The sequence below is a fragment of the Uliginosibacterium sediminicola genome (assembly GCF_039631295.1).
Taxonomy (GTDB): domain Bacteria; phylum Pseudomonadota; class Gammaproteobacteria; order Burkholderiales; family Rhodocyclaceae; genus Viridibacterium; species Viridibacterium sediminicola.
Genome location: NZ_JBDIVE010000002.1, coordinates 623,272 through 680,942 on the forward strand (window position 1 = coordinate 623,272; position 57,671 = coordinate 680,942).

47 protein-coding genes (2 of these 47 only partly in view) are annotated in these 57,671 nt (G+C 63.5%); 31 read left to right on the top strand and 16 right to left on the bottom strand.

The features are described from left to right. Nucleotides 1-648, top strand: partial view of a methyl-accepting chemotaxis protein gene (locus ABDB84_RS06745; RefSeq protein WP_345918930.1) — the 3' portion only. 966 nt of this gene lie to the left of the window's left edge; the window shows 648 of its 1,614 coding nt (coding positions 967-1,614); its start codon lies off the left edge, out of view; its stop codon occupies nucleotides 646-648. A 67-nt stretch (nucleotides 649-715) separates the two neighbouring features. Next, nucleotides 716-1,207, top strand: a complete 492-nt coding sequence (rfaE2, locus tag ABDB84_RS06750; protein WP_345918931.1) for a D-glycero-beta-D-manno-heptose 1-phosphate adenylyltransferase — start codon at nucleotides 716-718, stop codon at nucleotides 1,205-1,207. A 23-nt stretch (nucleotides 1,208-1,230) separates the two neighbouring features. Here rfaE2 and ABDB84_RS06755 read toward each other — a convergent pair whose 3' ends face one another. The 4 genes from ABDB84_RS06755 to ABDB84_RS06770 form a co-directional block, all read right to left on the bottom strand. Continuing rightward, nucleotides 1,231-1,875 carry a GntR family transcriptional regulator gene (locus tag ABDB84_RS06755; protein ID WP_345918932.1) on the bottom strand — a complete coding sequence of 215 codons (645 nt, stop codon included), beginning with the start codon at nucleotides 1,873-1,875 and terminating at the stop codon, nucleotides 1,231-1,233. A gap of 61 nt (nucleotides 1,876-1,936) precedes the next feature. Beyond that, entirely contained in the window at nucleotides 1,937-2,317 is a 381-nt protein-coding gene (locus ABDB84_RS06760; RefSeq protein ID WP_345918933.1) for an AtzH-like domain-containing protein, read from the bottom strand. Then, on the bottom strand, nucleotides 2,317-3,729 hold the full coding sequence (locus tag ABDB84_RS06765; protein WP_345918934.1) for an AtzE family amidohydrolase: 1,413 nt from the start codon (nucleotides 3,727-3,729) through the stop codon (nucleotides 2,317-2,319). Before ABDB84_RS06765 ends, ABDB84_RS06760 begins: the two co-directional genes overlap by 1 nt. Further along, nucleotides 3,726-3,911, bottom strand: a complete 186-nt coding sequence (locus ABDB84_RS06770) for a DUF4089 domain-containing protein (protein ID WP_345918935.1) — start codon at nucleotides 3,909-3,911, stop codon at nucleotides 3,726-3,728. The genes ABDB84_RS06765 and ABDB84_RS06770 overlap by 4 nt, the downstream gene beginning before the upstream one ends. 342 nt (nucleotides 3,912-4,253) lie before the next feature. On the opposite strand from ABDB84_RS06770, the gene atzF reads away from it, so the two are divergent. The 6 genes from atzF (at nucleotide 4,254) to ABDB84_RS06800 (ending at nucleotide 11,655) form a co-directional block, all read left to right on the top strand. Next, entirely contained in the window at nucleotides 4,254-6,068 is a 1,815-nt protein-coding gene (atzF, locus tag ABDB84_RS06775; RefSeq protein ID WP_345918936.1) for an allophanate hydrolase, read from the top strand. A gap of 35 nt (nucleotides 6,069-6,103) precedes the next feature. Continuing rightward, the gene (locus ABDB84_RS06780) at nucleotides 6,104-7,696 is read left to right on the top strand and encodes an ABC transporter substrate-binding protein (protein WP_345918937.1); all 1,593 of its coding nucleotides are present in this window, start codon (nucleotides 6,104-6,106) and stop codon (nucleotides 7,694-7,696) included. 153 nt (nucleotides 7,697-7,849) lie between these two features. Beyond that, complete coding sequence (locus ABDB84_RS06785; protein WP_345918938.1) at nucleotides 7,850-8,860, top strand: ABC transporter permease; 1,011 nt, start codon at nucleotides 7,850-7,852, stop codon at nucleotides 8,858-8,860. A gap of 4 nt (nucleotides 8,861-8,864) precedes the next feature. Beyond that, entirely contained in the window at nucleotides 8,865-9,704 is an 840-nt protein-coding gene (locus ABDB84_RS06790) for an ABC transporter permease (protein WP_345918939.1), read from the top strand. Next, nucleotides 9,701-10,684: an ABC transporter ATP-binding protein gene (locus tag ABDB84_RS06795; RefSeq protein ID WP_345918940.1), complete on the top strand. Its 984-nt coding sequence runs from the start codon at nucleotides 9,701-9,703 to the stop codon at nucleotides 10,682-10,684. Before ABDB84_RS06790 ends, ABDB84_RS06795 begins: the two co-directional genes overlap by 4 nt. Continuing rightward, nucleotides 10,681-11,655: an oligopeptide/dipeptide ABC transporter ATP-binding protein gene (locus tag ABDB84_RS06800; RefSeq protein WP_345918941.1), complete on the top strand. Its 975-nt coding sequence runs from the start codon at nucleotides 10,681-10,683 to the stop codon at nucleotides 11,653-11,655. Before ABDB84_RS06795 ends, ABDB84_RS06800 begins: the two co-directional genes overlap by 4 nt. Before the next feature lie 214 nt (nucleotides 11,656-11,869). Here the strand turns inward: ABDB84_RS06800 and ABDB84_RS06805 are convergent, their stop codons facing one another. Next, entirely contained in the window at nucleotides 11,870-12,133 is a 264-nt protein-coding gene (locus ABDB84_RS06805) for an acyl carrier protein (RefSeq protein WP_345918942.1), read from the bottom strand. Between the two features lie 166 nt (nucleotides 12,134-12,299). Between ABDB84_RS06805 and ABDB84_RS06810 the strand changes: the two genes are divergently transcribed. From ABDB84_RS06810 to ABDB84_RS06820, 3 genes are all read left to right on the top strand, one after another. Continuing rightward, nucleotides 12,300-13,874: an acyl-CoA ligase (AMP-forming), exosortase A system-associated gene (locus ABDB84_RS06810; RefSeq protein WP_345918943.1), complete on the top strand. Its 1,575-nt coding sequence runs from the start codon at nucleotides 12,300-12,302 to the stop codon at nucleotides 13,872-13,874. Nucleotides 13,875-13,892: 18 nt separating this feature from the next. Beyond that, nucleotides 13,893-15,128, top strand: coding sequence for a pyridoxal-dependent decarboxylase, exosortase A system-associated (locus ABDB84_RS06815; RefSeq protein ID WP_345918944.1), 1,236 nt, complete (start codon nucleotides 13,893-13,895; stop codon nucleotides 15,126-15,128). Nucleotides 15,129-15,289: 161 nt separating this feature from the next. Then, the gene (locus tag ABDB84_RS06820; RefSeq protein WP_345918945.1) at nucleotides 15,290-16,276 is read left to right on the top strand and encodes an NAD-dependent epimerase/dehydratase family protein; all 987 of its coding nucleotides are present in this window, start codon (nucleotides 15,290-15,292) and stop codon (nucleotides 16,274-16,276) included. Between the two features lie 176 nt (nucleotides 16,277-16,452). On the opposite strand, the gene ABDB84_RS06825 is transcribed toward ABDB84_RS06820, so the two are convergent. From ABDB84_RS06825 to ABDB84_RS06840, 4 genes are all read right to left on the bottom strand, one after another. Further along, entirely contained in the window at nucleotides 16,453-18,645 is a 2,193-nt protein-coding gene (locus tag ABDB84_RS06825) for a PhoX family protein (protein ID WP_345918946.1), read from the bottom strand. A 218-nt stretch (nucleotides 18,646-18,863) separates the two neighbouring features. After that, complete coding sequence (locus ABDB84_RS06830) at nucleotides 18,864-20,327, bottom strand: DUF1501 domain-containing protein (RefSeq protein ID WP_345918947.1); 1,464 nt, start codon at nucleotides 20,325-20,327, stop codon at nucleotides 18,864-18,866. A gap of 10 nt (nucleotides 20,328-20,337) precedes the next feature. Then, complete coding sequence (locus ABDB84_RS06835; protein WP_345918948.1) at nucleotides 20,338-22,143, bottom strand: DUF1800 domain-containing protein; 1,806 nt, start codon at nucleotides 22,141-22,143, stop codon at nucleotides 20,338-20,340. 135 nt (nucleotides 22,144-22,278) lie between these two features. Next, on the bottom strand, nucleotides 22,279-23,172 hold the full coding sequence (locus tag ABDB84_RS06840) for a DMT family transporter (RefSeq protein ID WP_345918949.1): 894 nt from the start codon (nucleotides 23,170-23,172) through the stop codon (nucleotides 22,279-22,281). Nucleotides 23,173-23,340: 168 nt separating this feature from the next. On the opposite strand from ABDB84_RS06840, the gene dnaE reads away from it, so the two are divergent. From dnaE to ABDB84_RS06855, 3 genes are read left to right on the top strand one after another with little or no spacing between them, the layout of a single operon-like run. After that, nucleotides 23,341-26,877, top strand: coding sequence for a DNA polymerase III subunit alpha (gene dnaE / locus ABDB84_RS06845; RefSeq protein ID WP_345918950.1), 3,537 nt, complete (start codon nucleotides 23,341-23,343; stop codon nucleotides 26,875-26,877). A gap of 34 nt (nucleotides 26,878-26,911) precedes the next feature. Then, entirely contained in the window at nucleotides 26,912-27,520 is a 609-nt protein-coding gene (locus tag ABDB84_RS06850) for a hypothetical protein (RefSeq protein WP_345918951.1), read from the top strand. A gap of 8 nt (nucleotides 27,521-27,528) precedes the next feature. After that, nucleotides 27,529-28,068: a hypothetical protein gene (locus ABDB84_RS06855; protein WP_345918952.1), complete on the top strand. Its 540-nt coding sequence runs from the start codon at nucleotides 27,529-27,531 to the stop codon at nucleotides 28,066-28,068. Nucleotides 28,069-28,107: 39 nt separating this feature from the next. Here ABDB84_RS06855 and ABDB84_RS06860 read toward each other — a convergent pair whose 3' ends face one another. From ABDB84_RS06860 to metG, 5 genes are all read right to left on the bottom strand, one after another. Further along, nucleotides 28,108-31,158, bottom strand: a complete 3,051-nt coding sequence (locus ABDB84_RS06860) for a sensor domain-containing protein (RefSeq protein ID WP_345918953.1) — start codon at nucleotides 31,156-31,158, stop codon at nucleotides 28,108-28,110. Nucleotides 31,159-31,478: 320 nt separating this feature from the next. Then, a complete protein-coding gene (locus tag ABDB84_RS06865; protein WP_345918954.1) occupies nucleotides 31,479-32,078 on the bottom strand; it encodes a peroxiredoxin in 600 nt (199 codons plus the stop codon). A 101-nt stretch (nucleotides 32,079-32,179) separates the two neighbouring features. Continuing rightward, nucleotides 32,180-32,476: an acylphosphatase gene (locus ABDB84_RS06870; protein ID WP_345918955.1), complete on the bottom strand. Its 297-nt coding sequence runs from the start codon at nucleotides 32,474-32,476 to the stop codon at nucleotides 32,180-32,182. After that, nucleotides 32,473-34,128 (bottom strand): SulP family inorganic anion transporter, encoded by a 1,656-nt coding sequence (locus tag ABDB84_RS06875; RefSeq protein ID WP_345918956.1) that lies wholly within the window; start codon nucleotides 34,126-34,128, stop codon nucleotides 32,473-32,475. Before ABDB84_RS06875 ends, ABDB84_RS06870 begins: the two co-directional genes overlap by 4 nt. Nucleotides 34,129-34,268: 140 nt before the next feature. Continuing rightward, nucleotides 34,269-36,350: a methionine--tRNA ligase gene (gene metG / locus ABDB84_RS06880; RefSeq protein ID WP_345918957.1), complete on the bottom strand. Its 2,082-nt coding sequence runs from the start codon at nucleotides 36,348-36,350 to the stop codon at nucleotides 34,269-34,271. 227 nt (nucleotides 36,351-36,577) lie between these two features. Between metG and ABDB84_RS06885 the strand changes: the two genes are divergently transcribed. From ABDB84_RS06885 to ABDB84_RS06920, 8 genes are all read left to right on the top strand, one after another. Further along, nucleotides 36,578-37,549 carry a TRAP transporter substrate-binding protein gene (locus tag ABDB84_RS06885; RefSeq protein ID WP_345918958.1) on the top strand — a complete coding sequence of 324 codons (972 nt, stop codon included), beginning with the start codon at nucleotides 36,578-36,580 and terminating at the stop codon, nucleotides 37,547-37,549. 389 nt (nucleotides 37,550-37,938) lie between these two features. Then, complete coding sequence (locus tag ABDB84_RS06890; RefSeq protein ID WP_345918959.1) at nucleotides 37,939-39,225, top strand: TRAP transporter large permease; 1,287 nt, start codon at nucleotides 37,939-37,941, stop codon at nucleotides 39,223-39,225. A 14-nt stretch (nucleotides 39,226-39,239) separates the two neighbouring features. After that, nucleotides 39,240-39,758: a TRAP transporter small permease gene (locus ABDB84_RS06895; RefSeq protein ID WP_345918960.1), complete on the top strand. Its 519-nt coding sequence runs from the start codon at nucleotides 39,240-39,242 to the stop codon at nucleotides 39,756-39,758. A 116-nt stretch (nucleotides 39,759-39,874) separates the two neighbouring features. Further along, the gene (locus ABDB84_RS06900; RefSeq protein WP_345918961.1) at nucleotides 39,875-41,656 is read left to right on the top strand and encodes an ATP-binding response regulator; all 1,782 of its coding nucleotides are present in this window, start codon (nucleotides 39,875-39,877) and stop codon (nucleotides 41,654-41,656) included. Nucleotides 41,657-41,731: 75 nt separating this feature from the next. Continuing rightward, entirely contained in the window at nucleotides 41,732-42,820 is a 1,089-nt protein-coding gene (gene apbC / locus ABDB84_RS06905) for an iron-sulfur cluster carrier protein ApbC (RefSeq protein ID WP_345918962.1), read from the top strand. After that, nucleotides 42,817-43,020 carry an NF038104 family lipoprotein gene (locus ABDB84_RS06910; RefSeq protein WP_345918963.1) on the top strand — a complete coding sequence of 68 codons (204 nt, stop codon included), beginning with the start codon at nucleotides 42,817-42,819 and terminating at the stop codon, nucleotides 43,018-43,020. The genes apbC and ABDB84_RS06910 overlap by 4 nt, the downstream gene beginning before the upstream one ends. Before the next feature lie 78 nt (nucleotides 43,021-43,098). After that, entirely contained in the window at nucleotides 43,099-43,668 is a 570-nt protein-coding gene (gene dcd / locus ABDB84_RS06915; RefSeq protein WP_345918964.1) for a dCTP deaminase, read from the top strand. Between the two features lie 212 nt (nucleotides 43,669-43,880). Next, the gene (locus ABDB84_RS06920) at nucleotides 43,881-46,121 is read left to right on the top strand and encodes an Orn/Lys/Arg family decarboxylase (protein WP_345918965.1); all 2,241 of its coding nucleotides are present in this window, start codon (nucleotides 43,881-43,883) and stop codon (nucleotides 46,119-46,121) included. A 612-nt stretch (nucleotides 46,122-46,733) separates the two neighbouring features. On the opposite strand, the gene ABDB84_RS06925 is transcribed toward ABDB84_RS06920, so the two are convergent. After that, nucleotides 46,734-47,501, bottom strand: coding sequence for a ParA family protein (locus ABDB84_RS06925; RefSeq protein ID WP_345918966.1), 768 nt, complete (start codon nucleotides 47,499-47,501; stop codon nucleotides 46,734-46,736). Nucleotides 47,502-47,627: 126 nt separating this feature from the next. Between ABDB84_RS06925 and ABDB84_RS06930 the strand changes: the two genes are divergently transcribed. From ABDB84_RS06930 to ispH, 9 genes are all read left to right on the top strand, one after another. Continuing rightward, a complete protein-coding gene (locus tag ABDB84_RS06930) occupies nucleotides 47,628-48,065 on the top strand; it encodes a hypothetical protein (RefSeq protein ID WP_345918967.1) in 438 nt (145 codons plus the stop codon). A gap of 46 nt (nucleotides 48,066-48,111) precedes the next feature. Further along, entirely contained in the window at nucleotides 48,112-48,507 is a 396-nt protein-coding gene (locus ABDB84_RS06935) for a hypothetical protein (protein WP_345918968.1), read from the top strand. A 35-nt stretch (nucleotides 48,508-48,542) separates the two neighbouring features. Then, complete coding sequence (locus ABDB84_RS06940) at nucleotides 48,543-49,700, top strand: oligogalacturonate lyase family protein (RefSeq protein ID WP_345918969.1); 1,158 nt, start codon at nucleotides 48,543-48,545, stop codon at nucleotides 49,698-49,700. A gap of 187 nt (nucleotides 49,701-49,887) precedes the next feature. Then, nucleotides 49,888-50,853: a bifunctional riboflavin kinase/FAD synthetase gene (locus ABDB84_RS06945; protein ID WP_345918970.1), complete on the top strand. Its 966-nt coding sequence runs from the start codon at nucleotides 49,888-49,890 to the stop codon at nucleotides 50,851-50,853. Next, entirely contained in the window at nucleotides 50,843-51,220 is a 378-nt protein-coding gene (locus ABDB84_RS06950) for a GxxExxY protein (RefSeq protein WP_345918971.1), read from the top strand. The genes ABDB84_RS06945 and ABDB84_RS06950 overlap by 11 nt, the downstream gene beginning before the upstream one ends. Nucleotides 51,221-51,291: 71 nt before the next feature. Then, nucleotides 51,292-54,084, top strand: a complete 2,793-nt coding sequence (gene ileS / locus ABDB84_RS06955) for an isoleucine--tRNA ligase (protein WP_345918972.1) — start codon at nucleotides 51,292-51,294, stop codon at nucleotides 54,082-54,084. Then, entirely contained in the window at nucleotides 54,081-54,572 is a 492-nt protein-coding gene (gene lspA / locus ABDB84_RS06960; protein WP_345918973.1) for a signal peptidase II, read from the top strand. The genes ileS and lspA overlap by 4 nt, the downstream gene beginning before the upstream one ends. Nucleotides 54,573-54,574: 2 nt before the next feature. Continuing rightward, complete coding sequence (locus ABDB84_RS06965) at nucleotides 54,575-55,000, top strand: FKBP-type peptidyl-prolyl cis-trans isomerase (protein ID WP_345918974.1); 426 nt, start codon at nucleotides 54,575-54,577, stop codon at nucleotides 54,998-55,000. A gap of 208 nt (nucleotides 55,001-55,208) precedes the next feature. Beyond that, complete coding sequence (ispH, locus tag ABDB84_RS06970; protein WP_345918975.1) at nucleotides 55,209-56,153, top strand: 4-hydroxy-3-methylbut-2-enyl diphosphate reductase; 945 nt, start codon at nucleotides 55,209-55,211, stop codon at nucleotides 56,151-56,153. Between the two features lie 15 nt (nucleotides 56,154-56,168). On the opposite strand, the gene ybaL is transcribed toward ispH, so the two are convergent. After that, nucleotides 56,169-57,671: the 3' portion of a YbaL family putative K(+) efflux transporter gene (ybaL, locus tag ABDB84_RS06975; RefSeq protein ID WP_345918976.1), read on the bottom strand. 135 nt of this gene lie beyond the right edge of the window; 1,503 of the gene's 1,638 nt are visible here — the last part of the coding sequence; its start codon lies off the right edge, out of view; it ends in the stop codon at nucleotides 56,169-56,171.

Sequence of the window (57,671 nt, forward strand, 5' to 3'; positions counted from 1 at the left end):
GGCCGCGCCACCGAACTGGCGAAGACCGGCGAGCAGCGCGTGATGGCGGCCTCGCAAGCGATTCACGCGGTCTCCGCCCAGGTCGATGAAGCCTCTGGTCGCATCGGCGAACTGGCTGATCGTTCCCGCCAGATCGACGGCATCGCCAGCACCATCAAGGAAATCGCCGAGCAGACCAATCTGCTGGCGCTCAATGCCGCCATCGAAGCGGCGCGTGCCGGCGAGCAAGGCCGCGGCTTTGCGGTGGTGGCGGACGAAGTGCGCAAACTTGCCGAACGCACGACCAAGGCCACGCAGGAAATCGCCGTCACCATTTCGGCCATCCAGACCGATACCGACATGGTGGTCACCAGCATGCAGGCGGTCAAACCGCAGGTGGAAAAGGGCGTCAATCTCGCCGGCGAAGCGGCCGATGCGCTGCGCAGCATTCTCGAAGGCACTTACGAGACGCTGGAGAAAATCAGTGAAGTGGCCCACGCCACCTCGGAGCAAACCGCCGCCAGCAACAGCATTGCCGGCAATATCGAACGCATTGCACGCATGGTCGAAGACTCCGACCAGGCCGTGCATAACGCCGATGGTGCGGCCCGCTCGCTGAGCAGCCTGGCCTCCGAGCTCAACAGCACGGTGTCACGCTTCCGCGTCTGAGCCGGCGCGGGAATCACAAAAAACGCGAACGCGGTATAGTGCCGCGTTCGCGTTTTCATTTGATGCCATGCCCACCTACGCTGCTCCCGAGTTTGAACACAAGATCGTTGCGCCGGAAGACCTGATCGCCCGCATCGCCAGCCTGCCCCGCCCGCTTGTCTTCACCAACGGCTGTTTCGACATCCTCCACCGTGGCCATGTCACCTATCTTGGCCAAGCACGCGCCCTCGGCGCAGCGATGATTGTCGCCCTCAATACCGACGCCTCGGTCAAACGCCAGGGCAAGGGCGATGATAGACCGATCAACACCCTCGCAGACCGCGCTGCGGTGATGGCCGCCTTGGGCTGTGTCGATCTGGTGACCTGGTTCGACGAAGACACGCCGATCGAACGCATCCTGCAATGCAAGCCGGATGTGCTGGTCAAGGGCGGCGACTGGCCGGTGGAAAAGATCGTCGGCTATAGCGAAGTGCTCGGCTGGGGCGGCACTGTGCACTCGATCCCCTTCGAGCACCAGCGCTCGACGACGGCCCTGCTGGGCAAGATCCGCTCACTCTGAACGGCGAGGCACGCGACAAGGCCTCAGCTTTGTCGCGCAGCCTGCAGGCGGTGGATGGTGATCTTGCGCACCTCCGCCTTGCTTTCCTCGATATGGCTTTTGAGTAGCATGCAGGCCTGATCGGCACGATGCCGCAGCATCGCCTGCAGGATCTGGCCATGCTCTTCGTAGGTGCGCTCGATGCGATAGCCCTGGGTAAAGTCGAGCCGGCGGATGATGCGGATGCGCTCGATCACGTCGTTATGCACGCGTGCGATCTCGGGATTGTCGGCAACATCGACGATGGTGATATGAAAGCGCTCGTCGAGCTCGGCCGCGGCAAGCGAGTCCATCACGCGCTCGCTCTCGGCGACCAGCCAGGTGTTCTTGAGCACCTCGATGCGCGACAGATCCGCGCTGTCGCAAATCTTGCGCACCGAGGCGAGTTCGAGCACCAGACGCAATTCGTAAAGACTCTCGAACAGCGCGAAATCGAACGGCCGCACACTCCAACCGTTGCGAAAATGCACGAAGACATAGCCTTCGCGCTCCAGGCGGTACAAGGCTTCACGCACCGGCGTGCGGCTGACCTGCAGGCGCTCGGCGATCTGGCTTTCGGTGAAGCGGTCGCCCGGGAGCAGACGGAAATCGAAAATATCTTCCTTGACCCGCGCGTAGACGTAATCCACGCGCGATCCGGCAAACCCAAGCGCGCCGGGCTCTTCCGGTGGCGTGCTGACTGTCATCGGGTCAATTTTCCCTGAAACTGATATGAGCGAACACGATACGCCATAAGCCCTCGATACGCACCCATGTCTGGCTCTGGCGACCGATTCTTCCATCCGCCACGCGGCGGAACAGCACATTCACCACCGCCGTGTGATCCGCAAAACTGACGATATGCCGATCCAGGCGTTCGCGCGCCAGTTCGGCCAGCGGGCGCGCCGAGCGATAGCGGCGGATCGCCTCGATGCCTGTCAGCTCGTCCTTGGCTGCCACGCGCATGACGCGCTCATCCTGCCAGAACAGCGCATCCAGGGTCTCCAGATCATTGGCTTGCAGCGCGGTCTCGTAGCGGTCCGACACCTGCTCCAGCTCGGCCAGCATGGCCGCCTGATTGATCGCACTCATCACTTCGGGCTCCCCGATTTGAAGGTATTGCCGCCAGCTTCCAGCGCGGCGGCGGCGGCCAGCGCCAGATCTTCGCGCCCGGGGGCGGCGATCAGCTGCACACCGATCGGCAAGCCACCCGCCGTGGGCAGTGGCACGGCCACCACCGGCAAGCCGATGAAGGAGATCGGCTGGGTCATCAGGCCAATCGAGGGCCGCGTCGGTACGCGTCCGCCAGGCAGATCGATCCAGGCCTGGCCGATCTCGGTCGCCACGCAGGGCGTAGCCGGTGCGACCAGCACATCGAAGCGCTCGAAGACCGCATTGAGCTGGCGTGCAAAGGCCAGGCGGAAGCGCTGCGCCTGCACGTACCAGCTTGCGGGCAGCAAGCTGCCGGCGAGCATGCGGTCACGATTGAGCGGCTCCATGTCGTCGTAATGCGCCTGCAATTCGGGGCGATAGAGCTGGCCCGATTCGCTGGCGGTAATGACAAAGCCGGCCGCGCGCGCTGCCGGCACATTCGGCAGATCAAGCTCATCCTGAGCACCCAAAGCCATCGCCACCGCGCGGCTGGCACTGCGCGCATCCGGCCCCGACCATTGATCGAAATAACCGGTCAAGCGCGCAACACGCAGCCCCGCGATGCCCTCGCTTTGAGCGCGCAACACAGCGGCCTCGGTCTGCGCGCCGGCTTCACGCGTGCACGCATGGTCGCGCGAGTCCAGCCCGACGAGGGCATCGAAGATCCGCGCCAGATCGCGGCTGCCACGCGCAAAGGGGCCAAGGTGATCGATGTTGTGCACGAAGGGCCGGCTGCCGCCACGCGACAGCGCGCCGAAAGTCGGCTTGAGGCCGAACACCCCGCAGAACGAGGACGGCACACGGATCGAACCATTGGTGTCGGAACCCAGCGCGAAAGCGCACATCTGCGCCGCAACCGCCGCACCGCAGCCACCGGACGAGCCGCCCGCCACGCGCATCGGGTCGTGCGGATTGCGCGTCACGCCGTGAAAGCTATTCTCGGTGGTGAAGCCGTAGGCATAGGCGTCCATGTTCAGCGCACCGATCAGGCAGGCGCCGGCCGCGGCGCTGCGACTGACCAGGGTGGCGTCTTCACTCGGCGCCGCACCGGCGCGGCCACGGTGGCCGCCGGCAAGGGTCGGCAAGCCGGCAACGTCGAACAGGTTCTTCACCGCATACGGCACGCCGGCCAGCGGCGGCAACGCCTCACCGCGCACCCGGCGCTGGTCGATGACATCGGCTTCGAGCAAGGCGCGCTGCTCGGTGATGTCGGTATAGGCATTGATGCTGGCATCGCGGTTACGCAGATTGTCCAGCGCAGCGGTGACCAGCTCGCGCGCCGAGATGTCGCCATGGGCAACGCAATCGGCCATCTGCCAGGCATGCAGGGCGCCCGCGTCAAGGCGGCTCATGGCTTGAATACCGGTGCAGGCTCGATCTCCGGCGGCAGTTGCTGCGCCAGCAGGGGCGCGGCAATGCCTTCGATCAATTCCAGCTGCGCCACCACGCGTTCGAGCTGCGCCTCATCCAGGGCATAGCCCTGCACACCGGCCATCACCAGCGCGTAGCTGCGCCAATCGGTCGTTCCAGTCATCGTTGCGAACTCCTTTTCTGAAGACTTGCCTGCATCCTGAGCCTCGATCTTGCATACATGCTGGTCGACATGCAAATTCCGCTCCCGCAGAGGCTCAGAGCGAAGCGTTCACCACATTAGGAAAAAAGCGGCCGGACCAGGCGCCGCCGCCCCAGCGAACCGGCACCACAAAGGCGCAACCCGCCCGCTGGCGCCCCATTGCAAGGCCTCGCACCGCGCGCGAGATCGCCAGCTGCAGACAAAGTTCATATTTTTCAGCGATTTGCAAAACCCGTAGGAAGACTGTGCGGATGGCATACGACTTGCTGGATACCTACTTGTATACAAGAAGGATTGCCCATCATGCCCAATCCCCTTAGCGCTTCCCCAGCCCCCAGCTCACTGAGCATCAGTGCCTTGCGGCAAGCCTATGCACAAGGCTATTCGCCGCTGGATCTGGTCGACATGCTGTATGCACGCCTGCCCGGCGCCGATCCGGCGGCCTGGCTGCACCTGCAGCCCAAAGAGCAGGCACGGGCACGTGCCGCCGAGCTGGCTGCGCAAGATCCGGCTGCGCTGCCACTCTACGGCATTCCCTTCGCGGTCAAAGACAATATCGACGTGGCCGGCCTGCCCACCACGGCGGCCTGCCCGGCTTTTGCCTACACGCCGGAGCGTTCGGCCACCGTCGTGCAGCGCCTCATCGATGCCGGCGCGATCCTGATCGGCAAGACCAATCTGGACCAGTTCGCCACCGGCCTGGTTGGCACGCGCTCGCCCTATGGTGCGCCGCGCAGCGTATTCAATGCCGATTACATCTCGGGCGGTTCCAGCTCGGGCTCGGGCGTGGTGGTGGCGGCCGGCTTGGTGAGCTTTGCGCTGGGTACCGACACCGCCGGCTCTGGCCGCGTTCCGGCCGCCTTCAACAATATCGTCGGCGCCAAGCCGACGCGCGGCTACCTGCCCTGCAGCGGCGTGGTTCCGGCCTGTCGCTCGCTCGACTGCGTCTCGGTGTTTGCGCTGAATGCAGCGGACACCTGGTCGGTGATGCAGATCGCGGGCGGCGACGATGGTCTCGACGTGCTCGCCGCCACGCCACGCCCGCGCGGTCTGCCGGCGCGCCCGCGCATCGGCGTGCCACGGCCGGCGCAGCGTGAATTCTTCGGCGACACCCTCGCCGCTGCCGAATACGACAAAGCCCTGCAGAGACTGGCCACCCTGGGCGAGCTGGTCGAATTCGACTTCGCCCCGCTCGCCGCAACCGCCGCCCTGCTCTACGAAGGCCCCTGGCTGGCCGAACGCATGGAAGCCTGCGCCGAGTTGTTCGCCCGCCATCCGGAGGCGCTCGATCCGGCCGTGCGCAGCATCATCAGCAAGGGCGTCGATTACAGCGCGGCCGCCGCGTTCAAAGGCCGCACGCGGCTAGCAGCGCTGCGCAAGCAGATCGCGCCGATGTGGCAGGAGATCGATCTGTTCGCCCTGCCGACAGCGCCGACGCACTACCGGCTCAGCGAGATCGAAGCGGACCCGCTGCGCCTCAACAGCCGCCTCGGCACCTATACCAATTTCGCCAATCTGCTCGATCTGGCCGCCATCGCCGTGCCCTCCAGCCTGCGCGCCGACGGCCTGCCCTTCGGCATCACCCTGTTCGCCCAGGCCTGGAGCGATGCCGCGCTGGCGACCCTGGCCGACCGACTGCAACGCCTCGCCGCCCTGCCCTGCGGCGCCACCGGGCAGGCACAGGACAACCCGCCGCTCGACGCGCAGTGGCCCACGCAGCCGGGCAATATCCGCATCGCCGTGGTCGGTGCCCACCTCTCGGGCATGCCGCTCAATCGCGAACTCGCCGAGCGCGCCGCAAGCTTCGTACGCGCCTGCCATACCGCGCCGCACTACCGCCTCTACGCCCTGCCCGGCACCGTGCCGCCGAAGCCGGGCCTGATCCGCGACACGCAGCAAGGCGCAGCCATCGCCCTGGAGGTCTGGGAGATGTCGGCAGCCGCGTTCGGCGACTTCGTCTCGCGCATTCCCGCGCCGCTGGGCATCGGCACGCTGACGCTGGATGACGGCGAGCAGGTCAAGGGCTTCCTCTGCGAGCACAGCGCCCTGGCCGGCGCGACGGACATCACCCATTACGGCGGCTGGCGCGCCTACATCGCCGGGCAAAGCCAGACCTGAATACCCACTTCACCGATCTGATCACGGAGGTTCACATGCAACTGTTCCGCTTCACCGCTGCCGCCTTGCTGGCCTTGCAGCTTGTCTCCGCCCAGGCGCAGGACGCGCGCAAGGATGCCCTGCTGGTGGTCAACGAAAACGGGCCGAACAGCCTCGACATCCACGGTGTGGGCGCCAACCGCGCTTCCTACGGCGTAGCCTGGATCGCCTATGACCGCCTGATGAGCTACGGCAAGAAGGTGGTCAACGGCGTGCCCTACTACGACTACGCCAAGCTCGAACCCGAGCTGGCCGAGAGCTGGCAGGTGGCCAAGGACGGCATGTCGGTCACCTTCAAGCTGCGCAAGGACGCCAGGTTCCACGACGGCTCACCGGTTACCGCGGAAGACGTGAAGTGGAGCTATGACCGCGCCCTGGGCATGGGCGGCTTCCCGCAATTCCAGATGAGTGCCGGCTCGCTGGAAAAGCCTGAGCAGTTCGAGGTGGTTGATGCCAGCACCTTCCGCGTCAAGTTCCTGCGCAAGGACAAGCTTTCGCTGCCGGACATGGCGGTGCCGGTCGCCTCGATCTACAACGCCAAGCTCGCCAAGGCCCACGCCACGGCAGACGATCCCTGGGCCGCAGCCTGGCTGAAGAACAACGAAGCCGGCGGCGGCGCCTACAAGGTCGCCAGCTGGAAGCCCGGCCAGGAAATCGTCTATGAACGCTTTGATGACTGGAAGAACGGCCCGCTGCCCAAGCTCAAGCGCGTGATCCAGCGCGAAGTCGCCAACCCCGGCACGCGCCGCGCGCTGATCGAAAAGGGCGACGCCGACATGAGCTTCGAAATGCCGCCCAAGGACTTCGCCCTGCTCTCGCAAACCAAGGGCGATCTGGTGGTCAAGAGCACGCCGGTTGAAAACGCCGAATGGTTCATCGGCATGAACTACAACAAGCCGCCGTTCAATAATCCCAAGGTGCGCCAGGCAGTGGCCTGGGCCGTGCCTTACGAGAAGATCTACACACGTGCCTTCTACGGCCGCGTGATCAAGCTGTGGGGCGCCAAGAGCATGAACGTCACCAGCGCCGACTGGCCGGCCGTACATGGCTACAGCACCGATATCGCCAAAGCCAAGGCGCTGATGGCCGAAGCCGGCTATCCGAACGGCTTCGACACCACGCTGTCATTCGATTTGGGTAACGGCACCATCTCCGAACCGATTGCCGTGCTGCTGCAGGAGTCGCTCAATGAAATCGGCATCCGCACCACCATCAACAAGGTGCCCGGCGCCAACTGGCGCGCGCAGATGCTCAAGAAGGAAATGCCACTGTTCATCAACCGCTTCGGCGGCTGGCTCAACTACCCGGAATACTTCTTCTACTGGAACTTCCACAGCTCCGACCCGGTGTTCAACGACAGCTCGTACAAGAATCCGGCGATGGACAAGCTGATCGACGCCGCGCGCTTCGAGACCGACAAGAAGAAGTACGAAGCCCAGGTAAAGAGCTTCATCGACCTCGCCCACAAAGACCTGCCGCGCGTGCCGCTCGGCCAGCCGGTGATGGACGTGGTGATGAACAAGAACATCAGCGGCTACACCTACTGGTTCCACATCCAGCCGGATTACCGGCAGATCGAGAAGAAGTAAGGACTGCTTTGGGGATGGTGAGTGGAGAGTAGTGAGTCGGGAGTCGTGAGGCCTAAAAAGCCATCACCCATCTCCCGACTCCCCGACTCCCGACCTCCCCGACTCCCCACTCCCCACTCCCCACTCCCGAACCAAGCCACGCCACGCCACGCCATGAAAATGATCCTCAAGCGCCTGCTGCTCGCGCTCCCCAATCTGATCGGCGTCATCATCGTCACCTTCGTGCTGACGCGTGCGCTGCCGGGCGATCCGGCGGCTTATTTTGCGGGCGCAGCCGCGACGCCCGAAGCCGTTGAGCAAGTGCGCGTCAAGCTGGGGCTCGACCGGCCGCTGCCCGAGCAATTCCTGCACTACGTCGTTGATCTAGCGCATGGCGACTGGGGTTCCTCACTCGCCACCGGGCAAAAGGTCACCACCGAGATCGCCGCCCGCCTGCCTGCCTCGCTGGAACTGACGCTATGCGGCTTGCTGCTGGCAGTGTCGATTGCGCTGCCGCTGGGCGTGCTCGCCGCCACACGGCCGAACTCCTGGGCCGATCACGGCGTGCGCGTGCTGACTACGATGGGCGTTTCGCTGCCGACCTTCTTCACAGGTTTGCTGCTGGTGTACATCTTCTACTACAAGCTGGGCTGGGCCGCTTCGCCGAACGGGCGGCTCGATGCCTTCGTCACCTCACCACCGACGGTCACCGGCTTCTATCTCATCGACAGCCTGCTCATCGGCGATCTCGCTGTGTTCTGGGCGACGCTCAAACAGCTGATCCTGCCCACCGTCACCATGGCGCTGTTCGTCCTCGCGCCACTGGCACGCATGACGCGCGCATCGATGCTTGGCGTGCTGTCGTCGGACTTCGTGCGTACTGCGCGCGCCAGCGGCCTGACGCCCGGCACCGTGCTCTACACCTATGCGCTGCGCAACGCGCTGCTGCCGGTGCTGACGACGATGGGCATGGTGTTCTCCTTCCTGCTCGGCTCCAACGTGCTGGTCGAGAAAGTCTTCGCCTGGCCAGGCATCGGCTCGTTCGCGATCGAATCACTGGTCGCTTCGGATTACGCGCCGGTGCAGGGCTTCGTGCTGTCGATGGCCCTGCTCTATGTCGTACTCAACCTGCTGATCGACCTTGCCTACACCTGGCTCGATCCGCGCGTCTCGCTGGATGGCTGAGCCCATGAACACCAAACATCTACGCTATGTGCTCAAGGAAAATCCGATCACGGCGGTCGCCTTCAGCGTCTTCAGCCTGTTCGTGCTGATGGCGATTTTCGGCCCGCTGATCGCACCCTTCGACCCGCTCGACTCGAACGCCGGCCCTGCCTTGTCGCCGCCCACCTGGCATAACCCCTTCGGCACTGATTCGTTTGGCCGCGACATCCTCTCGCGCGTCATCGTCGCCACGCGGCTGGACTTCGGCATCGCCCTGGCGGCCGTGCTGCTGTCCTTCGTAATCGGCTCGGCCTTCGGTTGCGCGGCAGGCTTCTGGGGTGGCTGGTTCGACCGCATCTCCTCGCGCCTGGCGGACACCATCATGGCCTTCCCGCTGTTCGTGCTGGCGATGGGCGTGGTCGCCGCGCTGGGCAATACGGTCGGCAATGTGATCTACGCCACCGCACTGATCAACCTGCCCTTCTACCTGCGCGTGGCGCGTGCCGAATCGAACGTGCGGCGCGAAGCAGGCTTTGTCGAAGCAGCGCGACTGGCCGGCAATCATGACTTGCGCATTCTCGCCGTGCACATCTTCCCCAACATCCTGCCGCCGATGATGGTGCAGGTCTCGCTCAACATGGGCTGGGCCATCCTCAATGCGGCGGGGCTCTCTTTCATCGGCCTGGGCGTGCGGCCGCCGATGCCCGAGTGGGGCATCATGGTTGCCGAAGGGGCCAGCTACATCATCTCCGGCGAGTGGTGGGTGGCGCTGTTTCCGGGTGCCGTGCTGATGCTGGCAGTCTTCTGTTTCAACCTGCTCGGCGATGGTCTGCGTGACCTCATCGACCCCCGGAGGCGCACATGAACGCACCTGTTGCCAGCCTGCCCCTGTTGCACGTGGCCGACCTGTCGCTGGAGTTCCGCACACGCAGCGGCACCGTGTTTGCACTCGAAAACATCGCCTTCTCGCTCAACAAGGGCGAAATGCTGGGCATCGTCGGCGAGAGCGGCTCGGGCAAATCCGTGCTCGCCTATTCTATGCTCGGCATCTCCGACGGCGCGGCACGCGTCACCGCCGGCACCGCGATGTTCGGCGGCGCCGACCTGCTCAAGGCCAGCGAGCACGAATTGCGCGAAATCCGTGGCCGCGAAGTGTCGATGATCTTCCAGAGCCCGCGCACCGCGCTCAATCCGATCCGCAAGGTCGGTCATCAGATCGAGGACGTACTCAAACGGCATGCCGCTGTGCGCGGTGTCGATCTTCGCGAACGCGCCATCGATTGCCTCAAGCGCGTGCGCATCCCCGATCCGGCGCGGCGCTACGACGCCTATCCCTTCGAGCTCTCCGGCGGCATGTGCCAGCGCATCCTGATCGCCCTCGCCCTGGCTTGCCAGCCCTCGCTGCTGATCGCCGACGAACCGACCACCGGCCTCGATGTCACCACCCAGGCGGCGATCATGGAACTGCTCAGCAGCCTGGCGGCCGAGCAGAACATGGCCAGCATCCTGATCACCCACGATCTGGCGCTGGCCGCGCAGTACTGCGACCGCATCGCCGTGATGCATGCCGGCCACCTGATCGAATGCGGCCCGGCCGAAGAAGTCTTGAACGCGCCGCACCACCCCTACACGCGGCGCCTGATCGCCTCGACGCCGCACACCGCGCCCAGCATCGCGGCGATGAGCCCGATTCCCGGCAATCTGCCCGATCTGCGCCGCAGCGACCTGCCACCCTGCCGCTACGCCGGCCGCTGCGAACGCTTCGAAGCGGCCTGCAATGCCGCGCCCTTGCCGGAATTCGCGATCACGCCCCATCACACCGTACGCTGCTGGAACGCCGAATGAATACGCCACTCTTGCGCGTCGAGCGCCTCGTCAAGCATTTCAAGGTTGGCCGCAATGCGATGCTGCATGCCGTCGACGACATCAGCCTGGACATCGCCCCCGGCGAGAGCGTGGGTCTGGTCGGCGAATCGGGCTGCGGCAAGTCCACGCTGTCACGCGTGCTCGCCCGCCTGATCGATGCAGACAGCGGCCATATCCACTTTCATGATGGTGCGCAGGAAAGCGACCTCGCCGCCTCGCCTGCGGCCAGGTTCGCGCGCCATGCGCAACGCGGCGTGGTGCAGATGGTGTTCCAGGATGCCAACGACAGCCTCAACCCGCGCTACCTCGCGCAGGACACCATCGCCGAACCGCTGCGTCTTCTCGTCGGCATGAAAGATGCGGCCGCGATCAAGGCGCGCGTCGAGGAACTCGCCGGCTGGGTCGGCCTGCCGACCGAGCTGCTCGGCCGCTATCCGCACCAGCTCTCGGGCGGGCAGAAGGCACGTGTCGGCATTGCGCGCGCGCTGGCCTCCTCGCCGCGCCTGCTGATCCTCGACGAGCCGACAGCAGCGCTGGATGTGTCGGTGCAAGCGACGGTGCTGCAGCTGCTCGCTGATCTGAAAGCACGCCTGGGCCTGTCGTATCTTTTCGTGTCGCACGATCTGAACGTCGTGCGCCTGCTCTGCGACCGCGTCGTGGTGATGTATCTGGGCAAGGTGGTGGAGCAAGGGCCGGCGCAGGAGGTCTTTGCACATCCGCACCATCCCTACACGCAGATGCTGGTGGCGGCGATTCCGGACCCGCATCGCAAGGGGCAGCCTGCGCAGATCATGCAGGGCGAAGCACGCAGCCCGATCAACCCGGACCCGCGCGCCTGCCGCTTTCATGGTCGCTGCCCGCATGGCGAGCCGCGCTGCGAGCTGCACACCGTATCACTGCGCGAAGTGGCGCCACAGCATCTGGCGGCCTGCCACCTGCTGGAGGACTGAGAGACTGTTCACGATCTTCTGCGCTCGTGGAACATATGAACCGCCGCTGTTTTTGACGCAAGGACGCGAAGAAAAACAAAGCAAGTTTCGCCAAGGAACGCGGTCAAGAAAGCCTCTGCAAATCAAACCTTTGCGAGCCTTCGCTTTGCTTGGCGTACTTCGCGTCAAAGACAATGTCTGACGCCTTGGCAGCTTCAACCACAAGCTTGCTGTATCAATGCTTCGGCTGCGCCAGCTTGTCGCCGATGAGCTGGCGCAGGCTGCCGAAGCTGGCGAAGCTGCTGCCGTCGATCTCGTCGTCAGCGAAATAGATCGCGAAATGCTCTTCGAGCGCGGCAATGATGCCCACCACGGCCATCGAATCGAGCTCGGGCAAGGCGCCCAGCAGCGCCGTACTGTCGTCAAAAGTCTCGGCCCGCCCGCCGAGGGCCAGCACGTCATCCAGTACTTTTGCGAGTTCCTTGCGAGTATCCAACACCTGCTCCCATCCCCTGCCAAAGCCGGCGGCAAGCGCCCGGCCGTCATCAAGGCCGGTATTATAGGCGGCTGCCCGATTCGTCGTGTGGCTTTGTGTTGCGTTAAGCTTGGCGGACCCCTCAGGCCGTCCAGCCCACCGATCAATCGTTTGTCCGCTCCAGCGCCCGATGACTTTGCTGCGCCCACCTACCTTGCTGCACGAGCTGCCCCTGCAGGCAGCCTTGCGTACCCCGCACGCGATTGCGCTTGTCGAGGGCGCGCAACAGATCGATTACGCCACGCTTGCGACGCGCATCGAAGCGCTGGCCGGCGGCTTGCTGGCGCGCGGCCTGGCGCGTGGCGAACGGGTGGCGATCTGGATGGAAAAGCGCAGCGAGCTGGTCTGCAGCGTGTTCGCCAGCAGCCTGGCTGGCGCCGTCTTCGTGCCGATCAATCCGCAGCTCAAACCGGCCCAGGTCGCCCACATCCTGCAGGACTGCGGCGTCAGCCTGCTGATCACCACCACGGCGCGCCTGCCCCTGCTCGCGCCGGTGCTGGCCGACTGCCCCGCCCTGCGCGAGGCATTGTGCGTCGATGCGGCGGATGGTAGCTGGGCTGCCCTGCAAGCCGCTGGCACCGGCCAGCCGCCGCGCATCATCGATGCCGATCTGGCCTGCATCTTCTACACCTCGGGCAGCACCGGGCGCCCCAAGGGCGTGATGGTCTCGCAGCGCAATCTGGTGGTCGGTGCGCAAAGCGTGGCCAGCTATCTGGACAATCGCGCCGACGACTGCCTGCTCGCAGCCCTGCCGCTATCCTTCGATGCCGGCTTCTCGCAGCTCACCACAGCCTTTGCCGTCGGCGCGCGCGTGGTGCTGCTCAATTACCTGATGCCGCGTGACGTGCTGAACGCCATGGCGCGTGAACAGGTCACCGGACTCACCGCCGTGCCGCCGCTATGGATGCAGCTGGCGACGCTGAACTGGCCGGAGGCGGCAAGCCAATCGCTGCGCTATTTCGCCAGCACCGGCGGGCGCATGCCGATTCCCACCCTGCAGGCGCTGCGCGAGCGCGTGCCGGCAGCCAAGCCCTTCCTCATGTACGGTCTCACCGAAGCTTTCCGCGCCACCTATCTGCCGCCCGAAGAAGCGGCGCGGCGCCCGGATTCGATCGGCCGCGCCATTCCGAATACCGAGGTACTGGTGCTGCGCGAAGATGGCAGCGAATGCGCCGTCGACGAACCCGGCGAGCTGGTGCAGCGCGGCGCCCTGGTGACCCTGGGCTACTGGAACGACGCCGCCAAAACCGCCGAGCGCTATCGCCCGCTGCCGCTGCGCGCCGGGCAAACGCAGGCCGAGATCGCGGTGTTCTCGGGCGACACCGTGCGCCGTGATGCCGAAGGCTTCCTCTATTTCATCGGCCGGCGTGACGAGATGATCAAGACCTCGGGCTACCGCGTCAGCCCGACCGAGGTCGAAGAAGCCTGCCACGCCACCGGCCTGGTCGCCGAAGTCGCCGCGCTGGGCGTCGAGCACCCCGCGCTGGGGCAGGCCATCGTGCTCGTCGCCTGCCCGGCGAGCGGGCGGGACTGCACGGCCGCCAGCCTGCTCGCCGCGCTGCGTACGCAGTTGCCGGGCTGGATGCTGCCAGCGCATATCGAACTGTGCAGCACCGCCCTGCCGCGCAACCCGAACGGCAAGATCGACCGCGTCCAGCTCGCCCAGTCCTTTGCCGGCCTGTTCAGCGCTGCCGCGCCGCACTGAAGCAAGGATGCCAACCGCATGACGCGCCCGACACTCAGCCACGCCGCAATGACCCAGTTCCCCCTTGCGGGCGACGAACTGCTGGTCGGCGGCATGCCCCTCACGCGCCTGGCTGAACGCGTCGGCCAGACGCCGTTTTACGCCTATGACCGGCAGGCCATCAGCGCGCGCATCGACAGCCTCAAAGCCGTGCTGCCCGCGCGCCTGGAGCTGCATTACGCGATCAAGGCCAATCCCATGCCGGCCCTGGTGGCGCATATCGCCAGCCGCGTCGACGGCCTCGATGTGGCCTCGGCAGGCGAACTGCGCGTCGCGCTGGACGCCGGTATGGCGGCCGCAGCGATCAGCTTTGCCGGCCCGGGCAAACGAGCGCAGGAATTGCGTCAGGCGGTCGCCGCCGGCGTCTGCCTCAATGCCGAATCGCTGACCGAGCTGCAGCGCCTGCACGAGGCCTCGCAAGCGCTGGGCTTGCCGGCGCGCGTCGCGCTGCGCGTCAATCCTGATTTCGAGCTGAAGAGTTCGGGCATGCGCATGGGCGGCGGCGCCAAACCCTTTGGCATCGATGCCGAAGCCATTCCCGCCGCGCTGCGCAGGCTGGCAGAGCTGGAGCTGCAATTCGAAGGCTTCCATCTCTACGCCGGCAGCCAGAGCCTCAGAGCCGAGGCGCTGATCGAAGCGCAAAGTGCCAGCTTCGAACTGGCTCTGCGCCTAGCCGCCGCTGCGCCGGGACCGCTGCGCACCCTCAATCTCGGTGGCGGCTTTGGTGTGCCCTACTTCCCCGGCGAAGCGCGGCTCGACCTTGCGCCGATTGCCGATCACCTCGCCGCGCTGGATGCACAGCTGCTCAGCGCGCAGCCGCAAGCGCGCCTCGCGCTGGAGCTGGGCCGCTACCTGGTGGCCGAAGCAGGCGTTTATGTCTGCCGCGTGCAGGACATCAAGCAGTCCCGCGACACCACGTTCCTGATCACCGATGGCGGCCTGCATCAGCACCTGGCCGCCAGCGGCAACTTCGGTCAGGTGATCCGCAAGAATTACCCGGTGCTCCTGGGCAACAAGGCCGGCCAGAACGCCGATCAGCGCTACAGCGTGGTCGGCCCGCTGTGCACGCCGCTCGACGTGCTGGGCAGCGAGGTGATGCTGCCGCAAGCCGCCATTGGCGATCTGTTCGTCGTCCTGCAATCGGGCGCCTATGGTGCCAGCGCCAGCCCGCGCGGCTTCCTCTCCCATCCGGATGTCATCGAAGTGCTGATCTGAAACGCCCGCAAGGCTGCCCGCCTGAAAACCTAAGGGATACCGGATAGTCAGGTTTTTCCATCTCTTTTCCAGGCACATGCTGCACCGCCGCGCAGTTCAAATAGCAGCTGAAGTTTCATCAGCATCGCCAGCGAACCGCGTACGCATTCAGGGAGAAGCACATGGACACCAGGCAAGTCATCCTCGTCACCGGCTGCAATGGACAAATCGGCCGCGTATTGGTCCCCGCGCTACGTGCGCGCCACGGCAACAGTCAGGTCATCGCCACCGATCTGCGCGGTGCAGTCGACCGCCAGCTCGATGTCACCGACACTGCCGCGCTGCTCGCCTTGCTGCGCGAACTGCGGCCGACGCAGATCTACCACTTGGCTGCGGTACTCTCGGCCACTGGCGAGCGCGACCCCGTGCGCGCCTGGCAGGTCAATCTGAACGGTTACTTCAATGTGCTCGAAGGTGCGGTGGCCGAAGGCGTGGAGCGTGTCTTCTTCCCCAGCAGCATCGCCGTCTACGGCCCCGACGTGCCGCGTGAAGCAACGCCCGACGACGCACCGACGCGGCCGAGCACCATCTACGGCATCGCCAAGGCGGCCGGCGAAAACCTCGCCGCCTGGTATCGCGAAAAGCATGGTCTGGATGTGCGTGTGCTGCGTTACCCGGGCATCATCGGCTGGGAAAGCGCGCCTGGCGGCGGCACCACCGACTATGCCGTTGAGATTTTCCACGCGGCGGTCAAGGGCGAGACTTTCGTCTGCCCCTTGTCAGCCGAGCGCGCCCTGCCAATGCTGGCGATGGCCGACGCCGTGCGTGGCACCCTCGACTACATGGCGGCGCCGCGCGAGCAAATCCGCCGTGCCAGCGGCTACAACCTGGGCGGCTTCTCGGCTGCGCCAGCGGATTTTGCAGCGGCCATCCGCAGCCAGTGCCCCAGCTTCCAGATTGACTACCAGCCGGACGCCCGCGACCGCATCGCCGCCTCCTGGCCAGCCGGCCTCGATGACCGCGCCGCGCGCGAGGACTGGGGCTGGCAGCCGCACTACACACTGGAGCGCCTCAGCCTCGCAATGCTCGCCCATCTGGGGGCCGACTACAGTGCACAACAGGCCGCTAAGGCCGCGACCCACCCCCGCGCCATTCAACGTGCGGCGTGAATGCTGAATCAGCAAACATCCGTTCAGCGCGCATGAAATACTGGCGGTGCTGCCTCTGCTGGCAGCCGCACGACAACATGCTATAGGCATTCTCGGCACGAACATCAACAGCGCAGGTCGATCAACAAAAAAGGGGCGTCCGCCGGACGCCCCTTTTTGCTTGCTACGCTGATCTCTCAGGAACCAATCCGGCCACCATCGTTCTTGGTAATCATGACCGTCGCGGAACGCGGACGCTTACCCGCGCCATACCCTGCATTGCTGGGCCACTGACTGGTGTATTTCGTCGGGTCGGACAGATTGGCGACCGTGGAGCCCTCGCCCGGATGCTGCACGTTGACAAACAGAACCTTGCCATCGGGCGATTCACACACGCCGGTGATTTCCTGATCGAAAGGACCGACCAGGAAGCGTTTGAGCGTATCGGTCGTGGGCTTCTTGCCCATCTTGGTGGTCACGGTCGAGGTACCACTGGTCACGCTGACATCACCACCGTCACCCACTTTGCCCGGCAAAGCAGCCAGCATCATGCAGTTGGTGACATCGGTATAGGCGCCATCATCCGTCTGGATCCAGCAGATTCCCGTGCTGCTGGTAAAGGCCAGACCATCGGGGCTGGAAAAGTCGTTGTCCTTGCCCAGACCGGACAGATTGACAGTTGCCGTCGGGGAGGTCTCTTCCGCGCCAAACACATACACATCCCACTTGAAGGTCGTGGCAGCGGCATCGTCACCCGTCTCGGCGATACGGATGATATGACCGTGCACATTGCCACTCTGGGTCGTGGCCGTACCCTTGGTGTCGCTGTATGAGCGCGGATTGGCCGCATCCACCGTCGCAGCGGTACGGCTGCTGTTATTGGTCATCGTGAAATAGACTTCACCCGTCTTCGGATTGGTCGCACACCACTCGGGGCGGTCCATCTTGGTTGCACCGACGGCATCCGCCGCCAGACGTGCATTGATTACCACATCGCCCTGATCGGCAAACGCGTAGGTTGCATAGCCGCTGACCGTGGAGTTGGTGATGCTCAGCTCCAGCCAGTTACCCGAACCATCGGCGTTGAACTTGGCGACATACAGCTTGCCGCTGTTCAGATACTTGTCCCCGGTCGCAATGCGATTGCTCGGACTGGCGTCCGCCGCGTCCCAGTTCGTCGCCGAAACGAACTTGTAGACATATTCGTTCTGCGCATCATCTCCCATGTACACCGCCAGCGCCTTGCCTGCCACCGGACGGGAAAAGGCCGCGCCTTCGTGATTGAAACGCCCCATGGCGGTACGCTTCTTGACCGCAGCCGTCTTGTCGTACGGATCGATCTCGGTGATATAGCCCTGACCATTGAGCTCGTTGCGATAGTCGTCAGTCCCATCGGTAGAGCTACCGGTCAGACTGATATCCCAACGTGCATATTGGTCAGCTGTGCCGGCCGTATCCCAGCCGTAGCGCCCCGAGCTACCTTGGCTACGCCCGTAGCGCTTAAGTGCGGTCACGCTCTTCGCATCGCGCTTGGCATCATCACCGGCAGCACGTTTGAAGTAACCGGCCCAGTTCTCTTCACCCGTCAGCAGCGTGCCCCAAGGCGTTTTGCCAGTGCCGCAGTTGTTGAGCGTGCCACGGGTCTTGGTGCCGTTGGTGGAGTATTTCGTCTTCAGCAAGGCATGTCCGGCAGCAGGGCCGGCGATCTGGACTTCGCTCAGCGCAGTAACGCGGCGGTTGAAGGACGAACTCTGAACGGTCGCAAAGCGCCCAGCGCTCTTGCGAATTTCCACAACCGAGACGCCGTGTGCTGCCACTTCCTTGTCTACTTCAGCAGCCGGACGCGTACCCGAGGTCGGGCCATTGGCATGCAGGAAGACCTGTGTGATGTATTCGTGATTGATGGCCAGCAACGCGCGATCATTGGCACTGACATCCGGCGTGCCTGCTGCAGACAAGCCGAAGTACTCCATCCCGTCATGACAGTCACCCGAACGGTTATCGAAATCGGTATCGGTTCCGTCATTCTTGTAGGCAGCTGTTGCCGCCGTCAGCGGATCGCCGCAGGCATAGATCACCGAAGCAGTATAGCCAACCGGAACAGTGAATACGTCCGCCAAGCTCTTGGCTACGGGAGTGAACCCCAACAACTGTTCGGAAGAATTGCCGGACGAAGAGGACTCGCCACCATCGCCTGAACCGGCACAGCCTGCCAGCCCAAACGGCGAGAACAAAGCCAGCCCGGCAGCGCCGCTCGCGCCACGCAACAGGGAGCGGCGGCTCAGGCGCGCATTGAGGATTTCCTGAATCGATGGATTGCTGCTTTCATTGTGCCCAATGTCATCGGGATCAACACCATTGGCGTCGGGGAGATAGTTGTTCTTGCTCATAGTTATAGGCTCCAGCCGGGATCGAAAAACCGCTGAAGACTATGCGAGGTGCGTTACACCAAGATGACACGCAGCGCCAGCACATGAGTACGTCAATGGCAACAACCTGATTCGCGCACTTCAAACAGGTGGCATTCAGATAGCGCGCCTACCCACCCGGCAAGCCTGTCCAGAACCACGCAACACACGACGCTGCGGATCTGTGATGCCTCCGACGATCAGGCAAGGAAGCCCAGATCATTGTTGAAGTTGGCGATATTCGGAGCAATCAGGCTGAAGTCTGCACTGGAGACGCCGAACCAGCGCCCCAGGGTGACCGCCAGGGAGTCGACCGAAGTCGTCGGGATGAAGCGCCCGGAACCCGCGTCGGCAAGATTCGGATTGGCCGTGGTGTGCAGGCGCACGGCGGGCATCGTGCCGTACATGTCGCCGCCTTTGACGGCGCCGCCGAGCACGAAATGATGCGCGCCCCAGCCGTGGTCCGAGCCGTCGCCATTGGAGGTCAATGTGCGACCGAAATCCGAGGCGGTAAACAGCGTGACATTGTTCTGCAGGCCCAGCGAGCCCATCGCGCTGTAGAAATAATCCATGCTACGCGCCACCTGCGAATGCAGACCGAGCGCGCCCGTATTGGCGTTGTCTTCGAGCGTGGTGATCTCGTTGTCATGCGTGTCGAAGCCGCCGATGCTGACAAAGAAAACCTGACGCTTGGCCCCCAGGCTGCTGCGCGAAGCGATCAGGCGGGCCACCACTTGCAGCTGCAGGGCCAGTGAATTGTTGGCCAGCGCGGTAGGCAAGCTAATCCCTGCCGTGCTGGTCGGCACCGTCGCGAGCGCTGAACTAACCGTCCCCGAGGCATCGATCGAGCGCTTGACCAGGTCGGCGTGGTCCGACTCCATGTACAGCGTGCCGGCCGCCACACTGTCCGTCACCAGCTGCGACAAGGCCGTCCGCGCCGCCGTACCGGCCGCGCCGGAGAGCCCGAAGGGCGAGCTGTTCACCGCCGTAACCGGTGTCGCACCATTGGTACCGATCTGGTACTGGAAAATGTTCTGCCCGGCCAGAAAGACCGCATTGCTGCTCGCCGAAATGGCGGTAAACACGGTCGAAGAATTGCTGCTCGCCAGCAGATCGCCCATGCGCCCGCCCCAGCCCGCCTTGCCACCCTCGGCGGCATACGACTGCCACACCGCCTGCTGGTCATTGTGCGAGAACAGCTTGGGCGGCAAGGCAACGCTGTTGGCGAGATAACTGGTGCGATTGGTCGGCGCAATCAGCGGACCGATATTCGGCAGGATGGCCAGCTTGCCCGCCGTGAACAAAGCCTGCAGCGGCGCCATCGGCGGGCAGAAGGCGAATTCCGCACTGGAACTCTGCGCCGTCGCCGGGCTGAACTTGGTCGCCGTCAGTTGCGAGCGGTCGTAAGCGATACCGCCGGCCGTGCGGTTGCCGCTGCGCGCAGCAGCGTAAGCATCGTAGGCGGCCTGATCGTAGGGAATGATCATGTTGTTGTGATCATTCCCGCCAAACATGAACAAGCAGACGATGGCGCGATAGTCCGGCGCGCTCTGGGCGCTCGCCGCCCCGAGGCCCGCAAGATTGAGTGCGAAAGGCGCGGCCGAACCCAAGCCGGCCAGGGCCGCCAGGCGCTTGAGGTATTCACGACGGGACAAGTGACTCATGCTCGGCGCCTCACTTCTGGACCAGATAATCAGGGGAAGCCATGGTCAGGAAGACCGCCAGCCAGACTCTTTGTTTGAGCGCCACAGCTGCCGCGCTGGAAGCGCTGCTGGTCGACCCCGTCGGAATGCTGACAGCATCCACCGCCGTCTTGATGCTGGTCCGCGTCAGGGCCTTCATCGCACCGCGCGTCAGCAATACATCAATGCGATTGAGCAAGGCGGCGGAATCGCTAGCCAGCGCAATCTCACTGCTGTAGTTGGGCTGCACATCACGCACCCCGGCCGTGCTGGTGCCAACACCATTCTGCACAATCCCCTGCATGACATTGATGTAGCCCGCCACCGAGGTCTCACTGGCAAGCTGCATCTCCGGCGCGACCAGGGAATTACTTGCCACGCGACTGTTCGACGGTACATAGCCGGGGCGATAGAAATTGAAAACCGAGGAAGCACGCATCGGCGTCTGGTTCAAGCTGCCGGAGGCGCTATCGGTATTGCCGACCTTGTAGGCGCCGGAGTTGGACACCACGTTGAAAGCGCGCGCCCAGTTGGCCAGGCGGATCACCGGCTCGACGATCTTGCCCTCGCCTGCCGTCAATGTCGCCGGGCGTGCTTCCGGATCGAGCAAGATGGCGGCAATCGTTGCGCGCATGTCGCCGCGCTTGCCTGTGCCCAGACCCGGCGCGAGAGCGGTGACTCCGGTATTAAAGGCAGTCGCCACGCGATCAACATAGGCAGCCGAGGGATTGCTCTTGACCAGTCGCTGGATCAGCTGTTTGCCGATGAAGGGGCCGACATTGGCGTGATTGAAGATGGTGTCGAGCGCCGTTTTCAGATCACTGGCCATGCTCGCCGCCGTCGCTGCACTTTGCGCCGGAATTGTCACACCGAGGAACTGCTTGGCCGAGATCGAATGAAACTGCGGATAGCCCTGCATCGGCATGACGTTGTAGTTGGCGTCCTTGACGTTACCCCAGAAGCGCGCATCGGCGGTATCGGCGCCGCCGTAGCTGTAGCCCGTGAACACCTTGGCCAGCCCGCTGATATCGCTATTGGAATAGGTATCGATCGGCTTGCCGCCGCTGAGCTTCAGGCTGCCATCATTGTTGAGCTGGTAGAGGCCGATCGAGAACAGCTGCATGATCTCGCGCGCATAGTTCTCGTCCGGCGTGCGCCCACTGGCGGTATCTTCCTTGCGGTTGCGCAGATGCGAGAGATAGACGCCCATCGCCGGGCTCAGCGTTACGTCTTCGAGCAGATCGCGGTAGTTGCCAAAGGCATTTTTCTCGAGCAGATCGTAATAGTAGGAAACGCCGCGGATATCGCTGCCCAGATCACCATTGAAGGACACCACCAGAATCTGCGACAAGGCAAAGGCCACGCGCTGGCGCAGCTGGTCCCGCCCGGTCAGTGCCTGCCCCCACCAGCTTTGCAGAAAGTGGCTCTGATCAATCGTCGCCGTGCCGATGCTGGCCAGACGTGCAGCTTCCTGATCCACACAACTCAGATGACTGGCGCGCGGCTGCTCGAACTGACGGGTGATCCAGGTGAGCGCACTGCCTTTTTTCAGCGCATCAATCGACGCGCGGCTCGGGCCGAAACTCGCTTGTTGCAGGAAGCGTGCGGCCTCGGCATCCGTCGGATGGGTGTTGTTATCGCTGGCATCCACTTCTGCGGTCGCCGTGAAGGTGCAGCCAGAGACCGTCGTCGTCGTCGTCGTGCTACTGCTACCACCTCCCCCGCCACCGCCACCGCCACCGCAGGCAGACAGCAGCAGCACCGTTACTACGCCCCACCACTTGTAAAAGCGCACCATCCCAGCCCCCTCTGCCTTGGAGCTCGGATTCTAGACAGAAATTTACATTTACCCAGCGCTTCTGGACGAGTGGCAAATAGCCTCAATCAGGCGGCAAAACCGCAACTCAACTCAGGTGCCACATCTACATGGCATTCAGCGACTGGCGCGCCGCGCCAGCACAAGTCCGGCCAGCACCAGCGCGCAACCGATGAAGCGCGACAAACTCATCTGCTCGTTGAAGATCAGGATCGCCAGCCAGGCTGCAGTGACCGGCTGCACCAGCAGCAGAACCGAAGCCAGATTGGCGCGCAGATGACCGACCGCCCAGGTGATCAGCCCCTGCCCGAAGACCTGGCAGATGAGCGCGATGCCCAGCACCGCGCCCCAGCCTTGCAGTGAGCGGGGCAGCACCTGCTCGTTCATCACCACGATGACCGGCGCCAGTACCAGCGGCGTCACGATGGCCGTGCCGGCGAGGATATGCGCGGTCGCGAAGTGGCGACGGCAATGCTTGACCGTCAGCTGGTAGCCGGCATAGAAAATCGCCGCCGCCAGGGCGATGAAGTCACCCATCAGATCGCGCGGCGAGACATCGAAGCTGGCGCGCACCAACAAACCCGCGCCGCAGATCGCGGCCAGCAAGGCCAACAGGAAGCCGCCGCCGATCACTTCGCCGAACAAGGCCCAGGCGCCCAGGGTGACGAAGATCGGCGCCAGATTGAGGATGAAGGTCGAGTTGGCGACCGAGGTGTAATGGATGGCGATGTGCCACAGCGCCAGATCGATGGCCAGGAACACGCCGGAGAGCACCAGCAGGCCATAGGCCGCCGCGCCGCGCCGTGCATGGGGTGCCTGCGGGCGGTGACGGATGCGCCAGCACCAGATCAGCGCAAAAGGAATCGACAAGCCCAGGCGCCAGGCCACCACGCTGACCGGGCCGACATCAGCGAGGCGCACGAAAATCGGCGCGAAGGCGATGCACATGGCGCCCAGAATCAGGCTCAGCAAGGCCAGGCGGGACGGATGGGCGGAAACTTCGCTCAGCAAGACAAGAGATCCGGAAAATGCCACCAAGATGGCCGTTGCGGCGTATGGTCGCACAAATGCGGCTTGCGCAAGGTCGATCCAGGCCAAGCATCCGCCAGAAGGCAGAACGCCCCCCTGTCGATTCGACAAATTGCTCGCCAGCGCAGCGTGAAACGGTAAAATTGAGGGATGAATCCCGAGCTCCCCGCTGTCGACACGCCCCCGCCCTCCCCCGCCTTCGTTCATCTGCGCCTGCACACCGAGTTCTCGATCGAGGACGGTATCACCCGCGTCGATGATGCGATTGCGGCTGCCGTGCAGGACGGCATGCCAGCCCTGGGCATCTCGGATCTGGCCAATCTGTTCGGGATGGTCAAGCACTACAAGGGCTGCCGTGGTGCCGGCGTCAAGCCGGTGATCGGCGTCGACGCCTGGATCAGCAACGAAGTCGAGCGCGACAAGCCCAGCCGCGTGCTGCTGCTGGTCAAGCACCGCGAAGGCTACCGCCAGCTCTGCGAGCTGCTCAGCCGCGCGTTTCTGGAGAACAAGCACCGCGGCCGCGCCGAACTGAAGAAGGAATGGCTGGACGCCGCCGCGGTCAGCGGCCTGATCTGCCTTTCCGGCGCGCAGCAGGGCGATATCGGCAGCGCGCTGGCGGCCGGCAACTACAGTTCGGCACAAGCGCTGGCGCGCGACTGGGCGGCACGCTTCCCGGAATCCTTCTACATCGAGGTGCAGCGCGCCAGCCATGCCGGCACCGAAGCCTACATCAGCGACGCCCTGCAACTGGCCAGCCAGTTGGAACTGCCGGTGGTGGCCACGCACCCGATCCAGTTCCTCAAACGTGAGGATTTCAAGGCCCACGAGGCGCGCGTGTGCATCGCCCAGGGCTATGTGCTGTCGGACAACCGCCGTCCCAAGCTGTTCACCGAAGAGCAGTACTTCAAGAGCCAGGCCGAGATGCAGGCGCTGTTTGCCGACATCCCCGAAGCGCTGGAGAACGCGGTCGAGATCGCCAAGCGCTGCTCGCTGACCGTCACTCTGGGCAAGAACTTCCTGCCGCAGTTCCCCACGCCGGAAGGCATGACGCTTGACGACTTCCTCGTCGCCGAGGCGAAGAAAGGCCTGGAGAACCGCCTCGCCCAGCTCTACCCGAATGCCGAGGAACGCGAACGCGAGCGCCCGCGCTACGAAGATCGCCTCAAGTTCGAGACTGACACCATCGTGCAGATGGGCTTCCCCGGCTACTTCCTGATCGTGGCGGACTTCATTCGCTGGGGCAAGGCCAATGGCGTGCCGATCGGCCCCGGCCGGGGTTCCGGCGCCGGCTCCCTGGTGGCCTACTCGCTCGATATTACCGATCTGGACCCGACCGCCTACGCCCTGCTGTTTGAGCGCTTCCTCAACCCGGAACGGGTGTCGATGCCTGACTTCGACATCGACTTCTGCCAGGAAAAGCGCTACATGGTCATCGACTATGTGCGCCAGCGCTACGGCGAAGACGCCGTCAGCCAGATCGCCACTTTCGGCACCATGGCTTCGAAAGCCGTGGTGCGCGACGTCGGCCGCGTGCTCGACCTGCCTTATGGGCTGTGCGACAGGCTCTCCAAGCTGATTCCGGTGGTGCAGAACAAGCCGCTGGGCCTCGAAGAGGCGCGCGAGCAGGAGCCCGCCATCAACCAGATGATGAGCGAGGAAGGCGACGGCGAATCGATCACCGAGCTATGGGAGCTGGCCCTGCCGCTCGAAGGCATGACGCGCGGCGTCGGCATGCACGCCGGGGGCGTGCTGATCGCGCCGGGCAAGATCACCGACTTCTGCCCGATCTACCTTGCCGATGGCGCCGACGCGACCACCGTCTCGCAGTTCGACAAGGACGACGTGGAAGCCGTCGGCCTCGTCAAGTTCGACTTCCTCGGCCTGCGAAACCTGACGATTATCGATCTGGCGCTCGACTACGTCGAACGCCTCAGCGGTGCCCGCCCGAATCTGATGGCGCTGGGCTTCGAAGACCCGGCCGCCTACCAGATCCTGAAAGACGCCAACACCACCGCAATCTTCCAGGTTGAATCGGACGGCATGAAGAAGCTTCTGAAGAAGCTGGGGCCGGACCGCTTCGAAGACATCATCGCCGTGCTCGCGCTCTACCGTCCGGGCCCGCTGGGTTCGGGCATGGTGGACGACTTCATCCTGCGTAAACAGGGCAAGCAGGCGATCGACTATTTCCACCCGGACCTCAAAGCCTGCCTGGAGCCGACTTACGGCGTCATCGTGTATCAAGAGCAGGTGATGCAGATCTCGCAGATCATCGGCGGCTACACGCTGGGCGGCGCCGACATGCTGCGCCGGGCGATGGGCAAGAAAAAACCCGAGGAAATGGCCAAGCACCGCGCCACGATTGCCGAAGGTGCGGCCAAGAAGGGCTACGACCCGGCACTCGCCGAACAGCTGTTCGACCTGATGACCAAGTTCGCGGAGTACGGCTTCAACAAGTCGCACACCGCCGCCTACGCCGTCGTCACCTACCAGACCGCCTGGCTCAAGGCGCACCACTGCTCGGCCTTCATGGCGGCGACCATGTCCTCCGACATGGACAATACCGACACGGTGAAGATCTTCTTCGAAGACACCATCGCCAACGGCATCGTGGTGCTGCCGCCGGACGTCAATCACTCGCAGTACCGCTTCGAACCGACCGATGCCAAGACCATCCGCTACGGCCTCGGCGGCGTCAAGGGCGTCGGCGAGCCGGCGGTCAAGTCCATTCTGGCGGCACGTCAGAGTGGCGGCGCCTTCAAGGATCTGTTCGACTTCTGCCTGCGCGTGGACCGCCGCGCGGTCAATCGCCGCGCAGTTGAAGCGCTGATCCGCGCCGGTGCGCTCGACGAGATCGCGCCGCGCACGCCCGATGGCAAAGCGCACCGCGCCAAGCTGCTGGCGACTGTCGGCGTGGCCATGGAAGCAGCGGATCAGGCGGCGGCCAGCGCCGGCCAGGGCGGCCTCTTCGACATGGGCGACGGCCCCTCAGCGATTGCGCCCGAATACGTCGAGGCGCGCCCCTGGACCGAGCGCCAGCAGCTCACCGAAGAGAAGACGGCGATCGGCTTCTTCCTCTCCGGCCACCCCTTCAACAGCTTCCGCGACGAAGTGCGGCGCTTTGTGCGCATGCCGCTCTCGCGCCTGGAACCGAAGCGCGAACCGCAGATGCTGGCCGGCATCGTAGCGGCCCAGCGCACCAAGATCGGCCAGCGCGGCAAGATGACCTTCGTCACGCTGGATGACGGCAGCGCACAGTATGACGTCACGGTATATGCCGAAACCCTCGAAGCGAACAAGGGCAAGATCCTCAATGACGAAGTGCTGATCGTCGAAGCCAAAGTCAGCAATGACGACTTCTCCGGCGGCTACCGCATCGTCGCCGACAAGCTGATGAGTCTGGCCGATGCACGCGGCCGCTATGCGCGCGGGCTGTCGCTGCGCATCAACGGCGAAGTCGCCGCGAGCGGCGGTGCGCGTGCAGCGGCCGACCGTCTGCAACAACTTTTAGCCGTTTATCGGGGAAAACCTGCGGACGGCGCGTCCCCTGTCCGTTTAAGATACAGGAATGGCGTGGCGGAGGCCGATCTGCCTCTGGGTGACGGATGGTGTGTGCGTATCGACGACAAGCTACTCGAATCGCTGCGCGACTGGTTATCCTCGGAGAGTGTCGAAGTCGTCTACGCCTGAAGCCCGATACGCCAAATTGTTAAGGAATGTTGTGATGTCTCGCCCCGCCCGCCTGCTGCCAATCCTCTGCACCGCTCTTGCGGCAGCATTGGTGACGCCTTGCGCCAGCGCGGACACGCTGGGGCTGCGCATCACGCCGCGCACGTATGCCTACGCGCTGGACGCCAACGACGACGACAACCCGGCACGCCTGCGTATCAACATCTCCCTGCTCGACAGCGCTATCTCGGCGCCCGCGTTCATCCCGGCCAACACGCTGCGCCACGACAGCGGCAGCAACAGCTCGATGCGCTCCAACGCCGCCTGGGCCGACTGGTATCCCTTCGGCAGCGGCTTGCGTACCAGCCTGGGCCTGGCCTGGCGCGACACCGCCAACCGCAGCGAGAACGGCGCCATCGACAGCGACTACAGTTTCCGCAGCCAGGCCTTCCTGGGGCTGGGCTGGAGCAGCCGGGCAGCCAGTTCGGCGCCGGGCTGGCGTATCAGTGCTGACCTGGGCGCCAGCATCCGCACCCAGGGTGATTGCGGCGCGATGGCAATCTCCTGTGCCACACCCGCCGGCTTCGGCCTGAAGTTCAAATCGGGTGGCGACGGTATCCGCTGGAATCCGTTCATCAGCATCGGCGCCAGCTACCAGTATTGAGCCGGCTGATGGCGTGGCGGAACACCTGTTTGCTCCTCTGTGCCAGCCTGCTCTGTCTGGGTCTGAGCGCAGCCAGCACGGCCGCTGAAAAAGCCTCTGCGGCAAACAAGAAGCCCCGCCCAGCCAAAACCACGCCGCCCCGCAAAACTCTGCCGCGCACCCGCGCACCGGCGGTCGATACCGTGGTGCTGCGTTACCGCAGCCTCAGCAGCCTGCCCCAAGTGGTGCGCGATGAGCTCAAAGCGCCCGCGCGCAGCGCGGCGTCCGCGGACTATTCGCAGGATGGCGCGGAGCATTGCCGGCAATCGCGAGACCCACGCGTTTCGCCCTGCCTGGGCATTCTGGACATGCGCAGCGATCAGGACGGGCCGCGTTTCAGCTTCGGCCTGAGCCGCAGCAGCATCGGCGCCCCCAAGGATCTGCTATTCGGCCCCTGCCTGGCATGCATCAATACCGATGCGCTGATCGAACAGGAAAAGCTTGCCGACGTGCTCAACCAACAACGCCGCTTTCCGCTCGCCACCATGGGCATCAGTGTGGGCTTCTAAGTCATCCCGGCGTGCCGCCCGCCGGATGATCTGCGCGGATCAGCCCGCTTGCAGGAAGGCGCGGCGCGGTGGCTCGGAGCGCGCCGCGATGCCTTGCTGCAGCACGCGCGTGAACACGTCGTAAGCCACCGGCGGGCAGAAGAAATAGCCCTGCGCGACGCGGCAGCCTTCGCGAATCAGGAAATCGACCTGGGCGCGCGACTCGGCGCCTTCGGCCACCACATCCAGCTTGAGACTCTTGCCCATCTGGATGATCGCCCGCACGATGGCGGCGTCATCCGGATCGTCGGCAATGTCACGCACGAAGCTCTGATCGATCTTCAGGCGATCCACCGCGAAGCGCTTGAGATAGGACAGCGAAGAGTAACCAGTGCCGAAGTCGTCGATGGACAGGCGCACGCCGAGCGCCTTGAGGTTCTGCATGGTGTCGAGCACGCTTTCGGCATGCTGCATGATCAGCGACTCGGTGATTTCCAGCTCAAGATATTCGGGCGCCAGACCGGTCTCGCGCAGCACAGCGCTGACCACGGCCACGATGTCGTCGCGGCGGAATTGCAGCGGCGAGATATTGACCGCCACGGCCACCTCGGTAAAGCCCGCATCCTGCCAGGCCTTAGCATGCAGACAGGCCTGACGCAGCACCCAGCGGCCAATCGGCACGATCAGGCCGGATTCCTCGGCAATCGGGATGAAGCGACCCGGCGGCACGAAACCCAGCTCGGCCGACTGCCAGCGGATCAGCGCCTCGCCGCCGAGGATCACGCCGGTCTCCATGTCGACCTGGGGCTGGTAGTTGAGCAGCAGCTCGCCACGTTCGAGCGCCTGACGCAGATGGTTTTCCAGCTGCAGGCGTTCGAGCGCATTGGCATTCATCTGCTCGGTGAAGAAGCGGTAGGTATTGCGGCCGTTTTCCTTGGCGTGATACATCGCCGTGTCGGCATTCTTCATCAGCGCGTCGGCGGTGCGGCCATCGTCGGGGAAGACGGCGATACCGATCGAGAACGAGGTGCCCAGCGAATGCCCGCCGACATCGAAGGGCTCGGAGAGGCGGCGCAGGATCTTTTCGGCGATGCGCGCCGGCACATCGGCATCAGCCAGATCGGCGAGCACGATGAGGAATTCATCGCCGCCCTGACGGCAGATCGTGTCGGTATCGCGCACACAGTCGCGCAAACGCTCGGAGACCGCCTGCAGCAGGCGGTCGCCCGCCAGATGGCCGAGCGAGTCATTGATCGTCTTGAAGCGGTCCAGGTCAAGGAACAACAGCGCCACACGCTGCTCGGTGCGCTCGGCACGTGTCAGCGACTGCTCCAGGCGGTCCTGGAACAGGGTGCGATTGGGCAGGCTGGTGAGCGGGTCGTGGTGTGCGAGGAAGGCGATGCGCGCCTCGGTCGCCTTGCGCTCGGTAATGTCGGTAAACACCGCAACAAAATTGGTCATCGCACCACTACGGTCGCGCACCGCACTGATCGACAGCCAGCCGGGGAATTCCGAGCCGTTCTTGCGCTTCTGCCACACCTCGCCCTGCCAGGAGCCCTGCTGTTCGGTAATCTGCCACAGGCTGTTCTGGTCTTCCTCGTCGACCAGACTGGCCGAGAAGAGAGCCGGCGAATGGCTGATCACCTCTTCCGATGCAAAACCGGTGAGCTCGGTGAAGGCGCGGTTGACGGAGAGAATGTGGCGCTGCGCATCGGTGATCATGATTGCTTCGACGCTGTTGTCGAACACCGTGGCAGCCAGGCGCAGCTCTTCTTCGGCGCGGCGCTGCGCCGAGATGTCGGTCATGGTGAACACCACCGGATGCATGCCGGTTTTCGCATCACGCGCCAGCGGCTCGGCCCGTGCGATGAACCAGGCACGCGTGCCATCGCGGCGTGCCAACCCGACCACTGCGGAGCTGGAACGACCGGTGCGCATCGAGCGGGCGCCGGGCAGATCGCCAATCGGGCAAGGCGAGCCATCTTCGTGGAAATAGCGCAGGCCCATCGGGTCATGCAACGGCGGGAAGGTCTCACCCGGTTCCAGACCGTAGGTGCGGCGCGCCGCCGCATTGGCGATGATCACCTGGCCCTGTGCGTCACGCATCACCACGCCCTCGCGCATCGCCGAGAGGATCAGGCGCATGCGTCCCTCGCTCTCGCGCAGCTCGGCCGCAGCTTGTTTGCGCGCGGTAATGTCTTCGATCACCTCCATGAACTGGCTGGAGCCGAGACGCCGCGTCTTGACGATGGACAGCGTCAGATTGACCCAGACAATCTCGCCATCGGCGCGCAGCAAGCGCTTTTCCATCGCGCAGTTCTTGTCGCTGCCGAGCACCAGCTGGTCGAGCAGGCGCTCATTGTTCTCGACATCATCGGCATGCGTAATGTCGCGAAAGTCTTTTTGCAGCAATTCGCTCTCGGTGTAACCGAGGATCTCGCAGTAGCGCAGATTCACGCGCAGCAGACGACCGCTGATGGCGCATAGGCCCATGCCCACCGCCGCTTGCTCGAAAGCGCTGCGCAGGCGCGCCTCGCTGTCCTCCAGCGCCGCTTCGGACGCGCGATAGGCCGAGATGTCGATGAGGATGCCGCGCATGCCGATCACGCGGCCACTGGGATTATTGATGCTGGTGCGCAGATCGCGAACCCACACCTCGCTGCCGTCGGCATGGCGCATGCGGTATTCACACTCATGCGGCGCATCGCCCTGATAGTATGAACGCATGAAGGCCATGGCGCGCTCGACATCTTCCGGATGCAGGCGCGAGCGCCAGAAGCCGGAACACTTCCAGTCATCGATGCTGAAACCGAGCAGGCGCGTGCCCGGCGCCGAGACGTAGGTGAAGCTGTCGGAACCCAGATCGTATTCCCAGGCCACCACATGGGTGCCTTCGACGATCAGGCGATAGCGCAGCTCCGAGACCTCCAGCGCGCGCGTGCGTGTGTGCAATTCGCTGAGCTGGCGGCGGTAGATCAGCACGGCCAGGAACAACAGCGCGAAGGCGCCCATCAGCAGGGTCCACACCCCGCGCAGCGACACCGCGCCGGCGATCTCTTCCTGCGCCAGACAGTCACCCGCCATCAGCACGCAGGCAAGAGTCCACAGCATGCGTGCCGCACTCGACGACGAAAGGCGCGAATACATCGACTGCATGGGCCTGGCAAAGCTCCTGATGGCTGAAAAGAATCCGGCATGCTGCAGCCGGGAATTGTAGCCCCTCACGACGGGAGCTTCCCCACTATTGCGCGCCTGTAACGGAATCATCCGGTCGCTGAGCATACATCATCCACAAAGCATAGCGACGACGCTGCAGCGCAGCAATATACGCATGCAACGAGCGCATCCACCATCGCGCAGCGCGCTGCAAAAAAGCCCGGACAGGCCGCGTGAAGAGACCTGTCCGGGCTCATCTGAGCCACAGGTTGCGCTTACAGCGCGCCGGCGTTTTCGGCCAGATACTGGGCCACGCCTTCAGGCGAAGCGGTCATGCCCTTGGCACCCTTCTTCCAGCCTGCCGGGCAGACTTCGCCATGCGCTTCGGTAAATTGCAGTGCGTCGACCATGCGCAGCATTTCGTCGATATCACGGCCCAGCGGCAGGTTGTTGACCACCTGATGCTGTACGACACCGTCCTTGTCGATCAGGAAGGAACCACGGAAGGCCACGCCTTCGGCCGCTTCCACATCGTATGCCTTGGCGATCTCGTGCTTGATGTCCGCCACCAGCGCATAACCGACCTGGCCGATGCCGCCGCTGTTGACCGGGGTGTTCTTCCAGGCCAGGTGCGTGAATTGCGAGTCGATCGACACGCCAATGACTTCGACATTACGGCTCTTGAACTCGGCCAGGCGGTGATCGAAAGCGATCAGCTCCGAGGGACACACGAAGGTGAAGTCCAGCGGGTAGAAGAACAGCACCGTGTACTTGCCCTTGGTGAATTCGGACAGGGTGATGTCCGTGATCTCGTTGTTGCCAAGCACTGCCGTTGCCGTGAAATCAGGCGCTTTCTTGCCAACCAGAACAGCCATGATGATCCTCTCATTGAAATTGCGGGGGCTACAGGAATCCCCATTGGGGGCGCCGCCAGGCGGCAGGGTGAATCCGGCACGGATTGTAATGAATAATGTGTTTAAAACTCTGTTGGGCGCTGCACAAACTGCACATGCCGTTCGTCGGAATCTTCGACCAGCAGATGCTCCACCGCAGCCGCCTCGGGGCCGCGGCCGGCCCAGCACAACAGCGCAGCCACCGCTTCGGGCGCCCCGCAGATCAGGGCTTCAACGCTGCCATCGCCGCGATTGCGTACCCAGCCGGCCAGCCCCAAGGCCTGCGCCTGCTGACGCATGTGCCAACGAAAGCCCACGCCCTGCACTACACCACGAATGCGCACGCGCCGGGCAATGAGCGCGGCAGACTCAAGACTCATTGCAGACTCTCTCCGATCAAGCTGTGTGCCCGCGCCAGCGCGGCCGGGCGGTCGGTCACGATATTGGCCTCGCCCAGACTGTGCAGCAAACCCGAGCGCTGCACCAGCGACGCCGGCTGGCGGCCCAGGCTGCACAGCAGCAGATGTCCGCCTTGCCGCACCTGGGCGCGCCACAGGCCGTGCAGCCAGTCGATGCCCGAGGTATCAGCATTGATCAGCTCGCGCATGTCGAGAATCAGCACCCGCGTCTGCGCTGGCCGTTCCTCGATCTGTGCATCGAGCTTGGCTATCGAACCGAAGAACAAGGAGCCCTGCAAGGCATACAGGCTGACGCCCGCGGCCAGCTCAGTATCAGTCACTTGCTCGACCGAGGTCAGCGCCTGCATGCGGTAGATGAAGAACAGGCTGGCCAGGACCATGCCGATCTCGACGGCGATGGTCAGGTCAAACAACACAGTCAGCACGAAGGTGCTGAGCAGGATGATGCGGTAGTTCCACGAGAAGTGGCGCAGGCGGCGGAACTCGTGCCAGTCGCCCATGCGCCAGGCGGTGATCAGCACGATGGCCGCCAGCACGCTGATCGGCACATAAGCGGCCAGCGGCGCGGCGGCCAGCACCACCACCAGCAAGGTCGCGCAATGCACCAGGCCGGCCAGCGGCGTGCGGCCGCCGGCGCGCACATTGGTCGCCGTACGCGCAATCGCGCCAGTGGCCGGAATACCACCGAAAAACGGCGAAGCCATATTGGCGATGCCCTGCGCCAGCAATTCCTGATTCGGGTCGTGGCGATCATCGATCTGTGCATCGGCCACGCGCGCCGACAGCAGGGATTCGATCGCGCCGAGCAAGGCGATGGTGATCGCTGGCGGCAGCAGGCGGCCAAGACTCTCCAGCGAGGGCAGCGGAAAGCTGAAACCCGGCAACTCCTGCGGAATGCCATTGAAACGGCTGCCGAGGGTCTCGACCGGCAAGCTGAACAGCACACTGACCAGGGTGCCCAAGAGCAGCGCCGCCATCTGCGCCGGGATCACGCCCAGGCGCGGCCAGCGCTCGGCCAGCTTGCCCCAGACCAGCACCAGCGCCACGCAGCCGACACCGAGAGCCGTCGTCGGCCAATCAACGCTGTGCGCGTTTTCGCTAAGGATGCGCAGGCGCGCGAAGAACTCGGCGGGCAGCTTGTCGACGTCCAGCCCGAAAAAGTCGCGCAGCTGGGAGAAGGCGATCACCACCGCAATGCCGTTGGTGAAGCCGATGACCACCGACACCGGAATCAGCCGGATCAGGCTGCCCATGCCGGTCAGCCCCATCACCAGCAACAGCACGCCAGCCATGAAAGTGGCGGCCAGCATGTTGTGGAAGCCATACACGACGATGATGCTGTAGAGAATCGGGATGAAGGCGCCGGTCGGCCCGCCGATCTGCACGCGCGAGCCACCGAAGGCCGAAATGCAGGCGCCAGCGATGATCGCCGTCCACAACCCCGAGGACGGGCTGGCGCCGCTGGCAATCGCGAAGGCCATCGCCAGCGGAATGGCCAGCACGCCGACGGTGAGCCCGGCCGAGGCGTCGGCGAGCAGTTGCTGCCGGTTATAGCCCGGCAGGGTCTCCAGCAATTTGGGGCGGAAGGATTTGAATCTGAATCTGATAGCCACGTGAACTCCCGACAAGACTTGGACAAGACAAGGCAATGGACTTGCCCGTCTCATCCGGTGCGTGTTGGTGCATCACAATCCAGCGGCGGCGTGCGCTCAGTGGCATACGACTCCAGAATCGATTCGGCGTGGCGATCCGCCTATTTGACGCGCATTCCGGGCTGAGCGCCAGCGTCCGGCGACAAGATAAACAAACCCGGCACCTCGCCCGACTCGTCGGAAGCGGCCAGCACCATGCCTTCGCTCAAGCCGAACTTCATCTTGCGCGGCGCCAGATTGGCCACCATCACCGTCAGGCGACCGACCAGCAGCGCCGGATCGTAGGCCGACTTGATGCCAGCAAAGACCTGGCGCGGACGTTCCTCACCGATATCGAGCTGCAGCTTGATCAGCTTGGCCGCGCCCTCGACGTGTTCGGCGGCGACGATCTTGGCGATGCGCAGATCGACCTTGCCGAAGTCGTCAATATTGATCAGCGGCGAAGCCGCGTCCTGCTCGCTGCTTGCCGCAGCAGGGCTGGGCGCCGCCGGCTTGGCTTCGGCTTTCGCTGCCGGAGCAGCCGCCGGCGCCTCGGCGACCGGGGCGTCAAACAGCTGATCCATCAGCTTGGGATCGACGCGTGTCATCAGGTGCTCGTAGGTGTTGATCGCGGTGAGCGGCGATTCGTCATCCCAGCGCTCGAAGCTGCAGTTGAGGAACTTGCCGACGCGCAACGCGGTGGCTGGCATGATCGGCGCGAGCATGGTGGTGAGCAGGCGGAAGGCATTGAGCGCCACCGTGCACACCTGGTGCAGCTCGGCCTCCTTGCCCTCCTGCTTGGCCAGTTCCCAGGGCGCGTGGGCATTGACGTATTCATTGGTGCGATCAGCCAGCGCCATGATCTCGCGGATCGCCTTGGAGAACTCGCGTTCGTCCAGCGCCACGCGCACATTGGCCTTGGCTTCGCGCAATGCAGCCAGCAGCGCTTCGCCTTCCGCCGGCAGGCTCGCCGAGAGCTGGCCGCCGAAGCGCTTGGTGATGAAGCCGGCGCAGCGGCTGGCGATATTGACGTACTTGCCGACCAGGTCGGAATTGATGCGCGCGACGAAATCCTCGGGGTTGAAGTCGAGGTCTTCGACATTGGCATTGAGCTTGGCGGCGATGTAGTAGCGCAGCCATTCCGGATTCATGCCGATCTCCAGATAGCGCAGCGGGCTGATGCCGGTGCCGCGCGACTTGCTCATCTTCTCGCCCGAGACAGTGAGGAAGCCGTGCACGAAGATATTGTTCGGCACACGGTAGGGCGTGCCGGCGAAATGCAGCATGGCCGGCCAGAACAGGCAGTGGAAGTAGACGATGTCCTTGCCAATGAAGTGGATCTGCTCGGTCGCCGGGTCAGCCATGAAGGCGTCGAAATCCACGCCCTTCTTGCTGAAGTAGTTCTTCAGGCTGGCGAGGTAACCGACCGGCGCATCGAGCCAGACGTAGAAATACTTGCCCGGCGCGTCGGGAATCGGGATGCCGAAATACGGCTCGTCACGCGAGATGTCCCAGTCGGCCAGGCCGCCTTCGCCATCCAGCCACTCGCGCGCCTTGTTGGCGATCTGCGGCTGCAGGCGGCCGTCCTGCGTCCAGCCGCGCAGGAAGTCGACACAGCGCGGGTCCGACAACTTGAAGAAGAAATGCTCGGACTCGCGGATCACCGGCGTCGCGCCAGTCAGCGCCGAGACCGGATTCTTCAGCTCGGTCGGCGCATAAACCGCGCCGCAGACTTCACAGTTGTCGCCGTTCTGGTCCTTGGCGCCGCACTTGGGGCACTCGCCCTTGATGTAGCGGTCGGGCAGGAACATCGATTTGACCGGATCGAAGAACTGCTCGATCACCTTGCGATCAATGAAGCCGGCATCGCGCAGACGGCGGTAGATGTCTTGCGAGAGCTCGACATTCTCGGCCGAGTCGGTCGAATGCCAGTTATCGAAGCTGATATGGAAACCATTGAGGTACTGCGGCCGTCCGGCGGCAATGCCGGCCACCAGCTGCTGCGGCGTGATGCCCTCGGCCTCGGCCTTGAGCATGATCGGCGCACCATGCGCATCGTCGGCGCAGACAAACTCCACCTCGTGCCCCGCCATGCGCTGCAGGCGTACCCAGATATCGGCCTGGGTATATTCCATGATGTGGCCGATGTGAAACGCGGCGTTGGCATAGGGCAGTGCGGTTGTGACGAAGAGCTTGCGTGACATGAGCGGAGATTCCGGAACGGCAAAAGTTCGCCATTTTAACGCAGCACGCCAGCACCCGCCCGCCGACGCGCATAAACAGCTGCAGCGCAGCACACAGGCAGCAGGGTATTTCCCCCTTGACCCCTGTCAAACAAACTGTCAGCTTCCACACCTCAAAGGTATCAGCACCTATAAATTCCACCGCGCATTGACGCACAGGCCATGCAAGCCTGATTAGAGGAGGCGTTTTGAGGCAATTTTTTGTCCTGTTGCTGATGTGTTTGACGCCTCTGGCGCATGCCCAGCTTGAACTCAAGCTGAGCCACTTCGGTTCGGACGAGCATCCGGCCAATATCGCCGCCAAGCAGCTGGCCGCGCGCGTGGCACAACGTAGCGGCGGCAAGGTTCTGGTCCGCATCTATCCCAACAACCAGCTCGGCAATCCGCCCGAGGTGCTGGAGCAAGTGATGCTCGGCGCCGTCGACATGAGCCTCTCCGGCCATGATCAACTGGGCAAGTACGTGCCCAAGTTCGATGCCATCAGCACGCCTTTCGCATTCAAGGATTACGCCGCGGCCGACAAGCTGATCGATGGTGACTTCCGCAAATGGGTCGAGAAAGATCTGGAAGCCAAGGGCATGGTTTATCTCTCGGCCTGGGAATGGGGCTTTCGCCAGCTGACCAATTCGCGCCGCCCCATCCTCAAGCCGGAAGACGCACGCGGCCTGAAGATCCGCACGCCGCCAGCCTTCGCGTATCAGGCCTTTGTCGAGGCCATTGGCGCCACGGTGCAGACCATCCAGTTCCCGGAACTGGTGATGGCGATGAAAACCGGCGTGGTCGACGGCCAGGAAAATCCGGTCTCGGTGATCTACAACCTGCGCCTGAACGAGTCGCAGAAATACATGTCGCTGCTCAACTACACCTATAGTTCGATGACCCACGTGATCTCGCGCCAGGCCTGGGACAAACTCAGCGCCGAGCAGAAAACCATCTTGCGCGAGGAGTCGGCCGCCGCCGGCAAGCTGATGCGCAAGCTGGTGCGCGAGGAGGAGACGCGCCAGATCGCCGATCTGCGCAGCCTCGGCATGCGTATCGACCAGCCGGACACGGCGCCTTTTCGCGCCGTCATGAAGCCCGCTTACGACAAGATGCGAATCAAGATCGGCACCCGGAACTTCGAGGAATTCATGGATTTACTCAAACGTAACGGCGACTGACGCGCCGGGCGCCTGCCAGCGCCACGCAGATCCGCAATGGCATAATCCGCACGCGCAGACCCAGCATCACTGCCTGCGGCAGCTTAATGGCTCACTAGGGCGTGTTCACATTCACGCGACGGTTGCGCGGGTACTGAATTCGGCACAGAACAAGGCGCAGCGACGCTGTCAGGGTGGTCCCCTGGCAAGGAGCTGCAACGCAGTGCTGTGTCGAATTCAGTGCCCGCCCGGAGGGTTGAAGTGCAGGGCTCGCCATACTGCGTTGCGCTCCTTGTGCAGGGGACCCACCCTGCACTGTGTCGCACGCCTTGTCTGGCAAGCCCTGCACTTCAACGCAATCCGCCGGGTGAATGTGAACACGCCCTAGAATCTTAAAAACAAAGGCCGACATGCTTACTTTCGCTCTCTTTGCTGCGCTGCTGATTCTCCTGGTGCTCGATGTGCCGATTGCGGTCGCCATCGGCCTGACCGCCGTCGGCGTGTTCCTGCTCGAAGACAAGGCCAGCCTGCTGGTGATGCTGCCGCAGCGCATGTACTCGGGCACCACCGGCTTCACCCTGATCGCCATTCCCTATTTCGTGCTGGCCGGCAATCTGATGAACAACAGCGGCATCACGCGCCGCATCTTCCGCTTCGCCAAGGCCCTGGTTGGCCACATCGCGGGGGGGCTTGGCCAGGTCAGCGTCCTGTCCTCGATGATCTTCTCCGGCATGTCCGGCTCGGCCGTGGCCGATGCGGTCGGCATGGGTCAGGTCCAGTACAAGTCGATGGCCGACGACGGTTACCCGAAGCCGCTCTCGGCGGCTATCGTCGCCTCGGCCAACTGCATCGGGCCGGTGATCCCGCCCTCGATTCCCTTCGTCCTCTACAGCGCAGTCACCTCGGTCTCGCTGTCGCGCCTGTTTCTCGCTGGCTTCATCCCCGGCCTGCTGATGGGCCTGACCATGATGCTGGCCATTGCCCTGGTCGCCCGCTTCCGCCGCCTGCCCAGCTCGGAGCGGGCCAGCGTCGAGGAACTGGTCGAGAGCACGCGCGGCGCCCTGCTGCCGCTGCTTGCCCCGCTGATCATCATCGGCGGCATTCTGTCCGGCCTGTTCACGCCCACCGAGGCGGCGGTGCTGGTGACGCTCTACAGCCTGATCCTCGGCTTTGCCTACGGCGATCTGCGCCTGGCGCAACTGCCCGACATCATCTTCGACTCGATCAAGCAATCCGCTGGACTGCTGTTCATCATGGCAGCGGCCAACTTTTTCGGCTGGCTGCTGATCCACCAGCGCATCCCGGACCTGCTGATCCACTCGGCGATCAGCAGTGGCGCCTCACCCGCCAGCGTGCTGTCGATGATCGTCGGCATCGTGGTGATTCTCGGTTGCTTTCTCGAAGGCAACGCCATCTTCCTGATTACCCTGCCAATCTTCATCCCGATTGCGCACTTGTTCGGCATCGATCTGATCAATCTGGGTGTCGTCATGACCTTGCTGGTCATGATCGGCAACATCACCCCTCCCGTCGGCATGTGCCTGTTTGCCGTCGACAGCTATTCACGTACCGGGGTCTGGCTGCTGGCGCGCGAATGCCTGCCGTTCGCGCTGGGCATCCTCGCCGTTACCTTGTTGATTGCCTTCGTGCCGCAGATCTCGCTGTTCCTGCCCGATCTGTTCATGCCCCTCAAATGAGCTTGCCGCACACCATGAAAACACTGAGCACGCTGTCGCGCCGATTTGATGCCTGCGTCACCCTGATCCTCAAATGGGCCTGCATCCTGCTCTTCGTCGCGCTGAGTCTGGTGCTCAGCGGCAATATCCTGCAGCGGATACTGCCCTTCCTCTCCATGCAGTGGTTCGACGAGGTCGTCGAGCTGATGTTCGCGGCCCTGGTCTTTTACGGCGCGGCCGCGCTGTGGGTCACGCATGGCCACTTCAGCGTCGGCGACTGGATCTCGCAGCGCATTCACAACACACGCGCACGCCATGCTTATCGACTGCTGGTCGAAGTGCTGTCGCTGTGCTTCATGCTGGTGTTCCTCTTCAACGCTTACGATATCGTCATCCGCGCTCAGGAAATCACCAACAACCTGATGCTGCCCAAGTCCATGCTCTACGCTTGCATGCCGATTGCCGCCGCCATCATGTCGCTCTACAGCCTGCGCAACGTCTGCGTTGAGCTGGCCTTGCTGCTCAATCCGCGCTGGGCCGACGACATGGTGTGAGCAGGCGGTACCAGGGCTGCTCGATGCCCGCCGGCCCGCCCCACCTGCCCGAACATCTGTCTGGCGGCCGCTGCGATATCCATGCAATATCGCGAAAAACACTCTGACAGAGATCAATGGCCCCGTCTGCCACCCCTACAGCCAGCCTCAGCGCGGCAGAATGCCGCGTCCGCAAGGAGCAAATCGAACTGCTGTTTTCGCATGGCACCTCGGTGCTGCTGGGCAACCTGCTCGCCGTGTTCGCCTGCGCTTTCATGCTGTGGGACAACTTCGTGCCGCAGCAACTGATCTTCTGGCTGCTGTTCATGGCGCTGTGGACAGGCTTACGCATGCTGATGGTGCGTGCGCACAACGGGCGCTTCCACGAACGCCTCAGCGTCAATACCTGGGGCTGGCTATTCATCTGTGGAGCCGGCGTCTCAGGGCTATGCTGGGGCGTCCTGCCCTGGCTGCTGCACGCGCCGGAACCGCTGTCCCTGGCGGCCATCGGCGTCGTCCTTGCCGGCCTCACCGGCGCGGCCGCGCCAGCGCTGGGCACCTTGTTCATCACCTATGTGCTCTACACATCGCTGGTGCTGCTGCCCTTCGCCCTGTTCTGCCTGGCCCAAGCCAACGAACTGTCCTTCGACATGGGCGTCGTCGCCCTTGGCTACTTCCTGTGCACGCTCTTATTCGCCAGCGTCAACAACCGCTTTACCCTGGCCAGTATTCGTCTGCGCTTTGAAAACCTCGAACTGCTGCGCCAGCTGCAGGTACAGACCGAGGTGGCCGAGCATGCGCGGCAATGCGCCGAGACGGCCAGTACCAGCAAGACGCGCTTTCTCGCCGCCGCCAGTCACGACATGCGCCAGCCGCTGCAATCGATCACCTTGCTGGCCGATGCCTTGCAGACCGAAGCGCTCAACGACAAAGCCCAGCGCCTGCTCTCGAGCATGCGCGAAGCGAGCGCCAGCATGGGCGAGCTGATGGATGAGCTGATGGACTACTCGCGCATCGACGCCGGCTCGATGCAGGCCGAGTTCCGGCCCTTCGATCTGGCCCAGGTGCTGGTGCGCATCGAAGCCGAATTCGCGCCGCTGGCGCGCACCCTGGGGCTGCGCCTGAGCGTGCGCACACGGCATCTACGGGTGCTCAGCGATGCGCGCATGATCGAGCGTATCCTGCGCAACCTCGTCTCCAATGCGCTCAAATACACGCATCGCGGTGGCGTCATCGTCGCCTGCCGTGTCCGCCGCAAGGTGGTGCGACTGGAGGTCTGGGATTCCGGCGTCGGCATCCCGCAGGACAAGCAGGGTGACGTGTTCCGCGAGTTCTACCAGCTCGACAATCCGGAACGCGACCGCCGCAAGGGCATCGGCCTCGGTCTGGCGATTGTCGACGGCCTCACCCGCCTGCTCGGCCAGCGCCTGCAACTGCGCTCCATCGAAGGGCGCGGTTCGGTGTTCGCCATCGAGCTGCCGCTCGATACCAGCGAAGTCGCGCGCGAGCTGCATCCGCTGCGTGCTGCGCCGCTGCCGCACAATCTGAGCAGTGTGCTGGTGATCGACAACGAGCCGGTGATCCAGCAGGCGATGGCCGCCCTGCTCGCCGCCTGGGGTTGCCAGGTGACGGCGGTCGAATCGCTGAGCGACGCGCTGCTGCAGCTTAAATCAGCGCCGGACGCCATCCTCGCCGACTATCGCCTGCTCGAAGGCGAAACCGGCATCGATGCCATCGAAGGCGTGCGCCGCCATTTTGGTCGCCAGATTCCTGCCGCCGTGATTACCGGCGACACCGATCCGCACCGCCTGGCCGAAGCACGCGCCAGCGGCTTCCCCTTGCTGCAGAAGCCAACGCCCAGCGCACATCTGCGTGAAGTGCTGTCGGCCCTGCTCAGCCAGCCACCGCTGAACGCCTGAGCCGCTCTGCGCCGCACAACGCGGCGGACGGGCGTGCTAAGCTTGACTGAAACAATCAAGTATTCAGGCCCTGTCATGAGCATTTCCAGCAGTGAACTCCAGGCCCTCGTCGGCCAGCTGATCGATCCGAACACCGGCAAATCCTTCGCCAGCGCACGCGCGCTCAAAACGGCGACGGTGGCCGACGGTCAGGCGACAATCAGCATCGAACTGGCCTACCCCGCACGCAGCCAGCACGCGGCGATTGCGGCGCAGATCGAAGCGGCGGTACTGGCGGCCGGTGTCGCCAAAGCCAGCGTCAGCGTCGTCTCGAAGATCGTGCCGCACACCGTGCAGGCCAATGTGAAGCTGCTGCCGGGCGTGCGCAACATCATCGCCGTGGCCTCGGGCAAAGGTGGCGTCGGCAAGAGCACTACCTCGGCCAATCTGGCGCTGGCCCTGGCGCAGGAAGGTGCGCGCGTCGGCCTGCTCGACGCCGACATCTACGGCCCCAGCCAGCCGGAAATGCTCGGCCTGGCCGGCCAGAGCCCGCAATCGCCGGACAACAAGACGATGACACCGCTGGTGGCCCACGGCATCCAGGTCAATTCGATCGGCTTCCTCATCGACCCTGAGCAACCGATGGTCTGGCGCGGCCCGATGGCGACCCAGGCGCTGCGCCAGCTGCTCAACGAAACGGCCTGGGACGACCTCGATTACCTGGTCATCGACATGCCGCCGGGCACCGGCGACATCCAGCTGACCCTCGCGCAGAGCGTGCCGGTGACGGGCGCGGTCATCGTCACCACGCCGCAGGACATTGCCCTGCTCGACGCCCGCAAGGGCCTCAAGATGTTCGAGAAGGTCGGCATCCCGATCCTCGGCATCGTCGAGAACATGAGCATCCACATCTGCTCCAATTGCGGCCACGCCGAACACATCTTCGGCCAGGGCGGCGGTGCGCAGATGTGTGGCGACTACGGCGTGCCCTTCCTGGGCAGCCTGCCGCTGGACATCAAGATCCGCGAACAAGCTGACAGCGGCACGCCGACTGTCGTGGCGGCGCCGGACAGCGCGGTAGCCCAGAGCTATCGCAGCATTGCCCGCCAGGTCGCCATCGCGATTGCCGAAAAGCAGCGCGATCTGCGTCACAAATTCCCCAGCATCGTGGTCCAGAACACATGAAACTCCAGACTCTCGGCAAACTCCTGGCTTGCCTCGCCCTGACACTGAGCCTGCAAGGCTGCCTGGGCACCATCGTCGGCGGCGTGGTCGATGTCGGCATCGAAGTGGTCAAAATCCCCTTCAAGGTCGGCAAGGCCATCGTTGATGTTGCCAGCGACGATGACAAGAAAGACAAGAAGAACGAGGACAAAGACAAGTAACTCTTGCGCAAAATAGCTGTCAGCTGCGGGGTCGGGCTGTAAAATGCGCCCTTTCCTGCATCCAACGACAAGGCCATCGTGAGCATAAAGTCTGACAAGTGGATCCGCCGCATGGCGGAACAGCACGGCATGATCGAACCCTTCGAGCCCACCCTCGTACGTGAGGCCAATGGCCAGAAGATCGTGTCCTACGGTGCTTCGAGCTACGGTTACGACATCCGCTGTGCTGACGAATTCAAGGTCTTCACCAACATCAATTCGACCATCGTCGACCCGAAGAACTTCGATCCGCAGTCCTTCGTCGAGGTCTCCGGCAAGGGTTACTGCGTGATCCCGCCGAACTCCTTCGCGCTGGCCCGCACCGTCGAATACTTCCGCATCCCGCGCTCGGTGCTCACCGTCTGCCTGGGCAAGAGCACCTACGCACGCTGCGGCATCATCGTGAATGTCACGCCTTTCGAGCCCGAGTGGGAAGGCTTCGTCACCCTGGAGTTCTCCAATACCACACCGCTACCGGCCAAGATCTACGCTGGCGAAGGCTGTGCCCAGGTGCTGTTCTTCGAGTCCGACGAGATCTGCGAGACCTCGTACAAGGACCGCGGCGGCAAGTATCAAGGCCAGGTCGGCGTCACCCTGCCGAAAATCTGAGCCCACACGCCCCGCCCTGCAAAAGGCCGCTCCGGTAAAGCATGTGCTTACCGGCGGCCTTTTGTCCTTTCATTGTCACAGCTCTGCGCTATGATTCCGCACTCGGCCGTTACAGGAAAGCTGCCTTTCCTTCGCGGCCCTTTTCTTTTGTTTTCCTTCGCGCCTTGGCGGTGAAGGTTTTTTTGAATCCCCCTGACGGGAGCTAGCTGACCATGCGATTCCACTTCCCCATCATCATCATTGACGAGGATTTCCGCTCCGAGAACACCTCGGGCTTCGGTATCCGCGCCATGGCCAAAGCCATCGAAGAGGAAGGCATGGAAGTGCTGGGCGTCACCAGCTACGGCGATCTGTCGTCCTTCGCACAGCAACAAAGCCGCGCCTCCTGCTTCATCCTGTCGATCGACGATGAGGAATTCACCTCCGGCGAAGCCGAGGACACCATCGCCGAGCTGCGCGCCTTCGTGCAGGAGCTGCGCCTGCGCAATGCCGAGATTCCGATCTTCCTCTACGGCGAGACGCGCACCTCGCGCCATATCCCGAACGACGTGTTGCGCGAGCTGCACGGCTTCATCCACATGTTCGAGGACACGCCCGAGTTCATCGCCCGCTACGTGGTGCGTGAAGCCAAGGCCTATCTTGACTCGCTCGCGCCGCCCTTCTTCCGCGCGCTGGTGCACTACGCCTCCGACGGCTCCTATTCCTGGCACTGTCCGGGCCACTCCGGTGGCGTCGCCTTCCTGAAAAGCCCGGTCGGCCACATGTTCCACCAGTTCTTCGGCGAGAACATGCTGCGCGCCGACGTCTGCAATGCCGTCGAAGAACTCGGCCAGCTGCTCGACCACACCGGCCCCATCGCTGCCTCCGAACGCAACGCCGCGCGCATCTGCCACGCCGACCATCTGTTCTTCGTCACCAACGGCACCTCGACCTCGAACAAGATCGTCTGGAATTCGACCGTCGCGCCGGGCGACATCGTGGTGGTCGACCGCAACTGCCACAAGTCGATCCTGCACTCGATCATCATGACCGGCGCGGTGCCGGTGTTCCTGATGCCGACGCGCAACCACTACGGCATCATCGGGCCGATCCCGAAGAGCGAATTCAAGTGGGAAAACATCCAGAAGAAGATCGCCAAAAACCCCTTCGCCACCGACAAGAACGCCAAGCCGCGCGTGCTGACGATCACCCAGAGCACCTACGACGGCGTGCTCTACAACGTCGAAGAGATCAAGGAAGAGCTGGACGGCAAGATCGACACCCTGCACTTCGATGAAGCCTGGCTGCCGCACGCCGCCTTCCACGACTTCTACGGTGACTACCACGCCATCGGCGAAGGCCGCGAGCGCTGCAAGGAATCGATGGTGTTCTCCACCCAATCGACGCACAAGCTGCTCGCCGGCATCTCGCAGGCCTCGCAGATCCTCGTGCAGGACTCGCAGTCGCGCAAGCTCGACAAGGACCTCTTCAACGAGGCCTATCTGATGCACACCTCGACCAGCCCGCAGTACGCCATCATCGCCAGCTGCGACGTGGCCGCCGCGATGATGGAGCCCCCCGGCGGCACCGCCCTGGTCGAAGAGTCGATCCAGGAAGCGATGGAATTCCGCCGCGCCATGCGCAAGGTGGACGAGGAATGGGGCGCCGACTGGTGGTTCAAGGTCTGGGGCCCGGAATACCTGGCCGAAGAAGGCATGGGCGAGCGCGAAGACTGGATGCTCAAGGCCGGCGAACACTGGCATGGCTTCGGCAATCTGGCCGAAGGCTTCAACATGCTCGACCCGATCAAGGCGACGATCATCACGCCGGGGCTGGACGTGGACGGCGACTTCGCCGACACCGGCATTCCCGCCGGCATCCTCACCAAGTACCTCGCCGAGCACGGCATCATCGTCGAGAAGTGCGGCCTTTACTCGTTCTTCATCATGTTCACCATCGGCATCACCAAAGGCCGCTGGAACACCCTGGTGACCGAGCTGCAACAGTTCAAGGACGACTACGACAAGAACCAGCCGCTGTGGCGCATCATGCCGGAGTTCGTCGCCAAGCATCCGCGCTACGAGCGCGTCGGCCTGCGCGACCTCTGCCAGCAGATCCATGACGTGTACAAGTCACACGACGTGGCGCGACTGACCACCGACATGTACCTCTCGGAAATGGAACCGGCAATGCGCCCGACCGACGCCTGGTCGATGATGGCCCACCGCAAGATCGAGCGCGTCGACATCGACCAGCTCGAAGGCCGCATCACCGCCATGCTGGTGACCCCCTACCCCCCCGGCATCCCGCTGCTGATCCCTGGCGAGCGCTTCAACAAGACCATCGTGGACTACCTGAAGTTTGCGCGCAGCTTCAATGAAATCTTCCCCGGCTTCGAGACCGATGTGCATGGTCTGGTGAAAGAGAATGTGGATGGCGGGGTGCGGTATTGCGTGGATTGTGTGTTGCAGTGATGGCTAGCCTGCGTTAGGCGAAATGCAACATGGGCAGTGATGAGATAAAGCAGCTTGCGCAGCAGGCGCGAGGTGTATTCGAGAATCACCGAGACGCTTTCGGCATCTTAGCCAAGGGATTTCCTCGTGGTGCGTGTGGTACAGCAAGTGACTTCTTCGGATACTGGCTAAAGAAAAATGGAGCCCTGTCAGTTGAGTACGTTTGGGGACAAAGAGATGGCGTCACTCATGGATGGCTCGAAATTGGCGACTTAATCATCGACATTACGTCCGACCAATTCGAAGACGGAGTGGGCGCAGTGTTTGTCGAGACTGAACGAAAATTTCACGACACATTTGTCAATCAAATGAGGGGGCCCGCATCTCTGTCCACATGCAACGCTGTCGAGCTTGGGCTATTTTGCGAATACATGAACCGAAGTACTTAGCGTGCGCTCGCGAAGCGACCCACCACCCTCCTGATGCATGACAGGCGGGTTGTCGCTGCACTCCGAACCCGCCCCACCGCCTTTCTCCGCAGCAAAGCCTTCACTTTCGACTTCCTTCGCGGCCCTTTGCGTTTCCTTCGCGCCTTTGCGGTGAAATGCCTTTAAGCCTTTAAGCCTGCAAGCCCTAAGCATTCAAAGCATCATGCAAAGCCACATACTCCAGCGTGAGTTTGTGGCGCGGGTCGAGGTAGATCATCGGGCGGGCGAGTTGGTGGGACTCGCGGATTTTCACCGAGCTCGATAGATACTGATCCAGGATCGGCAGGCCTTCGTCGCGTAGTTCTTGCACGATGCGCGCGGGCAGGCTGGCGCGCGGCTGGAACTGGTTTACGACGATGCCTTCGACGTGCAGATTGTCGTTGTGGTCGGCGCGGATTTCTTCAACGTTCTCCAGCAAGGCATAGAGCGCGCGGCGCGAGAAGTCGTCGCAATCGAAGGGGATCAGGCAGCTGTCGGCGGCGATCAGCGCCGAGCGTGTGTAGAAGTTGAGCGCTGGCGGCGTGTCGATGTACACAAAGTCGAAATCCGCTTCGAGTTCGGCCAGCGCTTCACGCAGCTTGAAGATCTTGTAACGCGATTCAAGCTTGCCCATCAGCTCTTCGAGGCGCGGTGACGACGCCATCAGCGACAAATGCTCGAAGGGCGTCGCCTGCACATGCTCGGCGGCGGCGAGTGAGTCGAAACGCACCGACAGGGTTTGTTCGAACAACTCGGCAGCGCCGACACTGGCCGCATCGGCCGCGTTGCCGAGCAGGTAATGCGAGGAATTGCCTTGTGGATCGAGATCCACCAGCAAGGTCCGCTTGCCCTGCGCAGCCGAGATCGCTGCGAGATTGCAGGCAATGGTCGATTTGCCCACGCCGCCCTTCTGGTTGAACACTACGCGTTTCATGATCAGGCTCCCGCTGCGGTTTCTTGCATTGTGCCAAAACAAGGGCGCCATCGGGCGCACATCAATGCAGCGAGGCCGGGCTGCGGCTACAATCGGGCTGCTCTGATTGAATCTGGATGACTCCTCATGCGCCTTGTGCTCGCTTGCCTGCTGTGTTTGCTGACTGCTTCGGCCTCTGCGGCGGAATTTCTCACCCTCGGCGGCGTGTCGCGCCATTTCGAACGCGATCTGGACCTCAACGAAGTCAATCCGGGCCTCGGTTATCAGCGTGATTACAACGATGATATGGCCTGGAGCGTCGGCGTGTTCAAGAACAGTCTGCGCCGTGCGGCATTTTTCGGCACCGTCAATTATGCCTTATGGAAGGCTGACGATAGCTGGCGCGCGGGCATCACCGCCGGGCTATCGAGCGGGTATCATCATTCACCCATCGTACCCTTGGCCATGCCGTTCATTGAATGGCGCGGCCGCTGGCTGGCGGTGCAAAGCTATATCATTCCTAGCGTGAAACCCTATGTGGATGGCGCGGTCGTACTGCAATTCAAGTGGCGTCTGGATCAGTGAGCCAGCGCATGCCAGGTTTCCCGACGTCCCCCAATAGATCGGACTCATGATGCTCAAGTTTGCCTTTTCAACCCGCGTACTCAGCCTCTGGCTGGCGCGCTGCCTGATCGCTCTGGCGCTGGGCGGCAGTGCGCTGCCGGCGCTCGCCCAGGCACAGGCCCTGACGCCTGCGCAAATGGCCTGGCTCAAGGCCGAATGGCGCAAGGCCGACGCACAATTCGCCAAGGACGTAGTGCGCATCACCGGTGCCACCGCCAATCAGGTTGCACGCGCCGTGCCGCCCGCACAACGCATCGCCAACCCGGCCGCCAATCTGATTGCCAAGCTCGAACGCATCACCGGCAAGAGCCTGAGCGAAGAGCAGAAGATCGCCATCTACGCGGCCGAAGCGCAGCGCCAGACGCAGGTTGAAACGGCTCGCCTCAGCGCCGCCAAGCACTGAGTTCGTCGACATCCGCGAAAAGGCAGGCAAGCCGCATGGCCAAAGGCAGCACGCAGCAACTGAGGTTTCAGGACTTCAAGGATCCGACGACGGGTGTGCGCGTCACGCGGCTGACACCGCCGGATGTCATCAACCACCGCAACTACTTCTACCAGAAGTGCTTCACCAACGACGGCAGCCAACTGCTGTTCGGCTCCGACTTCGACGGCGAGCGCAATAACTGGCTGCTCGATCTGCGTAGCGGCGTCGCCCGCCAGCTCACCGAGGGCAAAGGCAGCAATACGCACGGCGCTTTCCTGTCGCCCGACGATGCCTGGCTGTACTACGTCAACAGCGGGCGCGAGCTGCGCCGTGTGGCGCTGGACAGCCTCGCCGAGGAAGTCGTCTATCGCGTGCCGGAAGGCTGGCGCGGCGCCGGCACCTGGGTCGCCAATTCGGCCTGTACCAAATTCGCTGCGATGGAACAGTGGGAAGCCGATGTCGTCACCGGCAGCAGCGGCTGGGAGAAATTCCGCCTGCAATTCGAGCGCAAACCGCGCAGCCGCCTGATCAGCATCGACGGCGCCAGCGGTCTCGCGCACACGGTCTATGAGCAACAGCGCTACATGGGCCACCCGATGTACCGACCCTTTGACGACCACACCATGGCCTTCTGCCATGAAGGCCCGCACGACCTGGTCGATGCGCGCATGTGGCTTGTCGATGAGGACGGCCGCAATCTGCGCAAGGTGAAGGAACACGCGCCGGGCGAAGCCTGCATGCACGAATTCTGGGTGCCGGATGGCTCGCGCATGATTTACGTGAGCTATGTCGAAGGCGAGCAGCAGCGCTTTGTCTGGGCCGCCGACCCGGTCACGCTGAAAAACGAGATGCTGATGCCGATGCCCCCTTGCTCGCACCTGATGAGCAATTACGACGGCAGCCTGCTCGTCGGCGACGGCGCCGGCCAGCTCGAAGACGTCGCCAACAAGGACGCACACGCCTTCGAGCCCGACCCCTATCTGCACCTTTTCGACCTCAAAACGCGCAGCACGCGCCGCATTTGCGCGCACAACAGCAGCTGGCGCGAGTACAAGGGCAACCACCAGACCAGCCATCCGCACCCGTCTTTCACGCCGGATGAACAGCGCGTGCTGTTTAGCAGCGACTTCGAGGGCTTGCCGGCGATCTACCTGGCCGATCTTCCGTACTGAAGTACCGCACTGACAGGACTGCTTCCTTGACGCAAAGGACGCAAAGGAACGCGAAGGTTCACAAAGGAAACGCTGGAAAGTTTCCCTTCGTGAACCTTCGCTTTTCTTCGCGCCCTTCGCGTCCAAAACATCCCCTCAAAACCTGCCCCCCTGCCTGTTATAATTCGCCCTTTTTCGTCAAGCTGTTATGCAGGTTTTCCGGGGCATCCCCCAATCCAGCGATCAGCCTTGCGTGCTGACCATCGGCAATTTCGATGGTGTGCATCTGGGCCACCAGGCTTTGCTCGCGCGGCTGCGCCATCGCGCCGCAAGCCTTGGCCTGCCTACTGCCGTGCTGACTTTCGAGCCCTTGCCGCGCGAATTCTTCGCTCCCAAGGACGCGCCGCCGCGTCTGGTGAGCCTGCGCCGCAAACTTGAGCTGCTCGCTGCACAAGGCGTGGACCGGGTCTATGTGCAGCCTTTCAACGCGCGCTTTGCCGAGCTCAGCGCCGAAGACTTCATCGACAAGGTGCTGGTCCGTGGCCTGCGCACGCGCCACCTGCTGATCGGCGATGACTTCTGTTTCGGCAAAGGCCGCCGCGGCAATTTCGCCAGTTTGCAACAGGCCGGTGCGCTGCGCGGCTTCCAGGTCGAAGCGCTCGACACCGTCGCCCTCGGCGGCGAGCGCGTCTCCAGCTCGGCGGTGCGCGAAGCCATGCTCGCTGGCGACATGGCACATGCCAATCTGCTGCTCGGCGCGCCCTACGAGGTGATCGGCCGCGTCATCCACGGCGACAAGATCGGCCGCACCATCGGTTTTCCGACCGCCAATATCCAGTTACGCCAGACCACGATGCCGCTGTCCGGCATTTTCGCGGTCACTGTCGACGGAGGCCCCCTGCGCCAAGCCATTGGCGCCTGCAGTATTGGCGTCCGACCGACGATTGGCGACAAGCTGCAGCTGCGTCTCGAAGTCTTCATCCTCGACTTCGCTGGCGACCTCTATCACCAACGGCTCTCCGTGCGCTTCTGGCACAAGATCCGTGACGAAGCAAAATACGATTCACTGGATGCGCTGAAAGCGGCGATTGATGATGACTGCGCGCGAGTGAAGCAGTATTTTTTCGACGCGAAGTACGCGGAGAAAGACGAAGGTTCGCAAAGTGGAGCTTGAAGAGCTCAGTCACGCGGTCATTGGAGCCGCGATGGAAGTTCACTCTCAGCTCGGCCCGGGGCTTCTCGAAGCGCTTTATGTGGAAGCCCTGCATTGTGAGTTGCGCCTTCGAGGAATTTCCGCACAGCGCGAGGTAGAGGTTCCGGTGATGTACAAGCACCTCCAGCTGGGCCAGACACTGCGCCTGGATCTGTTGGTAGACGACCGCCTGATCGTGGAAGCAAAATCAAGCGACGAAATACATCCCGTGCATGCGGCGCAATTGTTGACCTACCTGAAATTGAGTGACAAACGCCTTGGGCTACTCCTCAACTTCAACGTTGCGTCCATGCGTCAAGGCATTAAACGAGTGGCTAATGGCGTCTGATCAAACTTCGCGGACCTTGGATTTTCTTTGCGTCCTTCGCGTCAAAAACTAAACCTGAATTACTTGGCACCATGGCTGATTACAAACAAACCCTGAACATGCCCGACACCCCGTTTCCGATGCGCGGGGATCTGCCCAAGCGCGAGCCCGGCTGGGTGCAGCAATGGCAACAGAAGAAGCTTTACGAGAAGATCCGCGCCGCTTCGGCTGGCCGGCCGAAGTTCATCCTGCACGACGGCCCGCCGTACGCAAACGGCAATATCCACATCGGTCACGCGCTGAACAAGATCCTCAAGGACATCATCGTCCGCAGCAAGACGCTGGCCGGCTTTGACGCGCCCTACGTGCCGGGCTGGGACTGCCACGGCCTGCCGATCGAGCACAAGATCGAAGTCACCCACGGCAAGAACCTGCCGGCCGACAAGGTGCGCGAGCTCTCGCGCGCCTACGCCGCCGAACAGGTCGAGGGGCAGAAGAAGGACTTCGTGCGCCTGGGCGTGCTCGGCGACTGGGAGCACCCGTATCGCACCATGGACTTTGGCAACGAGGCGGGCGAGATCCGCGCGCTGGCGACCATGGTCAAGAATGGCTGGGTGTTCAAGGGCCTCAAGCCGGTGAACTGGTGTTTCGACTGCGGCTCGGCACTGGCTGAAGCCGAGGTCGAGTACGAAGACAAGAAGTCGGACGCCATCGACGTGGCCTTCGCGTGCGCACAGCCCGAGCAGCTGGCTGTCGCCTTCCAGCTCGATAGCCTGCCCAAGCCGGCCTACGTGGTGATCTGGACCACTACGCCCTGGACCATCCCCGCCAATCAGGCGCTGAATATCCACCCGGAGTTCGACTACGCCCTGGTCGATGTGGGTGACAAGCTGCTGGTGCTGGCCGCCGAACTGGTGGAGAGCTGCCTGAAGCGCTACGACCTGCAGGGCGAAGTGATCGCCACAGCCAAGGGCGCGCGTCTGGCCAGCATCGAATTCAAGCATCCTTTCTATGATCGCGTCTCGCCGGTCTACCTCGCTGAGTACGTCGGCCTCGACGCAGGTACCGGCATCGTGCATTGCGCACCGGCCTATGGTGCAGAGGACTTCCAGGTCTGGCGCGCCAACGGTCGCGGCTTCGACGAGATCCTCAATCCCGTGCAAGGCCACGGCGTGTATGTGCCCAGCCTCGAATTCTTCGGTGGCCAGTTCATCTGGAAGGCCAACCCGAACATCGTAGAGAAGCTGCGCGAAGTCGGTGCCCTGCTCAAGCACGAAACCATCACGCACAGCTATATGCACTGCTGGCGCCACAAGACGCCGATCATCTACCGCGCCACCGCGCAGTGGTTCGTCGGCATGGACCACAAGCCGGACGGAACGACCAGTCTGCGCGAACGTGCACTTGCGGCCATCGAAGAGACCGCCTTCTTCCCCGCCTGGGGCAAGCCGCGCTTGGCAGCCATGATCGCCAATCGCCCCGACTGGTGCATCTCGCGCCAGCGCAACTGGGGCGTGCCGATCCCCTTCTTCCTGCACAAGGAGACGGGCGAGCTGCATCCGCGCACGGTTGAACTGATGGAAGAAGTGGCGCAGCGTGTCGAACAATCCGGCATCGAAGCCTGGTTCTCGCTGGATGCAGCCGAGCTGCTCGGCGCGGAAGCGGAGCAGTACGTCAAGATCAACGACACGCTGGACGTGTGGTTCGACTCCGGCACCACGCATGTGCACGTCATGCGCGGCTCGCACGCGAAGGACCACGCCTTCCCGGCCGACCTCTATCTGGAAGGCTCGGACCAGCATCGCGGCTGGTTCCACTCGTCCTTGCTGACCGGCTGCACCATCGATGGCCGCGCGCCCTACAAGGCCCTGCTCACGCACGGCTTCGTGGTCGACGGCCAGGGTCGCAAGATGAGCAAGTCGCTGGGCAACACGGTCGTGCCGCAGGAAGTCTCCGACAAGCTCGGCGCCGAAATCCTGCGCCTGTGGGCGGCTTCGACCGACTACTCGGGCGAAGTGTCGATCAGCAAGGAAATCCTCGATCGCGTCGTCGAAGTCTATCGCCGCGTGCGTAACACTTTGCGCTTCCTGCTCGCCAACACGGCGGACTTCAATATCGAGACCGACGCCCTGCCCGCCGAGCAATGGTTCGAGATCGACCGCTACGCCCTGGCGCTGACGCGTCAGCTGAGTGAAAGCGCCGAAGCCGATTACGCCAAGTACGAATTCCACCGCGTGGTGCAGGCCCTGCAGCTGTTCTGCTCGGACGACCTCGGCAGCTTCTACCTCGACATCCTCAAGGACCGCCTCTACACCAGCGGCGCCAAGTCGGTCGCACGTCGCTCGGCGCAGACCGCGCTGTGGCACATCACGCAAACCCTGGTGCGGCTGATGGCGCCCATCCTCAGCTTCACTGCGGAAGAAGCCTGGGCGGTGATGTCGGGCAAGCCGGACGACAGCGTGATGCTGCACAGCTTCCACACCCTGCCCCAGCTCAGCGTCGACGAAGCGCTGATCGCACGCTGGAAGATCATCCGCGAAGTGCGTGCAGAAACGATGAAGGTGATCGAAGCGCTGCGCACGGAAGGCAAGGTCGGCGCCTCGCTGCAGGCGGAAGTCACGGTGGCGGCGAGCGGCGACAAGTTCGCGGCGCTGAACGCCCTCGGCGACGATCTGCGCTTTGTCTTCATCACCTCGGCCGCCAGCGTGACGCAAGTGGCCAGCGAAGCGGAGGAAGCCATCATCGCCACGCCCAGCAGCTACCAGAAGTGCGGGCGCTGCTGGCATTACCGCGCGGACCTCGGCCGCAACCCGGCGCATCCCGAACTTTGCGGTCGCTGCGATGACAATCTGCACGGCGCAGGCGAAGTGCGGAGCCGCGCATGAGCAAGCGTTTTGCCGGCTGGCTGGGCTTGTCGCTGCTGACCATCGTCTTGGATCAGTGGAGCAAGCTCGCCATCGTCGCCCGCTTTGCCGAGAACGAGTACCTTGAGCTGGGCGCGTATTTCAACCTGACCCTGCGCTACAACCCGGGTGCGGCGTTCAGCTTCCTGGCCGGGCACGATGGCTGGCAGCGCTGGTTCTTCAGCGTACTGGCGGTGGGCGTCAGCGCTTACCTGCTCAAGCTGATCCGCGATCATCAGCACGAAGCGCTGCAGCCAGCCGCCTTCGCGCTGATCGTCGGCGGCGCCCTGGGTAATGTGATCGACCGCTTCCACTACGGCCGGGTGGTCGATTTTCTCGATGTGCATATCGGCACTCTGCACTGGCCCGCCTTCAACCTCGCCGACTCGGCCATCTGCCTGGGCGTCACACTGATGCTGCTGGCCGAATGGCGCCGCAGCCGCAGCGCACGCAGTACCGGAGCCCACTGAACATGATCCACGCCAACAGCCTCGTGACGCTCAACTTCCGCGTCACCCATCCTGCCACCGGCATGACCCTGATCTCCACCTTCGAAGCCACGCCGGCCACCATGCAGCTCGGAGCCGGCGAGTTGAGCCCGGCACTCGAAGCGCGCCTGATCGGCCTCGGCCCCGGCGCCCGCGAAACCTTCCACTTCGGCCCCGGCGAAGCCTTCGGCCCGTACAGCGAACAGCTGGTCGAAAAGGTTGCCCGCGAGCACATTCCGGCGACGCTCTACCTTGAGCAGGACACGGTCTACTCCTTCCCCGCGCCCGACGGCAGCAGCTACCCGGGCCTGGTGCGCGAGCTCACCGAGCAATACGCCCTGATCGACTTCAACCACCCGATGGCGGGCAAAGCCGTCGATGTGGATGTGGAAATCATTGGGGTGATTTAAACAGGACTTCACCGCGAAGACGCGAAGGAGCGCAAAGGGCCGCAAAGGAAAACTCAGCCCTTGGAAATACGAGCTGCCAGATCGAGCATCCGCAGCGGAGTAATCTGATGTGCTTTGACGCCTTTCTTTGCGGCCCTTTGCATTTTCTTTGCGCCCCCTCGACTCGCTCGGGGCAGGCTTTGCGGTGAAGCTTTAAAAGGTTCTATCCATGACCCAAGAATCAGAAGTCCTTCTCGCCAACCCGCGCGGTTTCTGCGCCGGTGTTGAACGCGCCATCGGCATCGTCGAGCGCGCGCTGGAAATCCACGGCGCACCGATCTATGTGCGTCACGAAGTGGTGCACAACAAGTTCGTGGTCGAGGATCTGCGCAACAAGGGCGCGGTGTTCATCGAAGACCTGGCCGATGTGCCCAGCGGCAGCACGCTGATCTTCTCCGCCCACGGCGTGCCGCAAAGCGTGCGCCGCGAGGCTGAAGCGCTGGGTCTGCGCGTCTTCGACGCGACCTGTCCGCTGGTCACCAAGGTGCACCTGGAAGTGGCGCGCATGCGCGCGCAGGGTCGCGAGATCATCATGATCGGCCACAAGGGCCACCCGGAAGCCGAAGGCACCATGGGCCAGAGTGAGGGCGGCATGTATCTGGTCGAAACCGTCGAGGACGTGGCCGCACTGCAGGTCGCCAATGCCGAATTGCTGGCCTACGTCACGCAAACCACGCTGTCGGTCGATGACGCGCAGATCGTCGTCGATGCGCTCAAAGCGCGCTTCCCGAGCATCGTCGGGCCGAAGAAAGACGACATCTGCTACGCCACGCAGAACCGCCAGGACGCCGTCAAATTCATGGCGCCGCAGGTTGATGCGGTGATCGTCGTCGGCTCCAAGAACAGCTCCAACAGCAATCGTCTGCGCGAAGTCGCCGCCGCCCGCAACATCCCCGCCTGGCTGGTCGACAACGCCGCCGGCATCGACCCGAGCTGGCTGCAAGGCAAGAAGCGCATTGGCGTCACCGCAGGCGCGTCGGCGCCGGAAGTGCTGGTCAGCGAGGTCATCGCGCGCATCCGCGAACTGGGCGCCAAGACCGTGCGCACGCTCGACGGCGTGACCGAGAACGTCATCTTCCCGCTGCCCAAGGAACTTCAGGAACAGCGCGGCTGAGCGCCTGCGCGGGCTTCAGCCCGCCGCCAGGCGCAACATGCCGAGGGCGATTTCGCGTTCGCCCATGATGGTGTGGTCGGCGCCGCAGTTCATCAGATGCGTGGTTTCGGCATCGGAATGCGAGCGCGCGATGATCAGCAGATCCGGCTTGAGCGCACGCGCCTGCTGGATCACCTGGCCGGCCTCGAAGCTCTGCGGGATCGCGACATACAGGCAGCGCGCAGCGGCGATGTTGGCCGCTTGCAGTGCGTGCGGATTGGCGGCATTGGCAAAGATCACGCAGGCGCCCTGCTCGCGCGCCGCCAGAACCGGCCGGTCGCGATCTTCAATCACCACAAAGTCATGCCCCTGCTCGTGCAGGCGCGCGCCAATCAGGCTGCCCACGCGACCGTAGCCGACGATGACCGCATGCTCGCGCAGCGTGGTTTCAATCAGCGCAAGCGGCTGCGTGCGCGGATCCTTGTCCTCCGCCTCAGGTGCGAACTGCGCGCGCCCGGCAATGCGCTCGCAAATGCCGAAGATCAGCGGATTCAGAAGAATGGAGAGGATGGCGCCAGCGAGGATCAGATCGCGCCCCTGCTGTGGGAACAGCCCCAGCGCGACGCCCAGGCCCGCCAGAATGAAGGAGAACTCGCCGATCTGCGCCAGGCTCGCCGAGATGGTCAGCGCCGTGGCATGGCTGCGACCGAGCAGGCGCACGATGATCCAGGCGGCGAGCGATTTGCCGACGAGGATGATGCCCAGGGTCGCCGCCACAGCCAGCGGCGCCTGCAGCAGGATGCGCGGGTCGAACAGCATGCCGACCGAGACGAAGAACAGCACCGCAAAGGCATCGCGCAGCGGCAGGGATTCCTCGGCGGCGCGGTGGCTGAGCGTGGACTCGGCGAGGATCATGCCGGCGAAAAACGCCCCCAACGCAAAAGACACGCCGAACAGCCAGGCCGCGCCCGCCGCCACGCCCAGGGCGACGGCCAGCACCGACAAGCTGAACAGCTCGCGCGAACCGGTATGCGCCACCCAGTGCAGCAGGGCGGGAATCAGCCGCCGGCCGACCAGCATCATGAACAGTACAAAGCCGGCCAGCTTGAGCAGGGTGAGCCCCAGCGCGGCGTAAAGCGTGCTGCCGCCATCGCCCGCTGCGCTGAGCGCCGGAATCAGCACCAAGGCCAGCACCATCGCCAGATCTTCGACGATCAGCCAGCCCACGGCGATGCGGCCACGCTCGGTGTCAATCAGGCGGCGCTCCTGCAAGGCCCGCAACAGCACGACCGTGCTGGCCACCGACAGCGCCAGACCGAAGACAAAGCCGCCCGCCAGATGCCAGCCCAGCAGCCGCGCCAGACCCATGCCCAGCGCGGTGGCCACGGCAATCTGCACGATGGCGCCGGGGATGGCGATGGCGCGCACCGAGAGCAGATCCTTGAGCGAGAAATGCAGGCCGACGCCGAACATCAGCAGGATCACGCCAAGCTCCGAGAGCTCGGCGGCCAGCGGCAGGTCGGCCACAAAACCGGGCGT

Bases quoted from the DNA above. Each gene is read 5' to 3' on its own strand.
- ABDB84_RS06910 (WP_345918963.1), top strand. From the start codon at position 42,817: ATGAAACTCCAGACTCTCGGCAAACTCCTGGCTTGCCTCGCCCTGACA.
- ABDB84_RS06770 (WP_345918935.1), bottom strand. From the start codon at position 3,911: ATGACTGGAACGACCGATTGGCGCAGCTACGCGCTGGTGATGGCCGGT.
- ABDB84_RS06920 (WP_345918965.1), top strand. From the start codon at position 43,881: ATGCGATTCCACTTCCCCATCATCATCATTGACGAGGATTTCCGCTCC.
- lspA (WP_345918973.1), top strand. From the start codon at position 54,081: ATGAGCAAGCGTTTTGCCGGCTGGCTGGGCTTGTCGCTGCTGACCATC.
- dnaE (WP_345918950.1), top strand. From the start codon at position 23,341: ATGAATCCCGAGCTCCCCGCTGTCGACACGCCCCCGCCCTCCCCCGCC.
- ABDB84_RS06850 (WP_345918951.1), top strand. From the start codon at position 26,912: ATGTCTCGCCCCGCCCGCCTGCTGCCAATCCTCTGCACCGCTCTTGCG.
- ABDB84_RS06945 (WP_345918970.1), top strand. From the start codon at position 49,888: ATGCAGGTTTTCCGGGGCATCCCCCAATCCAGCGATCAGCCTTGCGTG.
- rfaE2 (WP_345918931.1), top strand. From the start codon at position 716: ATGCCCACCTACGCTGCTCCCGAGTTTGAACACAAGATCGTTGCGCCG.
- ispH (WP_345918975.1), top strand. From the start codon at position 55,209: ATGACCCAAGAATCAGAAGTCCTTCTCGCCAACCCGCGCGGTTTCTGC.
- ABDB84_RS06835 (WP_345918948.1), bottom strand. From the start codon at position 22,143: ATGGTGCGCTTTTACAAGTGGTGGGGCGTAGTAACGGTGCTGCTGCTG.
- ABDB84_RS06790 (WP_345918939.1), top strand. From the start codon at position 8,865: ATGAACACCAAACATCTACGCTATGTGCTCAAGGAAAATCCGATCACG.
- metG (WP_345918957.1), bottom strand. From the start codon at position 36,350: ATGTCACGCAAGCTCTTCGTCACAACCGCACTGCCCTATGCCAACGCC.
- ileS (WP_345918972.1), top strand. From the start codon at position 51,292: ATGGCTGATTACAAACAAACCCTGAACATGCCCGACACCCCGTTTCCG.
- ABDB84_RS06895 (WP_345918960.1), top strand. From the start codon at position 39,240: ATGAAAACACTGAGCACGCTGTCGCGCCGATTTGATGCCTGCGTCACC.
- ABDB84_RS06780 (WP_345918937.1), top strand. From the start codon at position 6,104: ATGCAACTGTTCCGCTTCACCGCTGCCGCCTTGCTGGCCTTGCAGCTT.
- ABDB84_RS06900 (WP_345918961.1), top strand. From the start codon at position 39,875: ATGGCCCCGTCTGCCACCCCTACAGCCAGCCTCAGCGCGGCAGAATGC.
- ABDB84_RS06765 (WP_345918934.1), bottom strand. From the start codon at position 3,729: ATGAGCCGCCTTGACGCGGGCGCCCTGCATGCCTGGCAGATGGCCGAT.
- atzF (WP_345918936.1), top strand. From the start codon at position 4,254: ATGCCCAATCCCCTTAGCGCTTCCCCAGCCCCCAGCTCACTGAGCATC.
- ABDB84_RS06860 (WP_345918953.1), bottom strand. From the start codon at position 31,158: ATGCTGTGGACTCTTGCCTGCGTGCTGATGGCGGGTGACTGTCTGGCG.
- ABDB84_RS06855 (WP_345918952.1), top strand. From the start codon at position 27,529: ATGGCGTGGCGGAACACCTGTTTGCTCCTCTGTGCCAGCCTGCTCTGT.
- ABDB84_RS06760 (WP_345918933.1), bottom strand. From the start codon at position 2,317: ATGAGTGCGATCAATCAGGCGGCCATGCTGGCCGAGCTGGAGCAGGTG.
- ABDB84_RS06965 (WP_345918974.1), top strand. From the start codon at position 54,575: ATGATCCACGCCAACAGCCTCGTGACGCTCAACTTCCGCGTCACCCAT.
- ABDB84_RS06940 (WP_345918969.1), top strand. From the start codon at position 48,543: ATGGCCAAAGGCAGCACGCAGCAACTGAGGTTTCAGGACTTCAAGGAT.
- ABDB84_RS06825 (WP_345918946.1), bottom strand. From the start codon at position 18,645: ATGAGCAAGAACAACTATCTCCCCGACGCCAATGGTGTTGATCCCGAT.
- ABDB84_RS06795 (WP_345918940.1), top strand. From the start codon at position 9,701: ATGAACGCACCTGTTGCCAGCCTGCCCCTGTTGCACGTGGCCGACCTG.
- ABDB84_RS06870 (WP_345918955.1), bottom strand. From the start codon at position 32,476: ATGAGTCTTGAGTCTGCCGCGCTCATTGCCCGGCGCGTGCGCATTCGT.
- ABDB84_RS06925 (WP_345918966.1), bottom strand. From the start codon at position 47,501: ATGAAACGCGTAGTGTTCAACCAGAAGGGCGGCGTGGGCAAATCGACC.
- ABDB84_RS06890 (WP_345918959.1), top strand. From the start codon at position 37,939: ATGCTTACTTTCGCTCTCTTTGCTGCGCTGCTGATTCTCCTGGTGCTC.
- ABDB84_RS06815 (WP_345918944.1), top strand. From the start codon at position 13,893: ATGACGCGCCCGACACTCAGCCACGCCGCAATGACCCAGTTCCCCCTT.
- ABDB84_RS06820 (WP_345918945.1), top strand. From the start codon at position 15,290: ATGGACACCAGGCAAGTCATCCTCGTCACCGGCTGCAATGGACAAATC.
- ABDB84_RS06800 (WP_345918941.1), top strand. From the start codon at position 10,681: ATGAATACGCCACTCTTGCGCGTCGAGCGCCTCGTCAAGCATTTCAAG.
- ABDB84_RS06935 (WP_345918968.1), top strand. From the start codon at position 48,112: ATGATGCTCAAGTTTGCCTTTTCAACCCGCGTACTCAGCCTCTGGCTG.
- apbC (WP_345918962.1), top strand. From the start codon at position 41,732: ATGAGCATTTCCAGCAGTGAACTCCAGGCCCTCGTCGGCCAGCTGATC.
- ABDB84_RS06810 (WP_345918943.1), top strand. From the start codon at position 12,300: ATGACTTTGCTGCGCCCACCTACCTTGCTGCACGAGCTGCCCCTGCAG.
- ABDB84_RS06785 (WP_345918938.1), top strand. From the start codon at position 7,850: ATGAAAATGATCCTCAAGCGCCTGCTGCTCGCGCTCCCCAATCTGATC.
- ABDB84_RS06830 (WP_345918947.1), bottom strand. From the start codon at position 20,327: ATGAGTCACTTGTCCCGTCGTGAATACCTCAAGCGCCTGGCGGCCCTG.
- ABDB84_RS06865 (WP_345918954.1), bottom strand. From the start codon at position 32,078: ATGGCTGTTCTGGTTGGCAAGAAAGCGCCTGATTTCACGGCAACGGCA.
- ABDB84_RS06930 (WP_345918967.1), top strand. From the start codon at position 47,628: ATGCGCCTTGTGCTCGCTTGCCTGCTGTGTTTGCTGACTGCTTCGGCC.